Source organism: Streptococcus sp. ST14 (genome assembly GCF_046098195.1).
In the GTDB taxonomy this organism is placed as follows: Bacteria; Bacillota; Bacilli; order Lactobacillales; family Streptococcaceae; genus Streptococcus.
This window is the reverse complement of the sequence record NZ_JBJUSF010000010.1, coordinates 1-57,671: the sequence shown is the minus strand read 5'-3', so window position 1 is coordinate 57,671 and position 57,671 is coordinate 1. Positions and strand designations below refer to the sequence as shown.

The 57,671-nt window shown below is 40.8% G+C and carries 41 protein-coding genes and 2 pseudogenes; 42 read left to right on the top strand and 1 reads right to left on the bottom strand.

Annotated features, from left to right (window positions below; all coding sequences use genetic code 11):
- Nucleotides 1-135 precede the first annotated feature (135 nt).
- The 10 genes from ACIY19_RS04945 to ACIY19_RS04900 all read left to right on the top strand — a co-directional run bounded on the left by ACIY19_RS04945 (nucleotide 136) and on the right by ACIY19_RS04900 (nucleotide 10,282).
- Nucleotides 136-834: an N-acetylmannosamine-6-phosphate 2-epimerase gene (locus ACIY19_RS04945; protein ID WP_001135651.1), complete on the top strand. Its 699-nt coding sequence runs from the start codon at nucleotides 136-138 to the stop codon at nucleotides 832-834.
- A gap of 18 nt (nucleotides 835-852) precedes the next feature.
- Complete coding sequence (locus ACIY19_RS04940; RefSeq protein ID WP_000477442.1) at nucleotides 853-2,370, top strand: PTS transporter subunit EIIC; 1,518 nt, start codon at nucleotides 853-855, stop codon at nucleotides 2,368-2,370.
- Nucleotides 2,371-2,494: 124 nt separating this feature from the next.
- Entirely contained in the window at nucleotides 2,495-3,823 is a 1,329-nt protein-coding gene (locus tag ACIY19_RS04935; RefSeq protein WP_409002835.1) for an ABC transporter substrate-binding protein, read from the top strand.
- Between the two features lie 252 nt (nucleotides 3,824-4,075).
- On the top strand, nucleotides 4,076-4,942 hold the full coding sequence (locus ACIY19_RS04930) for a carbohydrate ABC transporter permease (protein WP_409002837.1): 867 nt from the start codon (nucleotides 4,076-4,078) through the stop codon (nucleotides 4,940-4,942).
- A 15-nt stretch (nucleotides 4,943-4,957) separates the two neighbouring features.
- On the top strand, nucleotides 4,958-5,797 hold the full coding sequence (locus ACIY19_RS04925) for a carbohydrate ABC transporter permease (RefSeq protein WP_409002834.1): 840 nt from the start codon (nucleotides 4,958-4,960) through the stop codon (nucleotides 5,795-5,797).
- A gap of 227 nt (nucleotides 5,798-6,024) precedes the next feature.
- Complete coding sequence (locus ACIY19_RS04920; protein WP_000575464.1) at nucleotides 6,025-6,477, top strand: YhcH/YjgK/YiaL family protein; 453 nt, start codon at nucleotides 6,025-6,027, stop codon at nucleotides 6,475-6,477.
- Nucleotides 6,478-6,497: 20 nt separating this feature from the next.
- Entirely contained in the window at nucleotides 6,498-7,142 is a 645-nt protein-coding gene (locus ACIY19_RS04915) for a YesL family protein (protein WP_409002833.1), read from the top strand.
- 171 nt (nucleotides 7,143-7,313) lie between these two features.
- The gene (locus ACIY19_RS04910) at nucleotides 7,314-8,231 is read left to right on the top strand and encodes a dihydrodipicolinate synthase family protein (RefSeq protein WP_316717370.1); all 918 of its coding nucleotides are present in this window, start codon (nucleotides 7,314-7,316) and stop codon (nucleotides 8,229-8,231) included.
- Nucleotides 8,232-8,248: 17 nt separating this feature from the next.
- Nucleotides 8,249-9,133, top strand: coding sequence for an ROK family protein (locus ACIY19_RS04905; RefSeq protein WP_409002832.1), 885 nt, complete (start codon nucleotides 8,249-8,251; stop codon nucleotides 9,131-9,133).
- Between the two features lie 384 nt (nucleotides 9,134-9,517).
- Nucleotides 9,518-10,282: a class I SAM-dependent methyltransferase gene (locus ACIY19_RS04900; protein ID WP_409002831.1), complete on the top strand. Its 765-nt coding sequence runs from the start codon at nucleotides 9,518-9,520 to the stop codon at nucleotides 10,280-10,282.
- Between the two features lie 135 nt (nucleotides 10,283-10,417).
- On the opposite strand, the gene ACIY19_RS04895 is transcribed toward ACIY19_RS04900, so the two are convergent.
- Nucleotides 10,418-11,269, bottom strand: coding sequence for a MurR/RpiR family transcriptional regulator (locus tag ACIY19_RS04895; RefSeq protein WP_409002830.1), 852 nt, complete (start codon nucleotides 11,267-11,269; stop codon nucleotides 10,418-10,420).
- A 256-nt stretch (nucleotides 11,270-11,525) separates the two neighbouring features.
- On the opposite strand from ACIY19_RS04895, the gene pbp2b reads away from it, so the two are divergent.
- The 32 genes and pseudogenes from pbp2b to ACIY19_RS04735 form a co-directional block, all read left to right on the top strand.
- Complete coding sequence (pbp2b, locus tag ACIY19_RS04890; protein ID WP_409002829.1) at nucleotides 11,526-13,568, top strand: penicillin-binding protein PBP2B; 2,043 nt, start codon at nucleotides 11,526-11,528, stop codon at nucleotides 13,566-13,568.
- A 10-nt stretch (nucleotides 13,569-13,578) separates the two neighbouring features.
- Nucleotides 13,579-14,175 carry a recombination mediator RecR gene (gene recR, locus ACIY19_RS04885; protein WP_049548134.1) on the top strand — a complete coding sequence of 199 codons (597 nt, stop codon included), beginning with the start codon at nucleotides 13,579-13,581 and terminating at the stop codon, nucleotides 14,173-14,175.
- Between the two features lie 175 nt (nucleotides 14,176-14,350).
- Entirely contained in the window at nucleotides 14,351-15,394 is a 1,044-nt protein-coding gene (locus tag ACIY19_RS04880) for a D-alanine--D-alanine ligase (protein WP_409002828.1), read from the top strand.
- Nucleotides 15,395-15,478: 84 nt separating this feature from the next.
- On the top strand, nucleotides 15,479-16,852 hold the full coding sequence (murF, locus tag ACIY19_RS04875; RefSeq protein WP_409002827.1) for a UDP-N-acetylmuramoyl-tripeptide--D-alanyl-D-alanine ligase: 1,374 nt from the start codon (nucleotides 15,479-15,481) through the stop codon (nucleotides 16,850-16,852).
- Nucleotides 16,839-17,159, top strand: a pseudogene (locus ACIY19_RS04870) (NUDIX hydrolase); the annotation flags it as partial. The gene murF and the pseudogene ACIY19_RS04870, both read left to right, overlap by 14 nt.
- A 112-nt stretch (nucleotides 17,160-17,271) precedes the next feature.
- Nucleotides 17,272-18,306, top strand: a complete 1,035-nt coding sequence (locus ACIY19_RS04865) for an ATP-binding protein (RefSeq protein WP_247930905.1) — start codon at nucleotides 17,272-17,274, stop codon at nucleotides 18,304-18,306.
- A 1-nt stretch (nucleotide 18,307) separates the two neighbouring features.
- Nucleotides 18,308-20,551, top strand: coding sequence for a S8 family peptidase (locus tag ACIY19_RS04860; protein WP_247930906.1), 2,244 nt, complete (start codon nucleotides 18,308-18,310; stop codon nucleotides 20,549-20,551).
- A gap of 23 nt (nucleotides 20,552-20,574) precedes the next feature.
- On the top strand, nucleotides 20,575-20,955 hold the full coding sequence (locus ACIY19_RS04855; protein WP_409002826.1) for a hypothetical protein: 381 nt from the start codon (nucleotides 20,575-20,577) through the stop codon (nucleotides 20,953-20,955).
- A 30-nt stretch (nucleotides 20,956-20,985) separates the two neighbouring features.
- Nucleotides 20,986-21,306 (top strand): annotated as a pseudogene (locus tag ACIY19_RS04850) (NUDIX domain-containing protein); the annotation flags it as partial.
- A gap of 195 nt (nucleotides 21,307-21,501) precedes the next feature.
- Nucleotides 21,502-22,206 (top strand): TIGR02206 family membrane protein, encoded by a 705-nt coding sequence (locus tag ACIY19_RS04845; protein WP_409002825.1) that lies wholly within the window; start codon nucleotides 21,502-21,504, stop codon nucleotides 22,204-22,206.
- Between the two features lie 236 nt (nucleotides 22,207-22,442).
- Nucleotides 22,443-23,813: a cell division protein FtsA gene (gene ftsA / locus ACIY19_RS04840; RefSeq protein ID WP_000196346.1), complete on the top strand. Its 1,371-nt coding sequence runs from the start codon at nucleotides 22,443-22,445 to the stop codon at nucleotides 23,811-23,813.
- A gap of 16 nt (nucleotides 23,814-23,829) precedes the next feature.
- Entirely contained in the window at nucleotides 23,830-25,086 is a 1,257-nt protein-coding gene (gene ftsZ, locus ACIY19_RS04835; RefSeq protein WP_000144261.1) for a cell division protein FtsZ, read from the top strand.
- Between the two features lie 3 nt (nucleotides 25,087-25,089).
- Nucleotides 25,090-25,761 (top strand): YggS family pyridoxal phosphate-dependent enzyme, encoded by a 672-nt coding sequence (locus tag ACIY19_RS04830; protein WP_409002824.1) that lies wholly within the window; start codon nucleotides 25,090-25,092, stop codon nucleotides 25,759-25,761.
- A 9-nt stretch (nucleotides 25,762-25,770) separates the two neighbouring features.
- Complete coding sequence (locus ACIY19_RS04825; RefSeq protein WP_061406625.1) at nucleotides 25,771-26,301, top strand: cell division protein SepF; 531 nt, start codon at nucleotides 25,771-25,773, stop codon at nucleotides 26,299-26,301.
- Nucleotides 26,301-26,561, top strand: coding sequence for a YggT family protein (locus ACIY19_RS04820; RefSeq protein WP_000576500.1), 261 nt, complete (start codon nucleotides 26,301-26,303; stop codon nucleotides 26,559-26,561). The genes ACIY19_RS04825 and ACIY19_RS04820 overlap by 1 nt, the downstream gene beginning before the upstream one ends.
- The gene (locus ACIY19_RS04815; protein WP_409002823.1) at nucleotides 26,558-27,349 is read left to right on the top strand and encodes an RNA-binding protein; all 792 of its coding nucleotides are present in this window, start codon (nucleotides 26,558-26,560) and stop codon (nucleotides 27,347-27,349) included. Before ACIY19_RS04820 ends, ACIY19_RS04815 begins: the two co-directional genes overlap by 4 nt.
- Before the next feature lie 8 nt (nucleotides 27,350-27,357).
- Nucleotides 27,358-27,612, top strand: a complete 255-nt coding sequence (locus ACIY19_RS04810; RefSeq protein ID WP_000028988.1) for a DivIVA domain-containing protein — start codon at nucleotides 27,358-27,360, stop codon at nucleotides 27,610-27,612.
- Nucleotides 27,613-27,628: 16 nt separating this feature from the next.
- Nucleotides 27,629-28,423 carry a DivIVA domain-containing protein gene (locus tag ACIY19_RS04805; protein ID WP_001123190.1) on the top strand — a complete coding sequence of 265 codons (795 nt, stop codon included), beginning with the start codon at nucleotides 27,629-27,631 and terminating at the stop codon, nucleotides 28,421-28,423.
- A gap of 253 nt (nucleotides 28,424-28,676) precedes the next feature.
- Nucleotides 28,677-31,469 carry an isoleucine--tRNA ligase gene (ileS, locus tag ACIY19_RS04800; RefSeq protein ID WP_409002822.1) on the top strand — a complete coding sequence of 931 codons (2,793 nt, stop codon included), beginning with the start codon at nucleotides 28,677-28,679 and terminating at the stop codon, nucleotides 31,467-31,469.
- A gap of 294 nt (nucleotides 31,470-31,763) precedes the next feature.
- On the top strand, nucleotides 31,764-39,734 hold the full coding sequence (locus tag ACIY19_RS04795; RefSeq protein ID WP_409002821.1) for a ZmpA/ZmpB/ZmpC family metallo-endopeptidase: 7,971 nt from the start codon (nucleotides 31,764-31,766) through the stop codon (nucleotides 39,732-39,734).
- A gap of 249 nt (nucleotides 39,735-39,983) precedes the next feature.
- Complete coding sequence (locus ACIY19_RS04790; protein WP_409002820.1) at nucleotides 39,984-46,124, top strand: ZmpA/ZmpB/ZmpC family metallo-endopeptidase; 6,141 nt, start codon at nucleotides 39,984-39,986, stop codon at nucleotides 46,122-46,124.
- 229 nt (nucleotides 46,125-46,353) lie between these two features.
- Nucleotides 46,354-46,734, top strand: coding sequence for a hypothetical protein (locus tag ACIY19_RS04785; protein WP_000849881.1), 381 nt, complete (start codon nucleotides 46,354-46,356; stop codon nucleotides 46,732-46,734).
- Nucleotides 46,735-46,968: 234 nt separating this feature from the next.
- Nucleotides 46,969-52,188, top strand: a complete 5,220-nt coding sequence (locus tag ACIY19_RS04780) for a ZmpA/ZmpB/ZmpC family metallo-endopeptidase (protein ID WP_409002819.1) — start codon at nucleotides 46,969-46,971, stop codon at nucleotides 52,186-52,188.
- Nucleotides 52,189-52,339: 151 nt separating this feature from the next.
- Complete coding sequence (locus ACIY19_RS04775; protein ID WP_049489746.1) at nucleotides 52,340-52,720, top strand: hypothetical protein; 381 nt, start codon at nucleotides 52,340-52,342, stop codon at nucleotides 52,718-52,720.
- A gap of 428 nt (nucleotides 52,721-53,148) precedes the next feature.
- The gene (locus tag ACIY19_RS04770; RefSeq protein ID WP_000420682.1) at nucleotides 53,149-53,463 is read left to right on the top strand and encodes a YdcP family protein; all 315 of its coding nucleotides are present in this window, start codon (nucleotides 53,149-53,151) and stop codon (nucleotides 53,461-53,463) included.
- A 15-nt stretch (nucleotides 53,464-53,478) separates the two neighbouring features.
- The gene (locus ACIY19_RS04765) at nucleotides 53,479-53,865 is read left to right on the top strand and encodes a YdcP family protein (protein WP_000985015.1); all 387 of its coding nucleotides are present in this window, start codon (nucleotides 53,479-53,481) and stop codon (nucleotides 53,863-53,865) included.
- 28 nt (nucleotides 53,866-53,893) lie between these two features.
- Nucleotides 53,894-55,279 (top strand): FtsK/SpoIIIE domain-containing protein, encoded by a 1,386-nt coding sequence (locus ACIY19_RS04760; protein WP_409002818.1) that lies wholly within the window; start codon nucleotides 53,894-53,896, stop codon nucleotides 55,277-55,279.
- Between the two features lie 5 nt (nucleotides 55,280-55,284).
- Nucleotides 55,285-55,722 carry a hypothetical protein gene (locus ACIY19_RS04755; RefSeq protein ID WP_015646595.1) on the top strand — a complete coding sequence of 146 codons (438 nt, stop codon included), beginning with the start codon at nucleotides 55,285-55,287 and terminating at the stop codon, nucleotides 55,720-55,722.
- 28 nt (nucleotides 55,723-55,750) lie between these two features.
- A complete protein-coding gene (locus ACIY19_RS04750; RefSeq protein WP_078102635.1) occupies nucleotides 55,751-55,864 on the top strand; it encodes a conjugal transfer protein in 114 nt (37 codons plus the stop codon).
- 34 nt (nucleotides 55,865-55,898) lie between these two features.
- A complete protein-coding gene (mobT, locus tag ACIY19_RS04745) occupies nucleotides 55,899-57,119 on the top strand; it encodes a MobT family relaxase (protein ID WP_409002817.1) in 1,221 nt (406 codons plus the stop codon).
- Complete coding sequence (locus tag ACIY19_RS04740; RefSeq protein WP_409002816.1) at nucleotides 57,109-57,270, top strand: MLS leader peptide; 162 nt, start codon at nucleotides 57,109-57,111, stop codon at nucleotides 57,268-57,270. Before mobT ends, ACIY19_RS04740 begins: the two co-directional genes overlap by 11 nt.
- A gap of 113 nt (nucleotides 57,271-57,383) precedes the next feature.
- Nucleotides 57,384-57,671: ISL3 family transposase (locus tag ACIY19_RS04735; RefSeq protein ID WP_001828343.1), on the top strand; the 288-nt coding region annotated here is incomplete at its 3' end.

The following is a 57,671-nucleotide window of genomic DNA, read 5'->3' as shown; positions in this document are numbered from 1 at the left end:
CTGAAAGTACTTTTAGAGGAGCTGTTTGACTTTGCTAGTTTTTGAAACTGAAATCTATTATACTACAAACTATTGAAAGCGTTTTAATTTTAAGGTATAATAATCTCATAGAAATAAAGAAAAGGAGGAAAGAGGATGCCACAGATTAGCAAAGAAGCCTTGATTGAGCAAATCAAAGATGGAATCATCGTTTCTTGTCAGGCTCTTCCTCATGAACCGCTTTATACAGAAGCGGGAGGGGTGATTCCCTTGCTGGTCAAAGCGGCTGAGCAAGGTGGAGCAGTCGGTATCCGAGCAAACAGTGTTCGCGATATCAAGGAAATTAAGGAAGTCACTAAACTTCCAATCATTGGGATTATCAAACGTGATTATCCACCTCAGGAACCCTTCATCACGGCTACTATGAAAGAAGTTGATGAATTGGCAGAACTGGACATCGAGGTGATTGCTCTGGATTGTACCAAGCGTGAACGCTACGATGGTTTGGAAATTCAAGAGTTCATTCGTCAGGTTAAGGAGAAATATCCTAATCAGCTTTTGATGGCTGATACTAGTATCTTCGAAGAAGGGCTAGCAGCTGTAGAAGCAGGAATTGACTTTGTCGGAACAACCTTATCAGGCTACACATCCTACAGTCCAAAAGTAGACGGTCCAGATTTTGAATTGATTAAGAAACTCTGTGATGCCGGTGTAGATGTCATTGCAGAAGGAAAAATTCATACACCAGAACAAGCCAAACAAATCCTTGAATATGGAGTGCGAGGCATCGTTGTTGGTGGCGCCATTACTAGACCAAAAGAGATTACAGAACGCTTCGTTGCTAGTCTTAAATAAGATGTGAGGGGGAGTTTTATGTTTAAAGTTTTACAAAAAGTTGGAAAAGCTTTTATGTTACCTATAGCTATACTTCCTGCAGCAGGTCTACTTTTGGGGATTGGTGGTGCACTTTCAAACCCAACCACGATAGCAACTTATCCAATACTAGACAATAGTATTTTTCAATCAATATTCCAAGTAATGAGCTCTGCAGGAGAGGTTGTATTCAGTAATTTGTCACTACTTCTCTGTGTGGGATTATGTATTGGCTTAGCGAAACGAGATAAAGGAACCGCTGCGTTAGCAGGAGTAACTGGTTACTTAGTTATGACTGCAACGATCAAAGCTTTGGTAAAACTTTTTATGGCAGAAGGATCTGCAATTGATACTGGAGTTATTGGAGCATTAGTTGTCGGAATAGTTGCCGTATATTTGCACAACCGATATAACAATATTCAATTACCTTCCGCTTTAGGATTCTTTGGAGGTTCACGCTTCGTTCCTATTGTTACATCGTTCTCTTCTATCTTGATTGGCTTTGTCTTCTTTGTTATTTGGCCACCTTTCCAACAACTTCTTGTTTCTACAGGTGGATATATTTCTCAGGCGGGTCCAATTGGAACTTTTCTATATGGATTTTTAATGAGACTTTCTGGAGCAGTAGGCTTACATCATATAATTTACCCTATGTTTTGGTATACTGAACTTGGTGGTGTTGAAACTATTGCAGGACAAACAGTGGTTGGAGCTCAAAAAATATTTTTTGCTCAATTAGCCGATCCGGCCCATTCTGGATTATTTACAGAAGGAACAAGGTTTTTTGCAGGTCGTTTCTCAACAATGATGTTCGGTTTACCGGCTGCCTGTTTAGCGATGTACCATAGTGTTCCTAAAAATCGTCGTAAAAAATACGCGGGTTTGTTTTTTGGAGTTGCTTTAACATCTTTTATTACCGGTATTACAGAACCAATTGAATTTATGTTTCTATTCGTCAGTCCGGTTCTATATGTTGTTCACGCATTCCTTGATGGTGTTAGCTTCTTTATTGCAGACGTCTTAAATATTTCAATAGGAAACACATTTTCAGGAGGTGTAATCGATTTCACTTTATTTGGAATTTTGCAGGGGAACGCTAAGACGAATTGGGTTCTTCAGATTCCAATTGGACTTATTTGGAGTGTTTTGTATTATATTATTTTTAGATGGTTCATTACTCAATTCAACGTTCTAACGCCAGGACGAGGAGAAGAAGTAGATTCTAAAGAAATTTCTGAATCCGCAGATTCAACTTCAAATACTGCAGATTATTTAAAACAGGATAGCCTACAAATTATCAGAGCGTTGGGTGGATCAAATAATATAGAAGATGTAGATGCTTGTGTGACACGTTTACGTGTAGCTGTAAAAGAAGTTAATCAAGTTGATAAAGCACTTTTAAAACAAATTGGTGCAGTTGATGTCTTAGAAGTGAAGGGTGGCATTCAAGCAATCTATGGAGCAAAAGCAATCTTATATAAAAATAGTATTAATGAAATTTTAGGTGTAGATGATTAAGTACTTACTGACTTAATAAAAAACAGAGGAGAGTGATGGATGAGTAGGATGAAATGAAATCGCATACAAGAAATAAAGAACTCATTATCCAAGTTGGATACGCTTATTACATAGGAGAATACAAATGAAATTTAGAAAATTAGCTTGTACAGTACTTGCGGGTGCTGCGGTTCTTGGTCTTGCTGCTTGTGGCAATTCTGGCGGAAGTAAAGATGCTGCCAAATCAGGTGGTGACGGTGCCAAAACAGAAATCACTTGGTGGGCATTCCCAGTATTTACCCAAGAAAAAACTGGTGACGGTGTTGGAACTTATGAAAAATCAATCATCGAAGCGTTTGAAAAAGCAAACCCAGATATAAAAGTGAAATTGGAAACCATCGACTTCAAGTCAGGTCCTGAAAAAATCACAACAGCCATCGAAGCAGGAACAGCTCCAGACGTACTCTTTGATGCACCAGGACGTATCATCCAATACGGTAAAAATGGTAAATTGGCTGAGTTGAACGACCTCTTCACAGATGAATTTGTTAAAGATGTCAACAATGAAAACATCGTACAAGCAAGTAAAGCTGGAGACAAGGCTTATATGTATCCGATTAGTTCTGCCCCATTCTACATGGCAATGAACAAGAAAATGTTAGAAGATGCTGGAGTAGCAAACCTTGTAAAAGAAGGTTGGACAACTGATGATTTTGAAAAAGTATTGAAAGCACTTAAAGACAAGGGTTACACACCAGGTTCATTGTTCAGTTCTGGTCAAGGGGGAGACCAAGGAACACGTGCCTTTATCTCTAACCTTTATAGCGGTTCTGTAACAGATGAAAAAGTTAGCAAATATACAACTGATGATCCTAAATTCGTCAAAGGTCTTGAAAAAGCAACTAGCTGGATTAAAGACGGTTTGTTGAACAATGGTTCACAATTTGACGGTGGGGCAGATATCCAAAACTTTGCCAACGGTCAAACATCTTACACAATCCTTTGGGCACCAGCTCAAAATGGTATCCAAGCTAAACTTTTAGAAGCAAGTAAGGTAGAAGTGGTAGAAGTACCATTCCCATCAGACGAAGGTAAGCCAGCTCTTGAATATCTTGTAAACGGGTTTGCAGTATTCAACAATAAAGACGACAAGAAAGTCGCTGCATCTAAGAAATTCATCCAGTTTATCGCAGATGACAAGGAGTGGGGACCTAAAGACGTAGTTCGTACAGGTGCTTTCCCAGTCCGTACTTCATTTGGAAAACTTTATGAAGACAAACGCATGGAAACAATCAGTGGCTGGACTCAATACTACTCACCATACTACAACACTATTGATGGATTTGCTGAAATGAGAACACTTTGGTTCCCAATGTTGCAATCTGTATCAAATGGTGACGAAAAACCAGCGGATGCTTTGAAAGCCTTCACTGAAAAAGCAAACGAAACAATCAAAAAAGCTATGAAACAATAGTCCTTAGTTATTCTATGAAAAAGTAATTTTTTAAAGAACCTAAGAGTGTATACCCCCTTTTCCCTCTACACAGATAGTGTAAGAAAAGGGGGCTTTTGTTTGAAATGGTAGGAACTGTCACGAAATTAAAATGAAGTTCTTACATAAGCGAACCATAAAAAATTTCATTTTGATTTTAAAACAGTTCAAGAAAGTCAAAAAATTATTCTATTTGAAAGAGAGGTGCCGACTGTGAAAGTCAATAAAATCCGTATGCGGGAAACAGTGATTTCCTACGCTTTCCTAGCACCAGTGTTATTCTTCTTTGTCATCTTTGTCTTGGCTCCGATGGTGATGGGCTTCATTACAAGTTTCTTTAACTACTCCATGACTAAATTTGAGTTTGTGGGCTTGGACAACTACATTCGCATGTTTAAAGATCCTGTCTTTACAAAATCTCTGATTAACACAGTTATTTTGGTTATTGGATCTGTACCAGTTGTTGTTCTATTCTCACTCTTTGTAGCATCTCAGACCTATCATCAAAATGTCATTGCCAGATCCTTCTACCGTTTCGTCTTCTTCCTTCCTGTTGTAACGGGTAGTGTTGCCGTGACAGTTGTTTGGAAATGGATTTATGACCCACTATCAGGGATTCTAAACTTTGTCCTTAAGTCCAGCCACATCATCAGCCAAAACATTTCTTGGTTGGGAGATAAAAACTGGGCATTGATGGCGATTATGATTATTCTCTTGACCACTTCAGTTGGTCAGCCCATCATCCTTTATATCGCTGCCATGGGGAATATTGACAATTCACTGGTTGAAGCGGCGCGTGTTGATGGTGCAACTGAGTTTCAAGTTTTTTGGAAGATTAAATGGCCAAGCCTTCTTCCAACAACTCTTTATATTGCAATCATCACAACAATTAACTCATTCCAGTGTTTCGCCTTGATTCAGCTTTTGACATCTGGTGGTCCAAACTACTCAACAAGTACCTTGATGTACTACCTTTACGAAAAAGCCTTCCAATTGACAGAATACGGCTATGCCAATACTATCGGTGTCTTCTTGGCAGTGATGATTGCCATTGTCAGCTTTGCTCAATTCAAGATCCTCGGAAACGACGTAGAATACTAAAGAAAGGAGACAGTTATGCAACCTACACAAAAGAAACCCTTAACAGCTTTCACTGTTATTTCAACAATCATTTTGCTCTTGTTGACTGTGCTGTTCATCTTTCCATTCTACTGGATTTTGACAGGGGCATTCAAATCACAACCTGATACAATTGTTATTCCTCCTCAGTGGTTCCCTAAAATGCCAACCATGGAAAACTTCCAACAACTCATGGTGCAGAACCCTGCCTTGCAATGGATGTGGAACTCAGTATTTATCTCATTGGTAACCATGTTCTTAGTTTGTGCAACCTCATCTCTAGCAGGTTATGTATTGGCTAAAAAACGTTTCTATGGTCAACGCATTCTATTTGCTATCTTTATCGCTGCTATGGCGCTTCCAAAACAAGTTGTCCTTGTACCATTGGTACGTATCGTCAACTTCATGGGAATCCACGATACTCTCTGGGCAGTTATCTTGCCTTTGATTGGATGGCCATTCGGTGTCTTCCTCATGAAACAGTTCAGTGAAAATATCCCTACAGAGTTGCTTGAATCAGCTAAAATCGACGGTTGTGGTGAGATTCGTACCTTCTGGAGTGTAGCCTTCCCGATTGTGAAACCAGGGTTTGCAGCCCTTGCAATCTTTACCTTCATCAATACTTGGAATGACTACTTCATGCAGTTGGTTATGTTGACTTCACGTAACAATTTGACCATCTCACTTGGGGTTGCGACCATGCAGGCTGAAATGGCAACCAACTATGGTTTGATTATGGCAGGAGCTGCCCTTGCTGCTGTTCCAATCGTCACAGTCTTCCTAGTCTTCCAAAAATCCTTCACACAGGGTATTACTATGGGAGCGGTCAAAGGATAATACTCTGCGAAAATCGAATTTAAACGACGTTAGCGTTACCTTGCCATACTTAAGTATTGCCTGCGGTTAGCTTTCTAGTTTGTTCTTCGATTTTCATTGAGTATAAGAGAATACAGAGTTATAAGTGTCTACAAAATGGAGGGTATGCAGTTACTTTATGAAGTTTTGTCAGACACTTATCAACTTAAGAATGGTTTTAGTTAACTATCAGAAACGAAGGAAAGAGTATGATTTTTGACGATTTGAAAAACATCACCTTTTACAAAGGGATTCATCCCAATTTAGACAAGGCTATCGACTATCTCTACCAACATCGTAAAGATTCATTCGAATTAGGAAAGTATGAGATTGATGGAGATAAAGTCTTTCTAGTTGTTCAGGAAAATGTCCTCAATCAAGTTGAGAATAATCAATTTGAACACCATAAGAACTATGCAGATTTGCATTTGCTGGTAGAAGGACATGAATATTCGAGCTACGGTTCACGTATCAAAGACGAGGCAGTAGCATTCGACGAAGCGAGTGACATTGGCTTTGTTCATTGTCATGAACACTACCCACTCTTGTTGGGTTATCACAATTTTGCGATTTTCTTCCCAGGTGAGCCACATCAGCCAAATGGTTATGCAGGCATGGAAGAAAAGGTTCGCAAATATCTCTTTAAAATTTTGATTGATTAAAGGAATCAGGAGGAGCAAACATGGCACAAAAAGGAGTAAGCCTTATCAAGGCAGCATTTGATACAGATAATTTTCTCATGCGTTTCAGTGAGAAGGTCTTGGATATCGTCACAGTCAATCTTCTTTTTGTCGTTTCTTGTTTGCCCATCGTGACGATTGGAGTGGCGAAAATCAGCCTCTATGAAACCATGTTTGAGATTAAGAGAAGCAGACGGGTACCAGTCTTTAGAACCTATCTGAGAGCTTTCAAGCAAAATCTGAAACTGGGTTTCCAGTTAGGTTTGCTAGAGTTGGGCATTGTGTCATTAAGCCTTCTAGATCTCTATCTCTTCTGGGGACAGACCGCTTTGCCTTTCCAGCTTGTGAAAGCTATTTGTTTGGGGATTCTCATCTTCCTCACTCTCGTGATGTTGGCTAGTTATCCCATCGCTGCACGCTATGATTTGTCTTGGAAAGAAGTGCTGCAAAAAGGGCTTATCTTGGCAAGTTTTAACTTTCCTTGGTTCTTCCTCATGTTAGCCATTCTCTTTCTCATAGTGATGGTTCTTTATCTATCCGCCTTCACTCTCCTTTTGGGTGGGTCAGCTTTTATCCTCTTTGGTTTTGGTTTGCTGGTCTTTCTCCAAGCAGGATTGATGGAGAAAATCTTCGCCAAATACCAGTAGGATGGCTTGTTTCTGAAACTACTTTCAATCGTTACAGTTTCTAAAATACAAGTAGAAACTAAAATCTAAGTGTATACAAGATATTGAAAGCGATTTTCACAAGGTGTATACTAAATTTGTAAAAAATAGAACTGCTCTCAGCAGAAAAAAAGAAATCTTAGGAGAAAATCTATGTCAGATTTGAAAAAATACGAAGGTGTCATTCCAGCCTTCTACGCATGTTATGATGATCAAGGAGAAGTCAGTCCAGAGCGTACGCGTGCCTTGGTTCAATACTTCATTGATAAGGGTGTTCAAGGTCTCTATGTCAATGGTTCTTCTGGTGAATGTATCTACCAAAGTGTGGCAGACCGCAAGTTGATTTTGGAAGAAGTCATGGCAGTTGCCAAAGGAAAATTGACTATCATCGCCCATGTTGCCTGCAACAATACCAAAGATAGTATGGAGCTTGCTCGCCACGCGGAAAGCTTGGATGTAGATGCCATTGCAACAATTCCACCGATTTACTTCCGCTTGCCAGAATACTCAGTTGCCAAATACTGGAATGATATCAGTGCTGCAGCTCCAAACACAGACTACGTGATTTACAATATTCCTCAATTGGCAGGTGTTGCTTTGACTCCAAGTCTCTACACTGAAATGTTGAAGAATCCTCGTGTTATCGGTGTTAAGAACTCTTCTATGCCAGTTCAAGATATCCAAACCTTTGTCAGCCTTGGTGGAGAAGACCATATCGTCTTTAATGGTCCAGATGAACAATTCCTAGGTGGTCGCCTCATGGGTGCCAAAGCTGGTATTGGTGGTACTTATGGTGCTATGCCAGAACTCTTCTTGAAACTTAATGAGTTGATTGCTAAGAAAGATTTGGAAACAGCGCGTGAATTGCAATACGCTATCAACGCAATCATTGGTAAATTGACTGCTGCACATGGAAATATGTACGGTGTCATCAAAGAAGTCTTGAAGATCAATGAAGGACTTAACATTGGATCAGTTCGTTCACCATTGACACCAGTGACTGAAGAAGATCGACCAGTTGTAGAAGCAGCAGCGCAATTGATTCGTGAAACCAAGGAGCGCTTCCTCTAATCCATAAGGAGGTATTTATGACACACTACGTTGCAATTGATATCGGTGGAACCAACATCAAATATGGCTTGATTGACCAAGAAGACCAACTTGTTGAATCCCATGAAATGCCAACTGAGGCGCAAAAGGGTGGACCTCATATCTTACAAAAGACAAAAGATATCGTAGCCAGCTATTTAGAAAAAGGCCCAGTAGCAGGTGTTGCCATTTCTTCAGCGGGAATGGTCGATCCTGATAAGGGTGAGATTTTCTACGCTGGTCCTCAGATTCCCAACTATGCAGGAACCCAGTTCAAGAAGGAAATTGAGACGAGTTTTGCTATTCCTTGTGAGATTGAAAATGATGTCAACTGTGCAGGTCTTGCTGAGGCAGTATCTGGTTCAGGCAAGGGAGCGAGTGTCACACTTTGCTTGACCATTGGAACCGGTATCGGTGGTTGCTTGATTATGGATGGGAAAGTCTTCCATGGATTTAGCAATTCGGCCTGCGAAGTTGGTTACATGCACATGCAGGATGGAGCTTTTCAGGATCTTGCTTCTACGACAGCCTTGGTTGAGTATGTAGCAACAGCTCACGGTGATCCAGTTGATCAGTGGAATGGCCGACGCATTTTCAAGGAAGCCACTGAAGGAAATAAAATCTGTATGGCAGGTATTGACCGCATGGTAGATTACCTTGGGAAAGGTCTGGCAAATATTTGCTACGTTGCCAATCCAGAAGTAGTCATTCTCGGTGGCGGTATCATGGGACAAGAGGCTATCCTCAAACCAAAGATCCGCACAGCCTTGAAGGCGGCCTTGGTACCAAGTCTAGCTGAAAAAACACGATTAGAATTTGCCCATCACCAAAATACAGCAGGGATGTTGGGAGCCTATTATCATTTCAAAACAAAACAATCCTAGTTTGGAACTATAGAATTAAGAAAAACACTGAATCACTACTTGAGTGAAAACTGTTTTACTTAATTCTTTTTTTGATGATAGAAAAACTGTCCAGTATATGAAAACTAGCGGAAAGACAAAGAGAATTACAAAAAAAGTAGGATAGGAGCAGATTTCCTACCATCGAAAAATATATGAGAGGAGATTCCCTTTAAGATAGCCTTAGAAAACGGTGCAAGCTCTCTACTTTGTTTCTAAATACTAAAACCTAAACCAAGAAGAAAAAAGTGATATAATGAGATGGATGAGAAATTGATAAATTAGAAGTTGTAGAGGTGAGAAAAATGTAATGGCAACCTATTCACCTGAAGTCGAAATCATATAAAATTACGAGGAGATTGTAAGATGAGTAATTATATAAAATTAAATGAAGATAGATGGAATAATGTAAAAAACGACTATACTGAGCCATTGACACATGAAGAATTAGAAGAAGCTAGAAAGCATCCAATTTCTGTCGCCTTAACTGTGGGGAAAAAAGTTCCGACAGAATGGTTTGAAAAAGCCAAGGGAAAAAAGATATTAGGTTTAGCTTGTGGTGGTGGCCAGCAGGGTCCGGTTTTTGCTGCAAAAGGTTATGATGTCACCATCATGGATTTTTCTAAATCGCAATTAGAAAGAGATGAGATGGTTGCTAAAAGAGAAGGTTTAAAAATCAATACCGTTCAAGGCGATATGACAAAACCATTTCCATTTGAAAATGAAACTTTTGATATTATTTTTAATCCAGTTTCAAATGTATATATAGAAGATTTAGAAAACATGTATAAAGAAGCCTCTCGCGTATTGAAAAAGGGTGGTTTGTTAATGGTCGGATTTATGAATCCTTGGATATACATGTACGATGCTGACATTGTATGGGATAAACCCGATGAGGAGTTACTTTTAAAGTTTTCAATCCCTTTTAATTCAAAAGAGCTTGAAGAGGAAGGCAAAATCACCATCAATCCAGAATATGGATATGAATTTAGCCATACCTTAGAAACACAGATTAGAGGACAACTAAAAAATGGTCTCGCTATGATCGATTTTTATGAATCGTGTGACAGAAGACATCGATTATCACCTTATGGAAATGACTATATAGCTACACTTTGCATTAAACTATGATATTATAGAACGTACTTCTGAAGAATAGCTCGTTTTATTTTACGATTAGAATTTGCCCATCACCAAAATACCGCAGTGATGTTGGGTGCCTATTATCATTTCAAAACAAAACAATCCTAGTTTGGTTGAACCAAACTAGGATTTTCTAACACGTTTTTGTCTACGATAGCCATTGAGTTTTTTATTTTCCCAATAGCTGTTAAAGATTTTTTCTTTGCTCTCGCGATTGATTTCTAAAAAGTAGGCATAAATCAAATCTATTAAAATGAGCATAGGGAGTTGAGCGGAAATACGCTGGATGTAAGAAGATTGACTATGACTTGCGACAAGGACTGTTTCGGTATAGGCCTGACTGTTTTTGTTTGGAGCGCTGGTAAAGAGAATGGTCTTGGCCCCCATTTCCTCGGCATCCAACAAACTATCGAGGACGGATTGGGTAGTGCCTGATAGGGAAAAACCAAGTACCAGACAGTTTTCATCCATGATACTAGTCGTCCAAGCAAAGCCATCCTGATCGGTCAAAGCTTCACAGACAACACCTAATCGCATAAAGCGCAGTTTCATCTCACGGGCAATCAGACCAGAACTTCCTGTCCCAAAGAAGTAAACTCGTTCAGCGTCATCGATTAATTGGGCGACGCGTTCCAGTTGTTCTTCGTCAATCAAATCCTGTGTTTGTTCTCGCATGATAGTGTAGCTTCGCAAAACACGTTTGGTCAAAGGACTGTGTTTGTGCGAATGAGTGTCCGGTTTACTAGCCTGATGCTGGTATTGAAAGACGAACTCTCGGTAACCTGTAAAACCACACTTTTTGGCAAAGCGGGTCAAGGCTGCTTGGGAGATGTGTAATTTCTGGGTGACTTGCTGAGAAGAAAGATCATCTTGGATCGTTTCAGGTTGTAAAAAATAGCGAGCGATTTCTTGCTCGAGCTCGGTTAATTCTTCAAAATGGAGATCGATTATAGTTGCGATATCTGGCTTGTTCATGAGGCTCCTTTTTATGAGTCAAAGTCTTAAAGGTTAACGCTTTCCTAACTATTACTATCATTATATCATAGAAGTTAGGATAACCAAATAAAAAGGCATTTTCAGTTGAAAGTCAAAAAATGCTTCGACTTTTCCAAGAGTTTCTCCGTAAAATATGGTACAATGAAAAGTACTGAGCTTCACCTGTTTGCTCTATTATTTTATATGTAAATAAAGGTGAAAATTGGAAATTTTTCTAGAAAAGAGTCTTAGTTGTATGAGAAAATTCAATAGTCATTCGATTCCTATTCGGCTTAATTTACTGTTTGCCATTGTTATCCTGTTGTTTATGGCCATTATTGGTCGATTGTTATATATGCAGGTGCTCAATAAAGATTTCTATGAAACAAAATTGGCTTCAGCCAGCCAGACAAGGGTAACAACCAGTTCAGCTCGTGGGCAAATCTATGATGCAGCAGGGAAACCCTTGGTAGAAAACACTGTCAAGCAAGTTGTTTCTTTCACCCGAAACAATAAAATGACAGCAGCTGAATTGAAGGAGACAGCCAAGAAACTCCTCACATATGTGAATGTAACCTCCCCTAATTTGACAGACCGTCAGATTGCAGACTACTACTTGGCGGACCAGGACGTTTACAAAAAAACAGTCGAATCCTTGCCAAGTGATAAACGCCTGGATTCAGATGGGAACCGCTTATCTGAAGCGACTCTCTACAATAATGCGGTTGAAAGTATTGATGCGAGTCAACTCAATTATACAGATGACCAGAAAAAGGAAATCTATCTCTTTAGTCAGCTCAATGCCGTTGAAAATTTTGCGACGGGTACCATTTCTACGGATGCCTTAGATGATACCCAAGTTGCTCTCGTTGCATCAGCGTCCAAGGAATTACCAGGTATCAGTATTTCAACCTCATGGGATAGAAAAGTCCTAGACACTTCTTTGTCTTCAATTGTAGGTAGTGTATCAAGTGAAAAATCAGGTCTTCCAGCAGAGGAAGTCGATGCCTATCTTAAAAAGGGCTATTCTCTAAATGACCGTGTTGGAACCTCCTATTTGGAAAAGCAATATGAAGAGACCTTACAAGGAAAACGCTCGGTAAAAGAAATCCATCTGGATAAATATGGCAATATGGAAAGCGTGGACACAATTGAGGAAGGTAGTAAGGGAAACAATATCAAACTGACCATTGATTTGGCCTTCCAAGATAGCGTGGATGCTTTGCTGAAAAGTTATTTCAATTCCGAGCTAGGAAATGGTGGAGCCAAGTATTCTGAGGGTGTGTATGCAGTCGCCCTTAACCCCAAAACAGGTGCTGTTTTGTCTATGTCAGGACTCAAACATGACCTGAAAACGGGAGAGTTGACTCCTGATTCCTTGGGAACGGTAACCAATGTCTTTATCCCAGGTTCGGTTGTTAAGGCCGCTACCATCAGCTCAGGTTGGGAAAATGGTGTTTTATCAGGAAACCAAACCTTAACAGATCAGCCTATTGTTTTCCAAGGTTCAGCTCCAATTTATTCTTGGTATAAATTGGCATATGGATCTTTTCCTATTACAGCTGTGGAAGCCTTGGAGTATTCATCCAATGCTTACATGGTTCAAACCGCTCTTGGAATCATGGGCCAGACCTATCAACCAAATATGTTTGTTGGAACCAGCAATTTGGAAACAGCTATGGGAAAACTTCGTGCGACCTTTGGCGAATATGGCTTGGGGGCTGCGACCGGAATTGACCTACCAGATGAATCTACTGGACTTGTTCCCAAAGAGTATAGCTTTGCTAATTACATCACCAATGCCTTTGGGCAGTTTGATAACTATACGCCCATGCAGTTAGCTCAGTATGTGGCGACTATTGCTAACAATGGTGTTCGTCTAGCTCCACATATTGTCGAGGGAATATACGACAACAATGATAAGGGTGGCCTTGGGGAATTAATCCAAGCAATAGATACCAAGGAAATCAACAAGGTCAATATTTCTGAATCAGATATGGCAATCTTGCACCAAGGATTTTACCAAGTATCGCATGGAACTAGACCCCTTACGACAGGACGGGCGTTTTCAGATGGCGCCACTGTTTCTATCAGTGGTAAGACCGGTACAGGTGAAAGCTATGTAGCTGGTAGTCAAGATGCTAATAATACCAATGCTGTGGCCTATGCTCCAACAGAAAATCCTCAAATTGCAGTTGCAGTAGTCTTTCCTCATAATACCAATTTAACTAAAAATGTTGGGCCAGCAATTGCTCGCGATATTATCAATCTATACAACCAACACCATCCAATGAACTAGAAAGGAAGCCATGCTTTACCCAACACCTATAGCTAAGCTGATTGACAGTTATTCTAAACTTCCGGGTATCGGGATTAAGACAGCAACCCGGCTGGCCTTTTATACTATTGGAATGCCGGATGATGACGTCAACGAATTTGCTAAAAATCTCCTTTCTGCTAAGAGAGAGCTGACCTATTGTTCTATTTGTGGTCGTTTGACTGATGACGATCCTTGCTCTATCTGTACCGATCCAAGTCGTGATCAGACAACGATTTTAGTTCTCGAGGATAGTCGAGATGTGGCGGCTATGGAGAACATTCAAGAATACCATGGACTCTATCATGTCTTACATGGCCTTATTTCTCCCATGAATGGCATTAGTCCAGACGATATCAATCTCAAGAGTCTCATGACTCGTCTGATGGATAGTGAAGTTTCAGAAGTAATCGTAGCAACCAATGCCACAGCAGATGGGGAAGCGACTTCCATGTATCTTTCCCGCTTACTCAAGCCAGCTGGGATCAAGGTTACGCGCCTGGCACGAGGCCTCGCTGTGGGAGCAGATATCGAGTATGCAGATGAAGTCACACTCTTACGGGCCATTGAAAATCGGACAGAGTTGTAAGTGTGGACAAATTTACGAACTCCATTCATTTATAAAAAATCAAAGAGGCTGAAAATCGTTCCTATCGGCCTCTTTTTGTGTAGTGTGATGGGTAGTATCAGGTTCAAGTTTTAAAAAACCAAGCAAATATGATATACTAAAGAGCGAGTATTCTAGTAGAATTAGGACAAGTAATATGAAACAAACGATTATTCTTTTATACGGTGGACGTAGTGCAGAGCGTGAAGTCTCTGTTCTTTCAGCTGAAAGTGTCATGCGTGCGGTCAACTACGACCGTTTCACAGTCAAGACTTTCTTCATCAGCCAGTCGGGTGATTTTATTAAAACGCAAGAATTTAGCCATACTCCAGGTCAAGAGGAGCGTCTTATAACCAATGAAACCATTGATTGGGATAAGAAAGTTGCACCAAGTGCCATCTACGAAGAAGGTGCAGTGGTCTTTCCAGTCCTTCATGGTCCGATGGGAGAAGATGGCTCTGTTCAAGGATTCTTGGAAGTTTTGAAAATGCCTTATGTCGGCTGTAATATCTTGTCATCCAGTCTTGCCATGGATAAAATCACGACCAAACGTGTTTTGGAATCTGCTGGTATTGCCCAAGTTCCTTATGTGGCTATCGTTGAAGGTGATGATGTGACTGCTAAAATCGCTGAAGTTGAAGAAAAATTGACTTATCCAGTCTTCACAAAGCCGTCCAACATGGGTTCTAGTGTCGGTATTTCCAAATCTGAAAATCAAGAAGAACTCCGTCAAGCTTTGAAACTTGCCTTCCAATATGACAGCCGTGTCTTGGTTGAGCAAGGAGTGAATGCCCGTGAAATCGAGGTTGGACTCTTGGGGAATTACGATGTCAAGAGCACCCTTCCAGGAGAAGTAGTCAAGGATGTTGCCTTTTATGACTACGATGCCAAATATATCGATAACAAGATTACCATGGACATCCCAGCCAAGATTAGTGATGATGTGGTAGCTATCATGCGTCATAATGCAGAAACAGCCTTCCGTGCAATTGGCGGCCTCGGTCTATCTCGTTGTGATTTCTTCTATACCGATAAGGGCGAGATTTTCCTAAATGAGCTCAATACCATGCCAGGTTTTACCCAGTGGTCTATGTATCCACTGCTTTGGGACAATATGGGGATCAGCTACCCAGAACTAATCGAGCACTTGGTTGACCTTGCTAAGCAAAGTTTTGACAAGCGCGAGGCGCATTTGCTATAAAAATGAAAGAGAGGGTAGAAGCCGGAACTATCACTGCATGGTGACTAGAGTTCTTGGACTTCAACCCTTTTTAAAGGAGTAGAAATGAAATTAACAATCCATGAAGTTGCCCAAGCTGTTGGAGCTAAAAATGATGTTAGTCTTTTTGCGGACGTTCAGTTAGAAAAAGCTGAGTTTGACAGTCGTTTGATTGGGACAGGTGATTTGTTTGTGCCACTTAAAGGAGCGCGTGACGGTCATGACTTTATCGAAACAGCTTTTGAAAATGGTGCAGTAGTAACCTTGTCTGAGAAAGAGGTTGCAAATCATCCCTACATTCTAGTAGACGACGTTTTGACTGCCTTTCAAACCCTCGCCGCCTACTATCTTGAAAAAACGGCTGTTGATGTCTTTGCCGTCACGGGTTCAAATGGTAAGACAACGACCAAGGATATGTTGGCACATTTACTGTCAACAACCTACAAGACCTACAAAACTCAGGGCAATTACAATAACGAAATTGGTCTTCCTTACACAGTTCTTCATATGCCAGATGATACTGAAAAGTTGGTCTTGGAAATGGGACAGGATCACCTAGGTGATATCCATCTCTTGTCTGAATTGGCTCATCCTAAGACAGCCATTGTGACCTTGGTTGGAGAGGCTCATTTGGCCTTTTTCAAAGACCGTTCGGAGATTGCTAAAGGGAAGATGCAAATTGCTGATGGTATGGCACCAGATTCTTTGCTTTTGGCACCAGCTGACCCGATCGTAGAGGACTACTTGCCTACAGATAAAAAAGTGGTCCGTTTTGGGCAAGGAGCAGAGCTGGAAATCACAGACTTGGTTGAGCACAAGGATAGTCTAACTTTTAAGGCGAATTTTTTGGAACAAGCCCTCGATTTGCCAGTGACAGGTAAGTACAATGCCACCAATGCTATGATTGCTGCTTATGTGGCTCTACAAGAAGGAGTTTCAGAAGAGCAAATTCGTCAGGCCTTCCAAAATCTGGAATTGACCCGCAATCGTACTGAGTGGAAGAAAGCAGCCAATGGAGCAGATATTCTGTCTGACGTATACAATGCCAATCCAACTGCTATGAAGTTGATTTTGGAGACGTTTTCTGCTATCTCAGCCAACGAAGGAGGCAAGAAAATCGCTGTCTTGGCAGACATGAAGGAACTCGGCGACCAGTCTGTCCAACTCCATAATCAGATGATTTTGAGCCTATCGCCAGATGTGCTGGATACCGTTATTTTCTATGGAGAAGACATTGCCGAATTAAGCCAACTTGCTAGTCAAATGTTCCCAATCGGTCACGTTTTCTACTTCAAGAAAACAGCTGACGAGGACCAATTTGAAGACCTAGTCAAGCAGGTTAAGGAAAGCCTTGGAGCCAATGACCAAATTTTGCTCAAAGGCTCTAACTCCATGAATCTAGCCAAGTTGGTAGAAAGTTTAGAAAATGAATGCAAATGATTTTGCCAAGTATCTGCAAAGAATGCTAGCCATTACGGATACTGGATTAACCTTTACAAAAGATCCTTTCGACCGTGAGCGCTACGAGGACTTGCGAAGCCTGTTATCTGAAATGTTGAATCAGGTATCAGACCTCGATGCAGAAGAAGTGGCAGAAGTCTTGAAACCAACGTCCGCTTATGCAACTCCTCTGATGGACGTCCGTGCTTGGATTGTTGAGGATGAAAAAGTCTGTTTAGTTAGAGGAAAAGGGGAGGATAGTTGGGCTTTGCCAGGTGGCGGAAAGAGTGTCAGGGAAAATCTGATATAGTTTTGCATTACAAGAATATCCTTTTAAGGTTATTCTTTTTTAATTTCGTCCCAAAACAATTGATTTTGTCCCAAAAATATAGTATTATTTGTATAAGGAGGAATGAATCATGAAAAAATCAGATGTTCTTGATTTAATAAAGTATCATTATGAGGGCCGAGAGACAGAATTTAGAAATCAATCCATAGCAATTGCTCGGAACTTCAATAAACATGGTGATACACAATTAGCACAATATATTATGGGGTTAATGTCTCAAAGTGATAGATTCATGCCACAAATAGAAAATTCTAGTGAGTATTTGACTCCTGCTAAACTAGATATTGGTCCTCTCCCATTGCCTCTTTCAATTATGAATGATTTAAAAGGAATAATAAACGCTGTCAATCATCATATTGGAATAAATAAATTTTTATTTGTGGGATCTCCAGGTACTGGAAAAACTGAAAGTGTAAAGCAGGTGGCTAGACTTATTGGCAAGGAATTACTTGTAGTAGATTTCAGTCACTTAGTAGATAGTAAGCTAGGGCAAACAGTCAAAAACTTAGCAACTCTTTTTAATGAAATCAATAATCTTCCTTTCAAGCAAAATTATATCATCCTTTTTGATGAAATTGATTCCATAGTGTTGGATAGGGTTAATCAGAATGATTTAAGAGAAATGGGACGAGTGACTTCTGCCTTTTTAAAGGAGTTGGATAGGCTGTCACCAGAAATTGTATTAATTGCAACAACAAATCTTTTTGAAAATCTTGATAAAGCAGTTACGAGAAGATTCGATGCCATAATTGACTTTGACCGTTATACTGATGAAGATAAAGTAGAAGTAGCTACTATTATTTTAAATGAGTTATTAAAGCAATTTAAGAATGTAGCTAGAGATCTAAAATTATTTAAAAAAATTATCAATAGTGCCAATGTAATTCCGAATCCTGGTGATTTGAGAAACTCGATAAGAACGTCATTGGCATTTAGTGATTCATCAGATCCGCATGATTATCAAAAACGTCTGCTAAGAAGTTTGCATAATGGTAGAAATTTATCTATTTCTAAATTATCGAAGCTAGGTTTTACTGTTAGAGAAATTGAGATTTTGACAGGTGTTTCTAAGAGTAGTGTATCACGAGAGTTAAGCGAGGATTAAAATGAATACATTATTGACATTACGAGGTAAAAGTTTTACACCAAAGTCAGCAAAGGGGAGAGGACCGATAACGATTCCCGCAGATTCTATTGTTACGCTAAACCATTTAAATGAACTTTATACATCCCTTGAACTAGTAAAAGAATATTGGTCTAATAACACAATCATTGATGGAGTACTTGTTAGTGTATATTATAATCGTGTTCTAGCAAAGAGCAATCGTATTGATGGTTTTTTTAATGTGGGTGGCGGAAATGCAATTCCAAATGAAACGATTGTGGGTGCAAAATTTAGTAATGATAGGAGTAGGCATATTATTACACACTACATTTCAAAGGAAGTGTTAGATAAGACAATTGAGCATACTAAAAAAGTTATAACAATATTCAAAGATTTTTTTGCTAGTGCTCCCATGACGAGTACGGTGTTCTCCGACTCTTCAAAATTTAATCAAATTGATTATTCTAAGTATGGTCTGTCGAAATCAAAATTCAAACAATACTTAAGAGACGCTTGCTTTGTCAAAGAATTTGGTGTTGAACAGGCAGATATGTCTACTGTACGCAATTCTATTGTAACAATCTACGATGTAAAAACTAATCTCTTAACATTACTTAAACAACTTGATATTGATGCTTCAGAATCTAACATCATGGACCAGACCACTGTTTTACTTGACGAAAAAAATATTGAGTTACTACTGATAAAAGCACCTTATCTAGTATCAATGATAGTAGAAGATTTTTCTACCCTGTCACCAGAGAATTTTTATAATGATGGGAACACTTTTTATAATAATCTCCCTTTTCCAACTAATGAACCTATTATTGGTGTCATCGATACGTTGTTTGATGATAGAGTTTATTTCAATGAGTGGGTAGAGTATCGTGATTTGATTTCACCAGACATTAGCAAAGGAAGTCAAGACTATAAGCACGGTACAGCAGTTTCCTCGTTAATAGTAGATGGAGCTAGTTTGAATCCAAAACTAGATGACGGATGTGGAAGATTTAGAGTCAGACATTTTGGGATATCTTTACAGAGTGGTTTCAACTCCTTCACAATTATCAAACAGATTAGAGAGATTGTGTCTCAAAATCCTGATATTAAGGTTTGGAACCTTTCGCTTGGATCAAATGATGAAATTAGGGAAAACTTTATTTCTGTAGAGGGTTCGTTGCTAGATGAGATTCAATTTGATAACGATGTTATTTTCATTATTGCAGGGACTAATGGAATAGGCCCTGATGGAAAACGAAAAAAGATTGGAGCACCAGCAGATTCACTCAATTCAATTATTGTAAATTCTGTTGATTTTAGCAATCAAGTCGTTTCTTATTCACGCGAAGGAGTTGTCCTGTCTTTCTTTATCAAACCTGATGTTTCATACTATGGTGGGGGAAACGGAGACTTCATAAATGTTTGTGAACCACTAGGGCTGGCTCGAGTAGCTGGGACCAGTTTTGCAGCTCCATTTATTGCTAGAAAAATGGCTTACCTCATTCATATTATGGGATTAAGTCGTGAAGAAGCAAAGGCTTTATTAATTGATTCAGCGATACCATGGAATGATAAAAAAACATTCGCAGACATTTCTTTACTTGGATATGGGATTGTGCCAATCAAAATAGAAGATATTTTGTCTACACCTGATGATGAAATTAAATTTATAGTCTCAGACGTTTCTAGAGCATATGAAACTTATAATTATGATTTCCCAGTTCCAATTTCTAAAGAACACTATCCTTATGTAGCAAAGGCAACTATGTGCTATTTCCCAAAGTGTTCTAGAAATCAAGGAGTTGACTATACTAATACGGAAATGCAACTTAGTTTGGGAGTTTTAGATAAGAAAGGCATCAAAACAATTAATAACGACAATCAATATTCTGAAAATGCACCAGGATATGTGAGAGAAAAGTCGGCACGAAATATTTTTAGGAAATGGGACAATGTCAAGCATTTAGGAGAAAAATTCTCTTCTCGTAAAAAAGCTAAGCCGATTCGGAATCCTTCTAATCCTCAATGGGGAATGAGTGTAAAAACAATTGAACGGTTAAAAATTGGAGATGGTTATGGTATTCGTTTTGGAGTAGTTGTTACTCTAAAGGAGTTGAATGGTGTCAATAGAATCGAAGATTTTATTCAACAAGCCGAATTACGAGGTTGGCTTGTTAATAGATTACAAGTTGAATCACAAGTTGAGTTGTATAATAGCTTAAATGAAGAAATTGAATTTGAATAATAAAATATTTCAGGAGATAAAATATGCAAAAACTAGTGATAATAGAAGATTATAATAGGTTAGATATCAATCAGATAAAAGAGATTACTTTGAGATATGGAATCGTACTTGTTGTCTGTATATTAGCAATAATTATTGTTGGATTCTTGGTTGATAATTATAAGAAAGACTCCTATATTGTAAAAAAATATAATTACAGGACACTAGATCAGGAAATCGGTGGAGGAGAAGAATACTACTATAGATATTGGATATGGCAACGAAATAAAAAGAAATACCTTATATCTGTTCTTAGAGATGACTTAGGAATTAAAAGAGTATACAGTAGAAAAGCCTTACAGAAAAAATGGAATAAGAAAACTTTAATTCCATTTTTAAGAGAAGTTTATGGTAACGCTAAGTAAATAAAATATGGCACATACTTGACACAAGAGGGTTTTGGTGAAGTCGGATATTCTCCAACCGAAAATATTCTTAAAGAAATTGAAGAAGAAACCGGTTTTACAGCAAAAACTGAAAGGTTACTTGCCGTTTTTGATACCAATCGTTTCCAACTACAGAGCAAACAATATGCAAAGTTTGTCTTTGAATGTAAGCTTCTTGATGGACAATTTCAAGAAAATCAAGAAATTGCTGAGCTTCAATTTTTTGCCATTGACCAATTGCCAGTCTTATCTGAAAAACGCATCACCAAGGACCAAATGGAGATTCTCTGGCAAGTTTATAAAGGACAAAGAGACCAATATGTCGATTAGTTTATACTAGAGAAGTCAACAAATCAAAAAAGGGTATCTGCAAGGTGCATTTCTGCAATACAAATGATATAATAGGTTGCGAATTTAAGACGCAAATATTCTATGCATGGCATAGAATCAAGTTTTTTCAAAAAATTAAAAAGGCCGAGTAGTGAATTTTTTACTGCCTCTGGCTAGATGAACGAGGAATAGAATATGAATTTGTGGGATAAATTATTTACCACACAGATATCAGAACCGCCCCAGTTTGAACTCCACTGGTACATTGGTTTGTTATGTTTACTGGCTCTTGCTTTCTATGCTTCTTATCGTTTTCGCGATAAAGTGGCTTACCAGCGTTTTATTCAGATCCTTCAGTCTGTTCAACTGATTGTTCTGTATAGCTGGTATTGGGGCAATCTCATGCCTCTGTCAGAAAGTTTGCCCTTCTATCATTGCCGTATCGCCATGTTTGTGATGCTCTTGATTCCAGGGACATCCAAGTACAAACAGTACTTTGCTCTTTTAGGAACTTTTGGAGCAACAGCAGCACTGGCTTACCCACTCTTTGATCCCTACCCATTTCCACACGTAACCATTTTGTCCTTCATTATCGGACATGTTGCCCTTTTAGGAAATGCGCTCCTATACTTGTTTAGAAACTATGAGGCTTCCCTTCTTGATTTGAAGAATGTGGCGGTGATTACCTTTGCCTTAAATGGCTTGATATGGGTTGTCAACTTAGTTGTAGGTGGGGATTATGGCTTTTTAAACAAACCACCACTTGTTGGAAGTTTCGGCCAGCCCTTAAATTATCTCATTGTTTCGACTGTTATAGTGATAGCAATTCGCTTAACAGGGAAATTAGTAGAAAATTTTTTACAACAAAAATCGGAAGAATTTATTCAAGAGAAGATCTAAAATGATCTTCTCTTTTTTGGATTTTTAAGAAACAAAAAGGAAATTGTGAACGTTAACTTCAAATAATCTCTTAGAAGAAGAATTTTTCTAGAATTTTCTCAAAAAACATGCAGGAATTTTATCAAAAACTAAGCACGATTGGATTTTTTGTGTTATAATATTCTTTGAATAGCTATGCCCAAACATAGTTATTAAATAGAAGTGAGAAACTTGGAAGACAGAGAGGATGCGATGTAATGACTAGAGATGGTTTTTTTACAGGCTTAGATATCGGAACTAGCTCGATTAAAGTGCTAGTAGCTGAGCATAGAGATGGCGAAGTAAATGTAATTGGTGTTAGCAATGCCAAAAGTAAAGGTGTAAAAGACGGAATTATTGTTGATATTGAAGCAGCTGCTTCAGCAATCAAATCTGCAATCACACAGGCAGAAGAGAAAGCGGGTATTTCTATTAAGTCTGTTAACGTTGGCCTTCCAGCAAACCTCTTGCAGGTTGAACCAACACAAGGAATGATTCCTGTAACTTCAGATACCAAAGAAATCACAGATCAAGATGTTGAAAATGTTGTCAAATCAGCTTTGACAAAGAGCATGACTCCTGACCGTGAAGTGATTACCTTTATTCCAGAAGAATTCATCGTGGATGGTTTCCAAGGAATTCGTGACCCTCGTGGTATGATGGGTGTCCGCTTGGAAATGCGTGGTCTGCTTTACACAGGTCCTCGTACGATTCTACACAATCTTCGCAAGACAGTTGAGCGTGTAGGCATTCATGTTGATAATGTGATTATTTCACCATTGGCAATCGTGAACTCCGTTCTCAATGAAGGCGAACGCGAATTTGGTGCGACTGTCATCGATATGGGTGGAGGTCAAACTACTGTAGCGACTATCCGTAATCAGGAATTGCAATTCACCAACATCTACCAAGAAGGTGGAGATTACGTTACTAAAGACATTTCTAAAGTCTTGAAAACTTCTCAAAAAATTGCAGAAAGTTTGAAACTGAACTATGGTGAAGCCTACGTTCCACTTGCAAGTAACGAAACTTTCCAAGTTGAAGTAATTGGTGAAGTAGAACCTGTTGAAGTAACAGAAAGCTACTTGGCAGAAATTATCTCAGCACGCATCAAACATATCTTTGACCAAATCAAACAAGAGTTGGAAAGAAGACACTTGTTAGATTTGCCTGGAGGTATCGTCCTTATCGGTGGAAATGCAATTTTGCCAGGAATTGTTGAATTAGCCCAAGAAGTATTTGGTGTTCGCGTGAAACTTTATGTACCAAATCAAGTTGGAATTCGCAACCCTGCATTTGCGCACGTGATTAGCTTGTCTGAGTTTGCTGGTAAATTGACTGAAGTCAATCTTCTTGCTCAAAAAGCAGTTAAAGGAGATGAATTCCTTCGTCAAAAACCAATCAACTTTGGCATTCCAAATCAACGTTTGAATCCTGTAGCGCAACCAAGTCCAGCACAAACAGCTCCAGCTGAAACCGTGCAGGAAGCTCCAGTTGCTCCCAAGGAAGAATTCCAAGCAAGTTCTCAAAGTAAACCGAAGCTAACAGAACGTTTCCGTGGTTTGATCGGAAGCATGTTTGATGAATAAAAGAGGATAAGAAATTATGACATTTTCATTTGATACAGCAGCAGCTCAAGGCGCAGTTATTAAGGTAATTGGTGTCGGTGGTGGTGGTGGTAACGCCATCAACCGCATGGTTGACGAAGGTGTTGCTGGTGTAGAATTTATCGCAGCCAACACTGATGTACAAGCCCTTAGCAGTACGAAAGCAGAAACAGTTATCCAACTTGGTCCTAAATTGACTCGTGGTTTGGGTGCTGGAGGTCGTCCAGAAGTTGGACGTAAAGCTGCAGAAGAAAGTGAAGAAGCTTTGACGGAAGCTATCACTGGAGCAGACATGGTCTTTATCACTGCAGGTATGGGTGGTGGATCTGGTACAGGTGCAGCCCCTGTTATTGCACGTATCGCTAAAGATCTTGGTGCTCTTACAGTTGGTGTTGTGACACGTCCTTTCGGATTTGAAGGAAGCAAACGTGGCCAGTACGCTGTAGAAGGAATCAACGAACTTCGCGAGCATGTTGATACTTTATTGATTATCTCTAATAACAACTTGCTTGAAATTGTTGATAAGAAAACGCCACTTCTTGAAGCTCTTAGCGAAGCAGATAATGTCCTTCGCCAAGGTGTTCAAGGGATTACTGACTTGATCACGAACCCAGGATTGATTAACCTTGACTTTGCTGACGTGAAAACTGTAATGGCCAACAAAGGGAATGCCCTTATGGGGATCGGTATCGGTAGTGGTGAAGAACGCGTTGTTGAAGCGGCTCGTAAAGCTATTTACTCTCCACTTCTTGAAACAACTATTGATGGTGCAGAGGATGTCATCGTCAACGTTACTGGTGGTCTTGACTTGACTTTGATTGAAGCAGAAGAAGCTTCAGAAATTGTCAACCAAGCAGCTGGTCAAGGTGTAAACATCTGGCTTGGAACATCAATTGACGAAAGCATGAAGGATGAAATCCGTGTTACTGTTGTAGCGACAGGTGTTCGTCAAGAGCGCGTGGAAAAAGTAGTTGGAGCTCGTAACAACCAACCAGTTGGACGTCCATCAACTAAAGCGCCACAAGCACACACATTTGACCGTCAATTCGACTTGGAAGAGACAGCAGAATTGCCTAAATCAAGCCCACGTCGTTTTGAAACAAACCAAGCCTCTGCTTTTGGAGACTGGGATTTGCGTCGTGAGTCTATTGTTCGCCAAACAGATCCAGTTGTTTCACCAGTAGAACGCTTCGAAACACCAGTTTCACAAGATGAAGATGAATTGGATACACCTCCATTCTTCAAAAATCGTTAATCAATGAATTTGAAAAAAAATACTGAATTAGTTTTTCAGCAAATAGCTGATGCTAGTCAAGAAGCCAACCGTGCTCTAGATGCTGTTTCAGTTATTGCAGTGACAAAATATGTAGACATACAAACAGCGGAAGCCTTGCTTCCGCTTGGTGTCCGTCATATAGGTGAAAATCGAGTTGATAAATTCTTAGAAAAATATCAGGCCTTGAAAGATTATCCAGTCACTTGGCATTTAATAGGAACACTACAAAGACGGAAAGTAAAAGAAGTAATCCCATATGTGGATTACTTTCATGCTTTAGACTCCCTAAAATTGGCTCAGGAAATTCAAAAGAGAAGAGACCAGGTTATCAAGTGTTTCTTGCAGGTCAATATTTCTGGGGAAGAAAGCAAGCATGGGTTTTCAAAAGAAGAATTGCTAGAACTTTTGCCAGAATTGGCTAAGTTAGATCAGATTGAGTATGTTGGTTTAATGACCATGGCTCCTTTTGAGGCAGGTAGTGAGGAATTGAAAGAAATTTTCAAAGAAACACAAGCTCTGCAGGCAGAAATTAGAGAAAAACAAATCCCTAATATGCCGATGACAGAACTCAGCATGGGAATGAGTCGTGATTTCAAAGAAGCCATTCAGTTCGGCTCAACCTTTGTTCGAATCGGTACAGCATTTTTTAAATAGGAGAGAGCTATGTCTTTAAAAGATAAATTCGATAAATTTATAGATTATTTCACAGAAGATGGAGAGGAAACAACTAACTACCAGCCTCAACAAGAGGAAACAGTTCGTCCGGCCGTCTCAACTTCTAAGGAATTACCAGCACCTGCTCAGTCAGGACCAGCAAAAGATGCAAACATTACTCGCTTACATGCTCGTCAACAAGAATTGGCAATGCAAAGCCATCGTTCAGATGAGAAAGTGACAATTGACGTTCGCTATCCAAGAAAATATGAAGATGCAACTGAAATTGTAGATTTGTTGGCTGGAAATGAAAGTATTTTGATTGATTTCCAATACATGACAGAAGTACAAGCCCGTCGTTGCCTTGATTACTTGGATGGAGCCCGTCATGTCTTGGCTGGAAATATGAAAAAAGTTGCGAGTACGATGTATCTATTGACTCCTGTCAACGTTATCGTGAATATTGAAGATATCAAACTTCCAGATGAATCACAAAGCGCTGAGTTTGGTTTTGATATTAAACGAAATAGAGCAAGATAATGATTTTCTTAATTCGTTTAATCCAAAATGCGGTCAGCATTTATTCCATCATTCTCGTTGCATTTGCTCTTCTTTCATGGTTTCCAAATGCCTATGAAAGCCAGCTAGGTCGCCTAGTTATCAGACTTGCTCGTCCAGTTATTGAGCCCCTTCGTAAGCTCAATCTACAATTTGCTGGTCTTGATTTTACGGTTTGGGCAGCGCTGATTCTGATTCAGTTTGTTGGAAATATCTTAACACGACTAGTCCTATTACTATGACAGTAAATCGAGCCATTTATCAGCATTTTTCTCAAGATGATATTCCCTTTATTGATAAGGGATTAGAGTGGATCAAGCGGGTAGAAGATACCTATGCACCAGTGCTTACTCCATTTATCAATCCCCATCAGGAACAGATCTTGAGGGTGCTAGCTGGGACATATGGACTGGGTTGCCAAAGTAGTGGTGATTTTCTTCCGACAGAGTCGGTTCGAGTTCTTCTCTATCCCGATTACTTTGAACCGGAGATATCAGACTTTGAAATGGCCTTGTTGGAAATTTGCTATCCGAGTAAGTTTGAACAACTGAGTCATGGAAAAATATTGGGAACAATCATCAACCAGCTAGGAATTGACCGTAAATTATTTGGTGATATCTTGGTAGATGAAAAGAGAGCACAGATTTTTGTCAATCGTGATTTCATTCCTCTTTTTCAGGATGGAATAAGAAAGATTGGCAGACTTCCTGTATCGCTGGAGGAATGTCCTTTTACCGATAGGATTTTGTCTAAAATTGATTATAGAGTACGAGAAATTTTAGTTTCGAGTTTTCGATTGGATGCCCTCTTATCAAGTGCCTTGAAATTATCTAGAAATCAAACTAGTCAACTGATTGAGAAAAAATCTGTCCAGGTAAACTATCATGTTGTTGAAAAATCTGATTACCAGGTTGCAGTTGGAGATTTGATCAGTGTGAGAAAGTTTGGTCGTTTGAAAGTTGTCAAAGACAATGGTCAGACCAAAAAGGATAAGAAAAAACTAACAGTCCGGCTACTTTTAAGCAAGTGAGAAAAAATATGTCGATTACACCACAAGAAATAAGTGATAAAGCTTTCTCAAGAACATTCAGAGGCTACAATCAGGAAGAAGTTGACCTCTTTCTAGATAAGATTTACTTTGAATTAGAGGAGATGATTCGATACAAAGATGAAACTGAACTCTATATCAAAAAACTAGAAGAACGTCTTTCCTATTATACGAATGATATTCCTAAGAGAACAGTAACAAGTGAGCAAGAACCAGAAGCAATTAATGATTCTATTTTTTATTAAGTAAGTGAGGAAAAGTATGCCAATTACATCGTTAGAAATTAAAGATAAAACCTTTGGTACAAGATTTAGAGGTTTTGATCCAGAAGAAGTAGATGAATTTCTGGATATCGTTGTTCGTGACTACGAAGACTTGGTTCGTAGCAATCATGATAAAGAGACACACATCAAGAGTTTGGAAGAACGTTTGTCTTACTTTGATGAGATGAAGGATTCCTTGAGTCAGTCAGTTTTGATTGCTCAAGATACAGCGGAGCGTGTTAAACAAGCTGCTCAAGAACGTTCAAACAATATTATTCAACAAGCTGAACAAGATGCTCAGCGTTTGCTTGAAGAAGCGAAATACAAGGCAAATGAAATTCTCCGTCAGGCTACAGATAATGCGAAGAGAGTGGCTGTTGAGACAGAAGAGTTGAAGAATAAGAGCCGTGTATTCCATCAACGCCTCAAATCTACGATTGAAAGTCAATTAGCTATTGTCGAGTCATCTGATTGGGAAGACATTCTTCGCCCAACAGCTACTTACCTTCAGACAAGTGATGAAGCCTTTAAAGAAGTGGTGGGTGAAGTTCTTGGTGAAACTGTATCTTTACAACCAGAGGAAGAACCAATTGATATGACTCGTCAATTCACTCCAGAAGAGGTAGCAGAGTTACAAGCTCGTATCGAGGCTGGCAACAAAGAATTAGCTGAGTTTGAAGCTCAACAAAATCAACAGACAGAAGAAAGTGACCAGCATGAAGAGTCAGTTGAAGTAGAAGCTACTGCAACAACTGAGGACGATGCAAACAAAGAATCTGTTCTTATCCTATAAAAAAATGTGAGAACAAGATCCAACCAACTATATTTTCAGCGAGCGGGAGATGGTGAGAGTCCTGCAATCCCTAGTGGTTAGATTATCCTCTCAAGCAATCCAGTCCGAAAACAGTAAGACTAGACGTCCCCCCACGTTACGGGAAAAGAGGAAAAGAGACCCTGTCTTTTTTCGAACAAAGGTGGTACCACGATTTTCGTCCTTTTTGCGAATCGTGGTTTTTATTTTGTCATTTTAAATTAAAGGAGTAACAATGAAACTTAAAGAAACCCTCAATCTAGGGAAAACAGACTTTCCTATGCGTGCTGGTCTTCCAACCAAAGAACCAGTTTGGCAAAAAGAATGGGAAGAAGCAAAACTTTACCAACGTCGTCAAGAATTGAACCAAGGAAAACCACATTTCACCTTGCATGATGGACCTCCGTATGCAAACGGAAATATCCACGTTGGACATGCCATGAACAAGATTTCCAAAGATATTATTGTTCGTTCTAAGTCTATGTCTGGATTTTACGCTCCTTACATCCCAGGTTGGGATACTCATGGTCTGCCAATCGAGCAAGTCTTGGCAAAACAGGGTGTTAAACGCAAAGAAATGGACTTGGTTGAGTACTTGAAACTTTGCCGTGAGTACGCTCTTTCTCAAGTTGATAAACAACGTGAAGACTTTAAACGATTGGGTGTTTCTGGCGACTGGGAAAATCCTTATGTGACTTTGACTCCGGACTATGAAGCGGCTCAGATCCGTGTCTTCGGAGAAATGGCTAAGAAAGGCTATATCTACCGTGGTGCCAAGCCAGTTTACTGGTCTTGGTCATCTGAATCAGCTCTTGCTGAAGCGGAAATTGAGTACCATGATTTGCTTTCGACTTCCCTTTACTATGCGAACCGCGTCAAAGACGGAAAAGGTGTGCTCGATACAGATACTTACATCGTTGTATGGACAACTACTCCATTTACCATCACAGCTTCTCGTGGTTTGACAGTTGGAGCAGATATTGATTATGTATTGGTACAACCAGCTGGTGAGACTCGTAAGTTTGTAGTTGCTTCAGAATTATTGAATAGTCTTTCTGAGAAATTTGGTTGGGCTGATGTTCAGGTCTTGGCAACCTACCGTGGTCAAGAATTGAACCACATTGTAACAGTCCACCCATGGGATACGGCTGTAGATGAGTTGGTAATCCTGGGTGACCACGTTACGACTGACTCTGGTACAGGTATTGTCCATACAGCCCCTGGTTTTGGTGAGGACGACTACAATGTCGGTGTTGCCAACGGCCTTGAAGTTGCTGTAACAGTTAACGAACGCGGTATTATGATGGAAAATGCTGGTCCTGAATTTGCGGGTCAGTTCTATGACAAGGTTGTGCCGACTGTTATCGAAAAACTGGGCGATTTGCTCCTTGCTCAAGAAGAAATCTCTCACTCATACCCATTTGACTGGCGTACGAAAAAACCAATCATCTGGCGTGCTGTTCCACAATGGTTTGCCTCTGTATCTAAATTCCGCCAAGAAATATTGGACGAAATTGAAAAAGTGAAGTTCCACTCAGAATGGGGTAAAGTGCGTCTTTACAACATGATTCGTGACCGTGGTGACTGGGTAATCTCTCGTCAACGTGCTTGGGGAGTTCCCCTTCCTATCTTCTATGCTGAAGACGGAACGCCAATCATGACAGCTGAAACGATTGAACATGTAGCTCAACTCTTTGAGGAACACGGTTCTATCATCTGGTGGGAACGTGATGCTAAGGACCTCTTGCCAGAAGGATTTACTCATCCAGGTTCACCAAATGGCGAGTTCAAAAAAGAAACAGACATCATGGACGTATGGTTTGACTCAGGTTCATCATGGAATGGAGTAGTGGTCAACCGTCCAGAACTCAAATACCCAGCAGATCTTTACCTTGAAGGTTCTGACCAGTACCGTGGTTGGTTTAACTCATCACTTATCACATCTGTTGCCAACCATGGCGTTGCTCCATATAAACAAATCTTGTCACAAGGTTTTGCCCTTGATGGTAAAGGTGAGAAGATGTCTAAATCTCTTGGAAATACCATTGCTCCAAGCGATGTTGAAAAACAATTTGGTGCGGAAATTTTGCGTCTCTGGGTAACAAGTGTGGACTCAAGCAACGACGTGCGTATCTCTATGGATATCTTGAGCCAAGTCTCTGAAACTTACCGTAAGATCCGTAACACTCTTCGCTTCTTGATTGCTAACACATCTGACTTTAACCCAGCTCAAGACGCAGTGGCTTACGATGAGCTTCGTTCCGTTGATAAGTACATGACCATCCGCTTTAACCAGCTTGTCAAGACTATTCGTGATGCTTATGCCAACTTTGAATTCTTGACAATTTACAAGGCCTTGGTGAACTTTATCAACGTTGATTTGTCAGCCTTCTACCTTGATTTTGCTAAAGACGTTGTCTACATCGAAGGTGCCAAATCACTCGAACGCCGTCAAATGCAGACTGTCTTCTATGACATTCTTGTGAAAATCACCAAACTCTTGACACCAATCCTTCCGCACACAGCAGAGGAAATCTGGTCATATCTTGAGTTTGAAGCTGAAGAATTTGTGCAATTGTCTGAATTACCAGAAGCTGAAACTTTTGCCAACCAAGAAGAAATCTTGGATACATGGTCAGCCTTCATGGATTTCCGCGGACAAGCTCAAAAAGCCTTGGAAGAAGCTCGTAATGCCAAAGTTATCGGGAAATCACTTGAAGCACACTTGACAGTTTATCCAAACGAAGTTGTGAAAACTCTTCTTGGAGCAGTGGATAGCAATGTGGCTCAACTTTTGATCGTGTCAGAATTAACCATCGCAGAAGGACCAGCTCCAGAAGGCGCAGTTAGCTTTGAGGATGTTGCCTTTACAGTTGAACGCGCTGCAGGTGAAGTTTGTGACCGTTGCCGTCGTATCGACCCAACTACTGCAGAACGCAGCTACCACGCAGTCATCTGTGACCACTGTGCAAGCATTGTAGAAGAAAACTTTGCAGATGCAGTTGCAGAAGGATTTGAAGCGAAATAATCAGATTAGAAATATGTCTTCTCATAGTTTAAGATGAGATGAAAAGGAAAAAGAGAGGAAGTCATTTCTCTCTTTTTTGATGGTAAAAGCTTAGGACAAAGATGTAGAAATTCAACATTTTTAGGGAAAGTTTTAAGTTGATTTTTGAGATTTTTTTAAAAAGAGAGATCGTTTTTTGGTACTTTTCAAAAGCTTGTGTTGCTTCTAAAAATCGCGACAAATAATTTGAATAATCAAGTGAAATCGGGTAGAATAGAAAGGATTGAATAATATATTGAAGAGGAAATTTTGAGAATGAAACATCAGTTTTATGGAGAAAAACGACAGCGCTTTTCTTTCCGCAAGTTGTCCGTTGGGCTCGTTTCGGCGACTATTGGAAGCTTCTTTTTGAGTGGGCAAATAACTGGGGACTTGACTTCTGTGAAGGCAGCAGAAATTCAAAGTCAGCAGTCTGCTCAGGTCAAATACCACTACGTAGTGGAGTCTGAATTGACGGAGGCAGAGAAGAGTGCCTTGATCAGGGAGATTCCAAAGCATGTTGAGGATGCTTCAGAGACTTATTACTTAGTTTATCGTCCGACTACTCAAGCGGATTCGTCTAGAGTATTACCTAAAACAGGTCATTCCGGTCTTTGGGAATCAACTTTTACAGCGATGGGTCTTGCATTACTAGTGCTTGTAGTTGTTAAAGGAAGAAATGGGAAGAGGTATTTATCTTCTATCTTGTTGGTAACTGGAATGGGATCCATACTGCTATCTCCAACAGTCTTAGCAGTGACGAATATCGAGCTCGCTGCATATAATCAAAGTCTTAACTTGGGTCTTGGAGATGCACTGCCAGCGCCATTGAAAATTGACGGTTACGACTATATCGGTTATCTAAAGAATGAAGAACAAAATGATAGTCATTTAGCTCATTCTGCTCTGAAGGAAAATCTGACACTTGATTTAGAGAAAGAGAAGGGAAGTGAACTTAAGCCGAGTGAAACAAATCCTGATATGAAAGAGATTGTTTCGGATAAGGGTGATGCTTTAACTGAGGGAGAAAGAGAAGCTATAGCTGCTAAGGAAAGAGAGTCTGCTCGTCTAAGCACCGTTTATGACTTGCCAGAACTAAAAATTAGTGAGCAGGAGTCAGTTCAAGAACTTCCTTATCAGACAAAATACCAATATACCGATGAATTGGCTCAAGGGCAATCAAAAGTCATACAATCAGGTGTTCGAGGTCAACGTACAGTGGTGACTCGTCATTATCATGAGAATCAAGAAATCGTAAAAAGCGAAATGATTTCTGATCAAGTGACGCTTGAACCTGTTTCTGAAATTATTTTAGTTGGAACAGCTCCAACTAACTCGATACCAAAAGAAACTCCAGTTCACGAAGTTCCAGAATTGACAGAATATGGCACAACTCCAGAAACAGCGCCAGTTCACGAAGTTCCAGAATTGACAGAATATGGCACCAGTCCAGAAACAACGCCAGTTCACGAAGTTTCAGAATTGAAAGAATATGGTACAAATCCTGATACAGCCCCAGTTCATGAAGTTCCAGAATTGACGGAATATGGGACAACTCCAGAAACAGCACCAGTTCATGAAGTTCCAGAATTGGCAGAGTATGGCACTAGTCCCGAGACAACTCCAGTTCAAGAGATTCCAGAATTGACGGAATATGGCACAACTCCTGATACAGCTGCTATTCATGAGAATTCTGAGTTGGAATTGACTACAAATGATGAGGTTAGAATAGAAAAGATTGATTTTTCTATTGACGAGCAATATACAGATGAAATTCCAGAAGGAAGTCGTCAAATCGCGACTCCGGGTGTTGAGGGTGAGCGCACGATTAAGACTCGTGTATACAGTTCCAACGGGCAAGAGGTTGACCGCCAAGAGTTGTCTAACGAGGAAACTTTGGCGCCCGTAACACAGATCGTCAAAGTCGGAACTGCTAAGCCAACTATGGTACCGAGCGAAGCACCGAAAGCAGACGCTCTGCCAGAGTATCCGCTAACTTACACCGACGAAATTCGCGTTGAGAAAATAGCCTTCAACATCGAGGAGCAATATACGGATGAGCTTGTTCAAGATGCTCGTCAAATCGTAACTCCGGGAGTCCAAGGTGAACGAACTATCAAGACTCGCGTCTACAGTTCTAATGGCCAGGAAATTGACCGTCAAGAACTTTCGAATGAAGAAACCTTGGCTCCTGTAACACAAATCGTCAAAGTCGGTACGGCTAAATCAAACATGGTACCGAACGATCCACCGCAAGCAGACGCACTGCCAGAGTATCCGTTGACTTATACTGACGAAACTCGTGTTGAGAAAATAGCCTTCAACATCGAGGAGCAATATACCGATGAGCTTGTTCAAGATGCCCGTCAAATCGCAACTCCGGGAGTTCAAGGCGAACGTACCATTAAGACTCGTGTTTACAGCTCTAACGGTCAAGTTGTTGACCGCCAAGAGTTGTCCAACGAGGAAACCCTAGCTCCCGTAACGCAAGTGGTCAAGGTCGGTACGGCTAAACCAAACATGGTACCGAACGATCCACCGCAAGCAGACGCTCTGCCAGAGTATCCACTGACATATACCGACGAAATTCGCGTTGAGAAAATAGCCTTCAACATCGAGGAGCAACATACGGACGAATTAGTTCGTGATGCTCGTCAAATCGCGACTCCAGGTGTCCAAGGTGAGCGGACCATCAAGACTCGAGTCTACAGTTCTAATGGCCAAGTGGTCGACCGTCAAGAATTGTCTAACGAGGAAACACTAGCTCCTGTAACGCAAATTGTCAAGGTCGGTACGGCTAAGCCAACTATGGTACCGAATGAAGCACCGAAAGCAGATGCTTTGCCAGATTATCCCCTAACTTATACCGACGAAACGCGCGTAGAGAAAATAGCCTTTAATATCGAGGAGCAATATACGGATGAGCTTGTTCAAGATGCCCGTCACATCATAACTCCGGGTGTTGAGGGTGAGCGTACCATTAAGACTCGTGTCTACAGTTCTAACAGTCAGGAAATCGACCGCCAAGAACTTTCGAATGAAGAAACCTTGGCTCCCGTAACACAGATCGTCAAAGTCGGCACAGCTAAACCAACCATGGTACCGAGCGAAGCACCGAAAGCAGACGCTTTGCCGGAATATCCACTGACTTATACCGATGAAACGCGCGTTGAAAAAATCAACTTTAGCATTCGTGAAGAAGAAACGGATGAATTGGTTCGTGATGCCCGCCAAATCACAACTCCAGGAGTTCAAGGCGAACGGACTATCAAGACTCGTGTCTACAGTTCCAATGGTCAAGTTGTTGATCGTCAAGAGTTGTCTAATGAAGAAACCTTGGCTCCAGTAACGCAAATTGTCAAAGTCGGCACAGCTAAACCAAGCATGGTACCGAATGAAGCACCGAAAGCAGAGGCTTTACCAGAGTATCCGCTAACTTATACCGACGAAACGCGCGTGGAGAAAATAGCCTTCAACATCGAGGAGCAACATACGGACGAATTGGTTCAAGATGCTCGTCAAATCACAACTCCGGGAGTCCAAGGCGAACGAACTATCAAGACTCGCATTTACAGTTCTAATGGCCAAATTGTCGACCGCCAAGAGTTGTCTAACGAGGAAACTCTAGCGCCAGTAACACAAATCGTCAAAGTCGGAACTGCTAAACCAACCATGGTACCGAATGAAGCTCCGAAAGCAGATGCTTTAGAGGAGTTCGATTTAATTTCACTGCATAATCTCTTGGCAGAAGCGAATCAGATTAAAGCTCAGGCCCGTTATTTCAACGATAGTCAGAGTCATCAAGATAACTATGATGCTGCTTTGACGGCTGGTCAAGCGATTCTGAGCCAATCCCAAGCTAGCCAGGCAGAAGTCAACCAACTGGTGGAACAAATCAATCAAGCCAAGGCTCAATTAAGTGGACTTGAAGTTGTTAAAACGGCTCTTCAGACTGAGTACGATTTAAATCCAACGGTTAAAACCTCGGTTAAATATAAGAATGCGGATTCAGAAAAGCAGACAGCTTATACTGATGAATTGACCAAGGCAGACAAAGTTTTGAACAATCAGACTGCTACACAAGTACAGGTCAACCAAGTTCTTGCTAGCCTGACAGAAGCCAAAGAAGCTCTAAATGGAGTGCCTAAAGTCAAGCCGACTGTTTCCATTCTAAGTCTGACTGAGAATGCTGATGATAAGTCGGTGACAGTCCAATATAGATTGGAAGACCAGACCCAGTCCTTCCGTTCAGCGACTGCAGAATTGTACCAGGGAGATCAGCTGATTCGCACTCTTCCAATTACCAACTTTGCTGGCAGCTTGAAAATTGGTGACCTAGACTACTATACAGGCTATACTTTGAAAACCAAGTTGACTTATGAACTGGATAATGGCAGCTTTACTGAGTTTGAAACAGACAGTCGTAACTTTGAGCTAGAATACAAGAAGATTGCCTTCCGTGATATTGATTCCGTTGAGTTTTATCATAAAGAAAACGACCAATACAAGCGTTTTGTATCGATGATCTCCATTCCTACGGATCTGTCTACCTACTTCGTTAAGATCAAATCAAGCGAATCCAAGGAAATTCTCCTACCAGTTCACAGCATTTCTGAAGCAGAGAAAGATGGCAAGGCCGTCTATAAGCTTAATGTAACCCTTCCTGAACTCGTCCAAGAAAGTGAGACGGGCTACAAGTCTGGGCATGACTTCTATATCAGTAAGGCAGTCCCAAGTCAGCAAAATGTCTACACTAGCTTTGCTGGATTGGTAGACGCTATGAAGCGAAATATGGCAGGAAACTATGTGTTGGGAGCTGATTTGGATGCGAGCGAGGTTAACCTAGCTCCTGCGGATTATGTCTACCTCAAAGGGAACTTCACCGGCAGTCTGACAGGTAGTCAAAATGGTAAGCAATACGCCATTTACAATCTAGCCAAGCCTTTATTTGAAAATCTCAAGAGTGGGTCTACCATTTCCAATATCGACTTTAAAGATGTGAATATCGTGGGTACCTATGACTCGGCTGCGCTGGCACGTAATGCGGAGAATGCGCGAATCACAGATGTTTCTGTTCAGGGGAGAGTATCGGTAGTAGGAAACGCTTCTAACGTAGCTGGTCTTGTAGTTAATGGAACCAATACGAAAATTACAAATAGTTCCTTTACGGGAACTATCCTATCTAACAGTCAACACATCAAATCTTATAATGTAGGTGGTTTGGTTGCAAACCTTAAAGGAGGAGAATCTCTTCTTAGCCAAAGTAAAGCAGATGTAACGATTATTAGTGGTGCACGATCAAATGAACAACGTATCGGTGGTTTGGTTGGACGTCTAGAAAACAATGCTCGAATCACCAAGTCGTATGTGACAGGAAAACTATATAATGCAACCACTAGCGGTCAAATCGGTGGAGTGGTCGGCTCGAACTACTTTAATGGTTTAGTTGATAATGTGATCAGTAATGTTAGCGGTACAAATGTTTACAGTATTTCTGGGGATCAGGGCTACAAAAACGACCGTATTACGCAAGCATATAAAGTTGCTAAAAGTGAAACCTTGAAAAACGATCAGTTTGTTACTTCTACTATTACTCAAGAAGAAATGGAAGAAAAACTGACTGCTATGGACATCACGACTAGCCTAGATGACACGAATCTAAATATGCGTTATGTCGACTATGGTGAGGTAAACAATGCTCAATTCGACCGTGGATATTCTTATGCAAATATGGAGAAACTGCTTCCTTTCTACAATAAAGAAACCATTGTTTCGTTTGCGAACAAGATTCCGAAAGAGCATAAGTTGAACAAGGAGTACCTACTGGATGTTGTTCCGATGAAGGGCGACCAGGTTATCACTGATATCCATAGCAATAAAACAGCAATCAATCGTTTGATGCTGCACTACATGGACAATACCATTGACTACCTAGAAATATCTTATCAGGGAGATTTCGTCAACCAAGGTATTGCTGAGTATAGTATCAAGGGGTTAGACCTTCTTTATACTCCAGAAGCCTTTGTATCAGATTATACTAGTATTCTAAATCAAGTCCTGCCAGAGTTAAACAAAGTCGTTCTTGATTCGCCAGCTATGCGAACAGCTCTCGGAGTAGCAGCAGATACTTCTTTAGATGAACTATACTTAGACACCGCATTTACGCAAGTGAAAAGCAAGCTATCAGGTGAGCTTCGCAAAGTGCTGGCTATGGATAAGGCTATCAATACTGAAGGTGAAGTAGTTAAGGACTATCTTGTTAAGAAGATTCTTGCTGATAAAGAAGCTTTCCTATTGGGGCTGACTTACCTTAACCGTTGGTATAATATCAACTATGACAATTTTAATGTTAAGGACTTGTCGGCTTACAAGATGGATTTCTACGGTAAAAATGACGTTTCGGTTCTTGATACAATCATAGCTTTAGGGAAATCAGGACTAGAGAATCTCAAGGCTAAGAACAACTATACAGCGTATGATAATTCGCTCTCTGAAGCAACTGGTAAACGAGGACTCTTTAACTATCTTGAAGGCTATCGTCAGCTCTTCCTACCATACAAGACCAATAATGAATGGCTCAAAACCAATACAAAGGCCTATATCGTTGAGGCTAAGTCGGATGTAGCAGAAGCGAGACAGCTTCAGGACGCAGCCGAGGGCAAGAGCAAGTATTCTGTTGGTGTTTATGACAAGATTACTGCAGATAATTGGGAACACAAGGGCATGCTCCTGCCACTCTTGACCATGACCGAGAAAGGTGTCTATGCGATCTCTAATCTGTCTACCCTCTCTATGGGAGCTTATGATCGCTATCGCCTGGATGCCAATAACAGGGTTCGCACAGACGCTGAACTAGTTGAATATGTCGAAGACCGAGTGAGGAAAACAGCTGAATACCAGCGCGACCACTATGATTTCTGGTACAAGATTCTCAGTCCGGAAAGCAAAGACAAGCTCTTCCGTTCTGTTCTGGTTTATGACGGCTTCTTCTTGACTGACAAAGCAGGACAAAGCTATTGGGCACCAGCTAATGACAAAAAATCACAGGCTATGCGGGAATTCTTTGGACCAGCCGGCAAGTGGTATCCAAGCAAAGGCTATAATGCCTATGCTACGGGAAGTGTTACCCATTTTGATAGAGCACGATTGTTAGAAGACTATGGAAACTCTGTCTACACCCATGAAATGACCCATAACTCTGACGGTGCAATTTACTTTGAAGGATATGGTCGTCGTGAGGGCTTGGGTGCGGAACTCTATGCTCGTGGACTCTTGCAATCTTCGCCAAGCCCAGATGAACCAACCATTACGCTCAATACTCTCTTCAAGGTGGACAAGGATTCTAAAACACGTATGCATACCTATAATTTCAAGGAACGTGTTCAAAATGCAGCAGACCTGCAACACTACGTCCATGGTATGTTTGACATGATTTACACCTTGGACTATCTAGAAGGTACTTCTATGCTGAAGCAGAGTGATGCTGCCAAGTTACAGTGGTTCAGGAAGATGGAGAATTACTATATTACAGATAAGTATGGTAAGGAGACTCACGCAGGTAACCAGACGCGAAGCTTCACAGCTGAGGAAATCAAGCAGCTGAAGACCTTTGACTCTTTGATTGAAAATGATGTGATCACTCGTCGGGAGAACAAGGATAGTGGGAAATATGGTCGAAATGGCTACCTCAGTCTCAGCCTCTTCTCACCGATTTACTCAGCCTTGAGCAATCCAAATGGAGCGCCAGGTGACGTCATGTTCCGTCGCACAGCCTATGAATTACTGGCAGCCAAGGGCTATCATGACGGATTTGTCCCTTATGTTTCTGGTCAGTACTCTCAGGAAGCCTTCGATGAAGGCAAGAAAACGTGGGACGGATGGTCTGGAAGAGATGTCGGTCTCGTGACAGACCAGAAAGTCTTGGAAAATGTATTTAAAGGTGAATACACCTCTTGGGCAGCCTTCAAGAAGGCCATGTACAAGGAGCGAATTGATCAGTTGACCAAGCTGAAGCCAATCACCATTGAGTACGAGCTTAAAAATCCAAACAGTACCAAGAAAGTAACCATTCGTTCTTATGCAGAGATGCAGCAGTTGATGGACGCAGCCGTGGCAGAGGATGTACGCAACATTACCAATGCTACTAGTCGTGTCGAAGCTAGCTGGGTTAACCTGCTCAAGAAGAAGATTTACAACGCTTATCTTCGTGAGACAGACGACTTCAGACAGTCTATTTTCAAGAAATAAGGAAACGATTCTGTTTGATTAAAATTTGAAAAATTCCTAGGTTTAAGGCTACCTAGGAATTTTTCTGTGGTTTCTCCATAATCTTGTTTGTGCATTCAAGACCTGATAAGATAAGGATTTTGACAGCGTAAATGAACTGAAAAAATTAGCAGTTTTTTGTGGCTATTATTTATAGCAAATAAATTGAATAATCTAGTAAATTTCGGTAGAATAGAGGGGATTCAAATCATGATAAAGGAAAGATTAGGAATGAAAAGAAGTTATTTAGGAGAAAAGCACCAGCGTTTTTCATTGAGAAAAGTTTCGGTTGGTTTAGTTTCTGCTCTGGTAGGGACTTTCTACCTTTTTAGTGGAGGAGGTTCCCTTGCTAGTGTAGCGGCTAGTGAACAGACGACATCCGTTACAAAACAGGTCCACTATAAGTACGTGACAGAGAGTGAGCTCACGGACCAAGAGAAGCAATTGGTAGTCAAAGAATTGCCACAGTTTGCTGAGGAAACAGATGATACTTACTATTTGATTTATCGTCCGACGAGACAGTTGCCTGCAACTGGTCACAGCCAACTCATTAGCTCAATTGCAGCGGGGGCAGGCATAGTGCTACTGGTCGTAGCAATTAAACTGGGCAGAGATGATCGCAAGAAACTCGCTTCATTTATGCTTTTGACCAGTCTAGGAAGTCAGCTGATTGCGCCAACTTCCTTGGCTTTGACAAATCAAATGCTGGCAAACTATAATCAGGAACTGACTGTACAGGTCGGGGAAGCATTGCAATCCCCACTTACGATTGAAGGCTACCAATATGTAGGGTATTTGAAATCTCAAAAAGAAGTGAAGTCTTCAGTTGATGGCAAGAAAGAGTTGAATCATTCGGCTCCTATTGATACTCCAGTCCAAACTTCGAACGGAAGCCAAGCGCAGGAAGAGTATCGTTCTCAGAAACCAAGTGATGCTCCTGTATTTGAACAACCAGAGTTAAAGGTTGATAGTAAAGATACCAGTCGTACAGAGATTATTCCTTTCCAAGTGGTGGAAGTAGAGGCGGATGATTTGCCGCAAGGTCAAACTGAGGTGATTCAGGCAGGGAAAAATGGTAGTCGTACCATCGTGACCCGCAGCTACTTTTTAAATGGTCAGGTGATCCATACAGAGGAGGTTTCCAATCAGGTAACGACTGAGCCGACTTCTGAGATTAGAAAAGTCGGAAGCAAGATCCCTTCTCCTACAAAACCAAGCCCAGGGGAGTCCGTTAGCGAGAAACCAACAGACGCTCCAATAAATGAAGTTCCAAGCTTAAACGTTGAAGAAAAAGATGTTACCACAACAGTGGCTGAACCCTACACTCGAGAACGAGTAGAGAGTGATAGCTTGCCAGTTGGCCAGACCAAGATAACCCAAGCTGGTCAAGATGGCGTGCGTACAATCGTCACCCGTCAGTACATGGTAGATGGAAAAGTAGAGAGAAGCCAGGAACTCTCAAACGAAGTGACGACTCCAGCGGTCTCAGAGATCGTAACGGTCGGAACGGCTCCTGTTAGCGAGAAACCAACAGACGCTCCTGTAAATGAAGTTCCAAGCTTAAACGTCGAAGAAAAGGACGTTACCACAACAGTGGCCGAACCCTATCCAACCAAGGAAGTGGAAAGTGCAGACCTGCCATTGGGGCAAAGAGAAGTTAGTCAAGCAGGTCAAGAGGGTATCCGTACGATTGTGACTCGTCAGTATTTAGTAGATGGAAAAGTCGAAAATACAGAGGAAATCTCTAACACTATCACAAAAGAAGCAGTTCCTCAGATTATCAAAGTCGGTACAAAACCAATTTCTACAAATGCGGATCACGCTCCTGTGGAACCAGAAAAAGGAACCCTCGACCTTGAACCCTTACACCAATTAGTGGAAGAGGCCGATAGCATCCAGAAAACGCATCAGTATTTCAATGATACCACTGCAGATCAGGAGTCTTATAAACAGGCAGTTGCCAATGCTCAAGCTTTATTTGAGGTATCTCACGCTAGTCAAGAACAAGTTGATTCCTTGAAAAATGCCCTTGAAACTGCTAAGAATAATCTAGACGGCCAACCTGTTGATAAGAAAACTCTTGGAGTTGAATTTGACATGAAGGATGTGACTCAGTCTACAGTTGCTTACCAGTATGCTGATGAACAAGCCAAACTCCGCTATCGTCGTGCCTTAGATCAGGCCAAGCTCGTTTTGGACAATCCTTTCGCCAATCAAGCCTTGGTCGATCAAGTTCGGACGGATCTCGAGGCAGCTCGTCAAGCTCTGGATGGTGTCAAAAGAAAACCAACCCTCTCTCTAGTCAGTGTCGAGAAGGAAGAAGATCAACGCCAAGTTTCTCTTAGCTATCATTTGACGGATGCTACAGCTAGCTATCAATCAGCCAAAGTGCAGCTATACAAGGGCGAAACGCTGATCAAGGAAGTCGACCTTGTGGACCTCACTCAAAAATTGACACTTGATGACTTGGACTACTATACTCCTTATACCCTCAAAACCGTCATGAAATATGACCTGGGTCAAGGGGAACAAACTAGTATAGAGGATCAACGTCCAGTTCAGCTAGATTATAAGAAGGTTGAAATCAAAGACATCGACCGCATCGAACTGTACGGTAAAGATGGTAGTCACTACCGACGTTACCTATCCCTGTCGGAAGTGCCGTCTGATTTGGACAACTACTATGTCCGCATTCAGTCAGATAAGTTCAAGGATATGCTCTTACCTGTTTCTAAGATTACAGATAAGGGCAATGCCTACTCCGTAACGGTATCAGCTAATCAGCTTGTCGAGGGAGAAGGGGACCATTATCGTCCAGATTACTCTTTTGAACTGCCGAAAACGCCTCTTAGCCAAGAAGGTGTCTATACGTCCTTCAAAGCGCTCATAGAGGCCATGAAGTCAAACCCGACTGGAAACTTCAAACTAGGAGCGGATGTTTCAGCAGATGAGATTCAGTTGGAACAGTCTGTGACAAGCTATGTTCCAGAAGAATTTTCAGGTAGTCTAACTAGCCGAGTGGATGGCAAAGATTATACCATCTACAACTTGGCAAAACCACTTTTTGCAACCTTGAAAAATGCCACTATCCAGCAACTGACCTTGAAATCGGCTGCAGTTACAGGCAAGGATTCTATAGGGACCTTGGCTAGCAATGCTCAAAATGCAACGATTACGGATGTTTCTGTAAGTGGTAGTCTATCTGGAAACAAGCATATCGGTGGGCTCGTAGGAGTTGCCCAAAACACAAAACTAACCAATGTTGCCTTTAAAGGGTCCATCACCAGCACCCAAGATGGGGGGCAGGAGTACAATGTTGGTGGCTTGGTTGGTAATTTCCACGGCAACCAATCACTGGCGCAGAAGAGTCAGGCAGATGTATCTATCCAAGTAACGGGTCGAAATGGAGACCAGCGTGTTGGAGGATTGATCGGTCGTTTGCAGAATGGAGCTAGATTAGAAACTTCTTATGTGTCTGGTTCTATCCAAAATGGAGGTCATTCTGGCCAAGTCGGTGGAGCGATCGGATCTACTTGGAACAATGGACAGGTCCGAAATGTCTTGACCAGTGTCAAGGTTCAAAATGGTCATGCGATGACAGGAGATCCCTATCCTGAGGCTTCTGTTCGGGACTCTTATGTTCTTGAAGGAACTACAGCAAATCGAAAAGATGAGCGTTTTGTCCGTTCTATTTCAGAAGCCGATGCGCAAGCCAAACGTCAGTCCTTTGGAATCACTTCAAACTTGACGGACCAGGAGCCATTGCAGCAAGCTTACCAGCATCAAACAGACTATAGTCGAGTGAGGGGAGCCCAAGAGTCCAGAAAGCAAGCCTACGAAAATGTAGAAAAACTATTACCATTCTACAACAAAGACTTCATCGTTCATACAGCCAACCAATTAGCTGAAGATGATAAACTCAACAAAGTAGCCCTGCTAGATGTGGTTCCGATGAAAGATGAGACACTGATAACAGATGTCAACAGCCATAAGGGTGAAATCAATAGACTGATGCTGCATTATGCAGATAAGACGATCGCTTATCTTGATCTGACCTACAAGGGTGATTTTGCCAATGGCCAGATTGCTGAATATAGCATCGCTGATAAGAATTTGCTCTATACGCCAGAAGTCTTCCTATCTGACTACCAGTCTATTAAAGAGAGTGTCTTGGATGAACTCAAATCTGTGACCTATGACTCGGCTGCAGTGCGTAAAGTATTAGGGATTGGTGAAACAGCTTCCTTAGATGATCTTTATCTGGAAAAAGCCTTTGAACAAATCAAAGCTGAACTAGGTCAGGAGCTCCTCAAGGTACTTTCAGTTGACAAGTCGATCAACACCCTAGGCCCTGCCGTAGCGGATGCGATTAGCCAAAAAATTCTGCAGAACAAAGAGGCCTTCATGCTTGGTCTGACCTATCTCAACCGCTGGTACAATGTCAACTATGGAACGTTCAATACCAAAGATCTTAGTGCCTATAAGTTTGATTTCTTTGGCAATCAAGCAGCTTCGACACTGGATACTATCATCGCTCTCGGGAACTCTGGAATGGGCAATCTTCGAGCGCAAAACAACTTCAATGCTTACCGACAATCCCTAGCCAAGGAAAAAGGCAAAGGAGACCTCTTTGCTTACTTAGAAAGTCTGCGTGAACTCTTCTTGCCAAATAAAACCAACAGTGAGTGGTTCAAGGAAAATACTAAGGCTTATATCGTAGAAGCTCGTTCAAGTCTGCCAGAAATTCAGGCTAAGCAAGACAATGCAGATCGTAAGAGTAAGTATACAATCAAGGTCTACGACAGACTGACTCAGGGAGATTGGGGCTTCAAGCAAATGGTCCTCCAACTTCTGACCTTACCTGAAAGAGATGTCTATATCATCAGCAATATGTCGACTATTGCCTTTGGTAGCTTTGGAGGCTACAGGAAAGAAGGTGGTAGAGTTCTCTCAGGCGAGGAACTCCATCGACACGTTGAAAAACTTGTGGATCAATCAGCTGAATGGCAACGAAACCACTATGACATGTGGTACAACATTTTAAGTCCAAACAGGAAAGACACTCTATTCAGACGGGTGATCGTTACAGACGGTTTCTTTCTTTATAATGATAAAGGCCAGCAATATTGGGCTCCTCGTAATGATAAGACCTCTGTTGCTATGTATAATTTCTTTGGCCCTGCTGGCAAGTATCACGGAGACAATGGACTAGGAGCCTTTGCAAATGGTTATGAAGTCTTCTATGTCTATGACCAGATGCTGGGAGCTTCTGGAACCATGGTCTATACCCATGAAATGACCCACAACTCGGATGGTTCTATCTATTTTGAAGGACATGGTCGTCGTGAGGGTGAAGGGCCTGAGAGTTTTGCTACAGGGATGTTAGAGTCTGTAACCAATGTTAGCGAAAAAGGTCTCGTACTTAATAGCTTCTATCAAGGAGATAAAGATTCGACCACACGTTACCATACCTATGATCCTGTTGCTCGATTCTCCTCAGCAGATGCTCTTCGCGACTACATGCATGGAGTTTTTGACGTACTGAACCTTCTGGATTATGTAGAAGGGGATATTGTTACTGGAGTTCTAACTGATCAACAGAAAATGAAATGGTACCGTAAGGCTGAAAATTATAACTTTGAAAAAACTTCTTATGGTAAACAAGCTCACGCTGATGATCGAATTGTCCCTATAACTGCCGAAGAAGCAGCCAAACTAAAATCTGTTGATGATTTGGTTGATCATAATATCATTGGTCGTCGCGATGGTTGGGATAGAGCTAACTTTGGACGAAATGCCTACTATGTCATCAATATGTTTGCTTCCTTCTATGCAGCTCTGGACAATCCAACTGGTGCACCTGGGGGACTTATGTTCCGCCGTAGAGCTTATGAATTGCTCGGAGACAAGGGTTACCAACAAGGATTTGTCCCATATGTATCTGGCCAATACGCTGGCCAAGCGCTTAAAGAAGGTCATAAGACCTACTCAATCTGGAACAGAGGAGATGTCGGAGTAGTTGGAGATGATTTGGTTTTCAAAAATCTCTATGGTAGCCAGTATGAATCATGGAAGGATTTGAAGAAAGCCATGTTGAATGAGCGATACAACAAGGCTCAAAACTTCCTTCGCCCTATCACTATCGAGTTTGAAGCAGGAAAACTAGATAGCAAACGACAAATTACGATTTCTTCTTATGAGGAATTACAAGATTATATGTACTTAGCAGTACTAGCGGATGCCTCAGCTAAGAACATTGATCGTGCCTTATCAGACAGCTCTAAGAGCAGTGTCGCCCAACTCAAGTATCGTATTTTCAACGCTTATCTACGTGCCACAGACGACTTCAGACAGTCCATCTTTGAAAGATAGACACGAAAAAAGAAGATCCAAGTGATCTTCTTTTTTAGGTGAATGGCTTGCTTAGTACAAAAACGAATGAATTTACAAATAAATTGATACAGGACATATTTCTTACTCTAAATATCTGGAGAGAAATTGGAAAACATTCATCATCTAGTATACTCGTTTCGAAATTTCTTTTGTTTTTCATGAAAATATGATAAAATGATAGTTGTAAAATTTTTTTAAGGAGATTCGGATGAAAACAAAAGCACTTGCTCGCGTAAATGCGATTTTTGGTCTTATTTCAGGTATCGTCTTGCTGTTGGCACCTCTTGTTATGTTTATGATAGCTGTCGGGGCTGCTGCAGCGACGGAGGACTCTGATGCAACAGTTGGTATATTGACGATTTTTTCAATCATTTTGGCATTGGTAAAAATTGCTGTCTTGGTTTTAGGAATTGTGTCTATTGTCTATTACAAGGACGATGAGCGTGTGACCCCTGCACCGTCTGTTTTGTTTATCGTGGGTGGTTCTGTTGGATTGATCCCATTCTTGGGCTGGGTAGGAGGAATTCTGACAATCATTGGTGGATCCCTCTATTTTGGACTTTTGAAAAAGTTCGAGATTCAAGAATAATGACTTTTTGTTAGGAATATTTTCAAATAAGAGAAGGCGCTTAGCCTTCTTTTTTTGTCATCAACGACGGATAAATTTTACAAGATAAATAAGCTTTGACATTCGTGAAATCTAAAGCATTTATTGGAGACAAGGAAGTATTTTTATAGTATAATGGTGGATGTGAAATACCTATATCAAAATATAATGCTAGTTAATTTCTTGATAGAGGTTGAATAGTTGAGAGGATTTAGAATGAAAAAGTTTTTTGGAGAGAAGCAGCATCGTTTTTCCTTACGAAAATTAGCAATTGGACTTGTGTCAGCTTCAATTTCAAGCCTATTTTTTGTGTCCATTGCGAGTAGTGGAACCGTATTTGCCCAAGAAAATGTAGCTGTTCACTACAAATATGTGACGGATACAGAGCTAAGTAGTCAAGAGAAGGACTTGATTGTAAAGGACATTCCTCAAATTGCGGAAGATAGTGAGAGCACCTATTATCTAGTCTACCGTATGGATGAGAAAGCCCAGCTAGGTCAGTTGCCCAATACAGGTGGGCAGAATAGCATTACTAGTGTTTTAACTGGTGGAGCCCTAGCTTCAATTGGCCTTCTTATTTTTGTTGTATCCAAAAAGAAAGGCAAGAAGAAAGCCCTCTTGAAAGTTGTCTTGATAACAGGGATGGGCAGTGGTTTGGCTTCTTCAGTTCAGGCTATTGAAAATCAACTTTTGATCCAGTACAATCAGGAATACCAATTATCCCAAGGAGATAGTCTGCCTTTGCCACGTGCCTTATCAGGTTATACTTATCTAGGCTATATTAAGCAAGACAAAGAGATTAATCAGCAAGAAACTGCTGCTAGGGATCAGAAACTTGACTATACAGTTCAACCTCATTTCCAAGCCAACGAAGGTGGACAAAAGGCAGGAGATGAGCAGAAAGCTCCGTCTTCAACAAGCCCTGCAGACAAGACAATCCCTTCTCAAGATTTATCTAATCAAAAGCCGTCTGGTATTGCTAGTGTAGATCCTCAAGACGAAGTCTTGGCTGGTCGCGTGAATAAACCAGAGCTCTTATACAAAGACCAAGAGATTGTAACCAAACTAGATGTTTCAGAAGTGGTGCAGGAAAATCCAGAACTAACAGAGGGAACCATCCATGTCAAACAAGAAGGTCGTGCTGGGAAGAAGATTGAGCTTGTTCGCATTTTCACTGTTGAAAACCAAGAAATTTCTAGGGAAGTTCTCTCGACTAAGGTAGAAGAAGCCTTGCCACGTATAGTAGAAAAAGGGACTAAGAAGGCAGTTGTGCCGAGTGAAGCACCTCAGTCTGCAAGAAAAGGAGAGCCTGAGACTCAGGCTCCATTACCAGAATATACAGGCGAGCAAGCGGGAGCGGTTGTTGACCCAGAGATAGCTGAAAAACCAGAATATACAGGCACCCAAGCAGGAGCAGTCGTTGAACCCGAGCAAGTCGCTCCACTACCTGAGTATCAGGGAACTCAAGCTGGTGCCATCGTTGAACCGGAACAAGTCGCTCCTCTTCCAGAATATACTGGCAATACCGAGCAAGTAAAACCGGAAACTCCGACAGAAAAACCAAAAGAAAAAGACCCAGAGAAGACGCTTGAGCTAAGAAACGTTTCGGATCTGGAGTTGTATAGTCAGACCAATGGTACTTACAAACAACACGTTTCTTTAGACGGTGTCCCAAGTAATCCAGACACTTACTTTGTCAAGGTTAAATCTTCGTCGTTTAAAGATGTCTATCTACCAGTCACTTCAATAACGGCAGAAACGAAAGATGGTCAGCCAGTTTATAAAATCACAGCCAAGGCTGAGAAACTCCAGCAAGAGCTAGAAAATAAATATGTTGATAATTTCACCTTCTACCTAGCTAAGAAGGCTAGAGAGGAAACGACAACCTTTACTTCCTTTAGCAACCTAGTCAAAGCTATCAACCAGAATCTCTCTGGAACCTATCATTTAGCAGCTAGTTTGAATGCCAACGAAGTGGAGTTAGAGCCTGAAGCTAAATCCTACATCAAGGGTACCTTTACTGGTCAGTTGATCGGTGAAAAAGATGGCAAGCAGTATGCTATTTACAACTTGAAAAAACCACTGTTTGAAACTTTGAGTAGTGCCACAGTAGAAAAATTGAGTCTGAAAAATGTCTCCATTTCAGGGAAAGATGATATCGGTGCATTGTCCTATGAAGCTCAGAATGGCACAAAGATTCAGCAAGTTCACGTTGATGGTGTTCTCGCCGGTGAACGTGGTATCGGTGGTTTGCTGGCAAAGGCTGAGCAATCAAGCATCACAGAGAGCAGTTTCAAGGGAAGAATTATCAACACGTATGAGACGACTGCTGCCTATAATATCGGTGGTCTGGTCGGTCATTTGACAGGTGACAAGGCTTTACTTACTAAGTCAAAAGCGACAGTAGCCATTTCATCCAACACAAATAGTTCAGATCAGACAGTGGGTGGTCTTGCAGGTCTAGTAGATCAGGATGCACAAATCCAAGATAGCTATGCTGAAGGCGATATTAACAATGCCAAGCACTTTGGTAGAGTCGCGGGAGTAGCAGGCTATTTGTGGGATCGAAAAACTAATGAGGAACAGCATGCTGGAAGATTGACCAATGTTCTCAGTGATGTCAATGTAACCAACGGAAATGCCATTACCGGTTATCACTATAATGGAATGAAGGTGAAGGACACATTCAGCAGCAAGGCAAACAGAGTCTACAATGTCACCTTAGTCAAGGATGAGGTCGTCAGCAAGGAATCCTTTGAAGAAAGAGGAACAATGCTAGATGCTTCCCAGATTGAAAGCAAGAAAGCAGCCATCAATCCTCTCACTCTACCAACAGTGGAACCCCTCTCAACAAGTGGCAAGAAAGACAGTGATTTTTCTAAGGTAGCCCATTATCAAGCTAAGCGCGCCTTGGCTTATAAGAACATTGAAAAATTGCTACCTTTCTACAACAAGGCAACCATCGTCAAATACGGAAATCTGGTCAATGAGAACAGTCTGTTATATCAAAAAGAACTCTTGTCAGCAGTTATGATGAAGGATAACCAAGTCATCACAGACATTGTTTCCAACAAAGAGACTGCAAACAAACTCTTGCTTCACTACAAGGACCATTCTTCTGAGAAGCTTAATCTCAAGTACCAGGATGATTTCGCCAAATTAGCAGAATATAGTCTAGGCGATACTGGACTTCTCTATACGCCAAACCAATTCCTGTATGACCAATCTTCCATCATCAAGCAAGTCTTACCTGACTTACAAAAGATTGACTATCATTCAGAAGCCATCAGAAAGACACTCGGTATTTCTCCAAAAGTCGAGCAGACTGAGCTCTATCTAGAAGACCAGTTCGCCAAAACAAAACAACATTTGGAAGACAGTTTGAAAAAACTCTTGTCAGCTGATGCTGGACTTGCCGGTGCTAACCCAGTCACCAAGGGTTATCTTGTAGATAAAATCAAGCGCAACAAAGAAGCCTTGCTACTTGGCTTGACCTATCTGGAACGGTGGTATAACTTTAGCTATGGTCAGGTGAATATCAAAGACCTAGTTCTGTACCATCTGGACTTCTTTGGTAAGGGAAATGCTTCGCCACTAGATACTCTGATTGAGTTAGGTAAATCTGGCTTTAACAATCTTCTTGCTAAGAATAATGTCGATACTTATTCTATTAGTTTAGCCAGCCATCATGGAACGACAGATTTGTTTAGCACGCTAGAAAATTACCGAAAAGTCTTTCTACCAACCACAAGCAACAATGACTGGTTTAAATCAGAGACTAATGCTTACATCGTTGAAGAAAAATCCACTATCGAAGAGGTGAAAGCGAAGCAAGGACAAGCTGGCACTAAGTATTCTATCGGTGTTTATGATCGCATCACGAGTGCCACTTGGAAATACCGCAATATGGTCTTGCCTCTCCTAACCTTGCCAGAGAAATCAGTATTTGTCATCTCGACCATGTCTAGTCTAGGATTTGGAGCCTATGATCGCTACCGCAATAGTGACCATAAAGCGGGCAAGGCTCTCAATGACTTTGTTGAAGAAAATGCGCGTGAAACAGCCAAACGTCAGCGAGATCACTACGATTATTGGTATCGTATTTTAGATAATGAGGGACGTGAAAAACTCTATCGTACGATTCTCCTTTATGATGCCTATAAGTTTGGGGATGACACAACATCTGGAAAAGCTACAGTGGAGGCTAAGTTTGATAGCTCCAATCCAGCCATGAAAAACTTCTTTGGCCCAGTTGGCAATAAGGTAGTACACAATCAGCATGGAGCCTACGCAACAGGTGATGGAGTCTATTATATGTCTTACCGTATGCTGGACAAGGATGGAGCCATTACTTATACCCATGAAATGACCCATGATTCAGATCAGGATATTTACCTTGGCGGCTATGGTCGAAGAAGTGGCTTGGGCCCAGAGTTCTTCGCAAAAGGCTTATTGCAAGCCCCTGACCAACCAAGTGACGCAACCATTACCATCAATTCTATCTTGAGACACTCAAAATCAGATAGTACAGAGGGCTCCCGTCTGCAAGTCTTAGATCCGACAGAGAGATTCCAAAACGCAGCAGATCTTCAGAACTATGTCCATAACATGTTTGACCTTATCTACATGCTGGAATACCTCGAAGGGCAATCAATCGTTAACAAACTAAATGTTTACCAGAAAATGGCGGCTCTCAGAAAAATTGAGAACAAGTATGTGAAAGATCCAGTAGATGGCAATGAGGTATACGCTACTAACGTAGTCAAAGAATTGACAGAAGAAGAGGCAAAGAAACTAACCAACTTTGAAAGTTTGATTGACCACAATATCTTATCAGCTCGTGAGTATCAGTCTGGCGACTATGAGCGAAATGGCTACTATACGATTAAACTCTTTGCCCCAATCTTTTCAGCTCTCAGCAGTGAGAAAGGCACGCCAGGGGACCTTATGGGACGTCGGATCGCTTACGAACTTTTGGCTGCCAAAGGCTTTAAGGATGGAATGGTACCTTATATCTCAAACCAATACGAAGAAGTTGCCAAACAAAAAGGTAAAACTATCAATCTCTATGGTAAAGAACGCGGATTGGTGACAGATGATCTTGTTTTGGACAAGGTATTTGAAGGCAAGTATGCATCTTGGGCGGATTTCAAGAAAGCCATGTACCAAGAACGTGTGGATCAGTTTAAAAACTTGAAACAAGTGACCTTTAAAGTTCCGACAAAACCATGGCCAAACTATACGACAGAGACCATCAATCAAGTGACTGAATTGCAAGCCCTCATGGACCAAGCTGTGCTACAGGATGCAGTGGCTCCTCGTTGGAGTGACTATAAGCCAGAGATTGACAGTGCCGTTCATAAGTTGAAGAGAGCAATCTTTAAGGCTTATCTTGACCAAACAAACGACTTCAGAACCTCTATTTTTAAGAAATAAGGGTTAGAAAATGAAAAGGGAGGATCGACAGATCTTCTCTTTTTATGTTCAGATGTCTGAAAGCAGGTAGGCGATTTGTTTGTGACGGAGAAGGTCTTTTGTTTCTGGAGCAAATATGGTAGAATGATAGCTACGATAGAAGGAGGTTTTTATGGAGAGAGATAGATTGGTTCGACTCAATTGGAGACTGGGCATGGTGGCAGGAGTGACCTTACTTTTGGGACCTGTCCTACGATTTTTGCTATCCTATACTGGGGCCATCATCTATAAAGATCCTTCAAAAATGCTGGTTATCACGGTTGCCTTTTCCCTGCTCCTGACATTTTTTAAGATTTTGATGATTGCATTAGGAACCTTTATGCTAATCTATTTCGAAGAGGATCAACAACTTCGAATGCTGCCATCTGTTTTATTTATCATTGGTGGCGTGCTGGGATTTCTTTCAGCGACTGAGTGGATAGGAGGATTTCTAATCATTAAAGGCGCTGTTTCTTTTTCTAAATTTTTGAAAGAGGTCCGTGGCCTTGTCTGATAGTCTAGTGAAACAATCCGTTGGAGGGTTGTTTTTTTATTTAAAGAATTATCTGGCGAAAGAATATGTTAGCAAAATGCTCTTTTTCAAAGAAAAATAGCATAAAAATCTAGTTATCCGCATAAAAACTGGACTTATCACACTTTATCAAGGTCAAAACCACTCAATTTACTACTAATTTACTACTTATGAATGAGCTTTGATACGACGATTTATCCTTGAAAAGTGAAGATATAAAGATACTTCCAATAAAATTTGAATATTTAATAGGTAGACACTTCAAAAAATGAGGTGTCTATTTTTTTACCCGATTTTGAAAGGAAGTGAACTTATGAAAACAAAAAATCAAGAATCAAAAGGTCGTTCCCCACTCTTTAAGACCATCAAACATTCATTCAGCCAATAAAAAAGAAAGGATAGGTAAAAATATGGAACTTAAATTTGTGATTCCCAACATGGAAAAAACATTCGGCAATTTAGAATTTGCTGGCGAGGATAAAGTCGTTCAGCGAAGAATCAACGGACGGCTAACTGTCTTATCAAGAAGCTATAATCTCTATTCTGATGTTCAAAGAGCAGATGATATTGTGGTGGTGCTTCCTGCTGAAGCTGGCGAAAAACATTTCGGCTTTGAGGAACGTGTGAAGTTAGTCAATCCACGTATTACCGCAGAGGGCTACAAAATCGGCACTCGTGGTTTTACAAATTACCTTTTACATGCTGACGACATGATAAAAGAATAAAGAAAGAGAGGAAAAATGATGAGATTAGCAAATGGCATTGTATTAGATAAAGACACGACTTTTGGAGAATTGAAATTCTCTGCTCTACGTCGTGAAGTGAGAATCCAAAATGAAGACGGGTCGGTTTCAGATGAAATCAAGGAACGTACCTATGACTTAAAATCCAAAGGACAAGGACGCATGATTCAAGTAAGTATTCCTGCCAGCGTGCCTTTGAAAGAGTTTGATTATAACGCACGGGTGGAACTTATCAATCCCATTGCGGACACCGTTGCTACTGCCACCTATCAAGGAGCAGATGTTGACTGGTATATCAAGGCAGACGATATTGTGCTGACAAAGGATTCTAGTTCATTCAAAGCTCAACCACAAGCAAAGAAAGAACCGACACAAGACAAATAGTCGCTAGGTAGAAAGGAGACTTTTTCGCATGAAACAGCGTGGTAAAAGGATTCGCCCATCTGGTAAAGATTTAGTCTTTCATTTTACGATAGCGTCACTCCTGCCTGTTTTCCTGCTTGTTGTCGGACTGTTTCATGTGAAGACAATCCAGCAGGTCAACTGGCAGGACTTTAACCTATCACAAGCAGATAAGATTGACATTCCGTATTTAAGTATCAGTTTCAGTGTCGCAATTCTTGTCTGCTTGCTGGTGGCGTTTCTATTCAAACGGTATCGCTATGATACGATTAAACAACTCTACCACCGTCAAAAGCTGGCGAAGATGGTTCTTGAAAATAAGTGGTATGAATCAGAACAGGTCAAAACAGATGGCTTCTTCAAGGATTCCCCCAGTCGTACCAAAGAAAAGATAACCTACTTCCCTAAAATCTATTATCGCCTTAAAAATGGTTTAATACAGATACAAGTGGAAATCACTCTGGGGAAATATCAAGACCAGCTCCTACACTTGGAAAAGAAATTAGAAAGTGGCTTGTACTGTGAGCTGACGGATAAAGAGTTAAAGGATTCCTACGTGGAATATACCTTGCTCTATGATATGATAGCCCGTCGTATTTCTATTGATGAAGTACAAGCTCATGATGGGAAACTTTGCTTAATGAAAAATATGTGGTGGGAATATGACAATCTGCCTCACATGCTCATAGCTGGTGGTACAGGTGGCGGTAAGACCTACTTTATCCTGACACTGATTGAAGCCTTGCTTCATACAGATTCTAAGCTGTATATCTTAGACCCGAAAAATGCAGACTTAGCCGATTTAGGCTCTGTGATGGCAAATGTCCACTACAGAAAAGAAGACTTGCTTTCCTGCATTGATACATTCTATGAAGAAATGATAAAACGCAGTGAGGAAATGAAGCAGATGGAAAATTATAAGACTGGCGAAAATTATGCTTACTTAGGACTTCCAGCACACTTCTTAATCTTTGATGAATATGTCGCTTTCATGGAAATGCTGGGAACAAAAGAAAACACCGCAGTTATAAATAAGTTGAAACAGATTGTCATGTTAGGTCGTCAAGCTGGCTTCTTTCTAATACTGGCTTGTCAGCGTCCAGACGCAAAATATCTAGGCGACGGAATCCGTGACCAGTTTAATTTCAGAGTGGCTTTAGGTCGTATGTCTGAAATGGGCTATGGCATGATGTTTGGCAGTGACGTACAAAAGGATTTCTTCTTAAAGCGAATCAAAGGTCGTGGCTATGTTGATGTAGGAACAAGTGTCATATCAGAGTTTTATACTCCCCTTGTACCAAAAGGACATGACTTTTTAGAGGAAATTAAAAAGTTATCCAACAGCAGACAGGACACAAAAAAGCCATCATCAGAACAACAAGAAATGGAGAAATAAAAGTAATGGATATTAAAAGATTGGAGATATATCATACACCGACTGAAAAATCTGTCATTTGTCTTTGCTTGAATACAGACCAATTCACGGTAGATTGTGAACAATACATCATTGACCGATACAGGCATTTTACCGTCAATCCAAAAGTACGATTCTATTCCAGAATAGATAAGCTGATTGATGAAATTATCCGTGAAGTGAAGAAACCACCGTTCACATTCAGAATGAGGTTAGAGAAGCGACATAGTATTACCAGCAAAAATATTCTATATGAATTTCAGCTTTTTGATAGAAATTCATTCAAAACGGACGGTCTATCAGAAGTGATTGAACAGGAATATTTAAGACCAGAAGTTGATTTGGTAGTGATTTACACTGGCATACAGGGAGAATCAAAGGCAGATACAGACGACAAAGGCAGGTTTTACGGTCTTAAACCGTAAGTTCTGGCTTTGTCGGGCAGGGCTTGCCCTGCCCATTAACCCCCCGTATCTAACAGGGGGGTACAAATCGACAGGAAACAGTCAAAAAAACATTAGAAAATCCTTTGGTTACAAGGGATTTACAAAATTTCAGCGTATGTAAAATGGGCTTTAAAAGTTGACATACGCCTTTTTGATTGGAGGGATTTTTACTGAATGAACAAACTTGGTTACAGCAGTTAAAAGAAAAACGCTTGGCTTATGGACTATCTCAAAATCGTTTAGCGGTTGCGACTGGTATTACAAGGCAGTATCTAAGCGATATTGAAACAGGAAAAGTCAAGCCATCAGAGGATTTACAGCAATCTCTTTTTGAAGCTCTGGAACGCTTCAATCCCGACGCTCCCCTTGAAATGCTCTTTGATTATGTAAGGATTCGCTTTCCCACAACGGACGTACAGCATGTGGTCGAAAACATCTTACAACTGAAACTGTCCTATTTTCTTCATGAGGACTATGGTTTCTATTCTTATTCAGAGCATTATGCTTTAGGCGATATATTCGTTCTCTGCTCCCACGAACTGGACAAAGGAGTTCTGGTGGAATTGAAAGGTCGTGGGTGTCGGCAATTTGAAAGCTATCTTCTGGCTCAACAAAGAAGCTGGTATGAGTTCTTTATGGACGCTTTGGTGGCTGGCGGTGTGATGAAACGCCTTGACCTTGCCATTAACGATAAGACAGGGATTTTGAATATCCCTGTACTCACTGAAAAATGCAGACAGGAAGAATGTATATCCGTCTTCCGCAGTTTCAAAAGCTATCGCAGTGGCGAACTGGTACGCAAAGATGAAAAGGAATGTATGGGAAATACCCTCTATATCGGTTCATTACAGAGTGAAGTTTATTTCTGTATCTATGAAAAGGACTATGAACAGTACAAGAAAAATGATATTCCCATTGAAGACGCAGAAGTAAAAAACCGTTTTGAGATTCGGCTGAAAAATGAGCGTGCCTATTATGCAGTCCGTGATTTACTCGTCTATGACAATCCAGAAAAGACTGCTTTTAAAATTATCAATCGGTATATCCGTTTTGTAGATAAAGACGATTCCAAACCTCGTTCTGATTGGAAGCTGAATGAAGAATGGGCTTGGTTTATTGGGAACAACCGTGAACGATTAAAACTAACCACAAAACCAGAGCCTTACTCTTTCCAGCGGACGCTGAACTGGCTTTCCCATCAAGTCGCACCCACTTTAAAGGTTGCGATTAAACTTGATGAAATCAACCAGACGCAGGTTGTGAAAGACATTCTCGACCATGCGAAACTGACAGACCGACACAAGCAGATTTTGAAGCAACAGTCAGTAAAAGAACAGGACGTGATAACAACAAAAAAAGGATATAATGGGAGATAAGACGGTTCGTGTTCGTGCTGACTTGCACCATATCATAAAAATCGAAACAGCAAAGAATGGCGGAAACGTAAAAGAAGTTATGGAAATAAGACTTAGAAGCAAACTTAAGAGTGTGTTGATAGTGCATTATCTTAAAATTTTGGCTCTATAATATTTGTAGTGGGTAAATCCCTTATAGATATTATGGAGCCTATTTTGTTGTAGAAAAAAAGTCCCATATGACCTATAATGAAAAGCGACAAAACCATCATTAGAAAGATTCATATGGAACAATTACATTTTATCACAAAACTGCTCGATATTAAAGACCCAAACATCAAGATTCTAGATATCATCAATATGGATACCCACAAAGAAATTATCGCTAAGCTGGATTATGAGGCTCCATCTTGCCCTGATTGTGGAAGTCTAATGAAGAAATATGACTTTCAAAAACCGTCTAAGATCCCTTACCTCGAAACAACTGGTATGCCTTCTAGAATTCTCCTTAGAAAACGCCGTTTCAAGTGCTATCACTGTTCAAAAATGATGGTTGCTGAGACTCCCCTGGTA

Excerpts from the sequence above, each read along its gene's own strand:
- ACIY19_RS04825 (WP_061406625.1), top strand. The coding sequence starts at position 25,771 with ATGTCTTTAAAAGATAAATTCGATAAATTTATAGATTATTTCACAGAA.
- ACIY19_RS04755 (WP_015646595.1), top strand. The coding sequence starts at position 55,285 with ATGGATATTAAAAGATTGGAGATATATCATACACCGACTGAAAAATCT.
- ACIY19_RS04830 (WP_409002824.1), top strand. The coding sequence starts at position 25,090 with ATGAATTTGAAAAAAAATACTGAATTAGTTTTTCAGCAAATAGCTGAT.
- recR (WP_049548134.1), top strand. The coding sequence starts at position 13,579 with ATGCTTTACCCAACACCTATAGCTAAGCTGATTGACAGTTATTCTAAA.
- ileS (WP_409002822.1), top strand. The coding sequence starts at position 28,677 with ATGAAACTTAAAGAAACCCTCAATCTAGGGAAAACAGACTTTCCTATG.
- ACIY19_RS04865 (WP_247930905.1), top strand. The coding sequence starts at position 17,272 with ATGAAAAAATCAGATGTTCTTGATTTAATAAAGTATCATTATGAGGGC.
- ACIY19_RS04780 (WP_409002819.1), top strand. The coding sequence starts at position 46,969 with ATGAAAAAGTTTTTTGGAGAGAAGCAGCATCGTTTTTCCTTACGAAAA.
- murF (WP_409002827.1), top strand. The coding sequence starts at position 15,479 with ATGAAATTAACAATCCATGAAGTTGCCCAAGCTGTTGGAGCTAAAAAT.
- ACIY19_RS04820 (WP_000576500.1), top strand. The coding sequence starts at position 26,301 with ATGATTTTCTTAATTCGTTTAATCCAAAATGCGGTCAGCATTTATTCC.
- ACIY19_RS04945 (WP_001135651.1), top strand. The coding sequence starts at position 136 with ATGCCACAGATTAGCAAAGAAGCCTTGATTGAGCAAATCAAAGATGGA.
- ACIY19_RS04795 (WP_409002821.1), top strand. The coding sequence starts at position 31,764 with ATGAAACATCAGTTTTATGGAGAAAAACGACAGCGCTTTTCTTTCCGC.
- ACIY19_RS04845 (WP_409002825.1), top strand. The coding sequence starts at position 21,502 with ATGAATTTGTGGGATAAATTATTTACCACACAGATATCAGAACCGCCC.
- ACIY19_RS04905 (WP_409002832.1), top strand. The coding sequence starts at position 8,249 with ATGACACACTACGTTGCAATTGATATCGGTGGAACCAACATCAAATAT.
- ftsZ (WP_000144261.1), top strand. The coding sequence starts at position 23,830 with ATGACATTTTCATTTGATACAGCAGCAGCTCAAGGCGCAGTTATTAAG.
- ACIY19_RS04775 (WP_049489746.1), top strand. The coding sequence starts at position 52,340 with ATGGAGAGAGATAGATTGGTTCGACTCAATTGGAGACTGGGCATGGTG.
- ACIY19_RS04810 (WP_000028988.1), top strand. The coding sequence starts at position 27,358 with ATGTCGATTACACCACAAGAAATAAGTGATAAAGCTTTCTCAAGAACA.
- ACIY19_RS04790 (WP_409002820.1), top strand. The coding sequence starts at position 39,984 with ATGAAAAGAAGTTATTTAGGAGAAAAGCACCAGCGTTTTTCATTGAGA.
- ACIY19_RS04805 (WP_001123190.1), top strand. The coding sequence starts at position 27,629 with ATGCCAATTACATCGTTAGAAATTAAAGATAAAACCTTTGGTACAAGA.
- ACIY19_RS04935 (WP_409002835.1), top strand. The coding sequence starts at position 2,495 with ATGAAATTTAGAAAATTAGCTTGTACAGTACTTGCGGGTGCTGCGGTT.
- ACIY19_RS04880 (WP_409002828.1), top strand. The coding sequence starts at position 14,351 with ATGAAACAAACGATTATTCTTTTATACGGTGGACGTAGTGCAGAGCGT.
- pbp2b (WP_409002829.1), top strand. The coding sequence starts at position 11,526 with ATGAGAAAATTCAATAGTCATTCGATTCCTATTCGGCTTAATTTACTG.
- ACIY19_RS04940 (WP_000477442.1), top strand. The coding sequence starts at position 853 with ATGTTTAAAGTTTTACAAAAAGTTGGAAAAGCTTTTATGTTACCTATA.
- ACIY19_RS04760 (WP_409002818.1), top strand. The coding sequence starts at position 53,894 with ATGAAACAGCGTGGTAAAAGGATTCGCCCATCTGGTAAAGATTTAGTC.
- ACIY19_RS04770 (WP_000420682.1), top strand. The coding sequence starts at position 53,149 with ATGGAACTTAAATTTGTGATTCCCAACATGGAAAAAACATTCGGCAAT.
- ACIY19_RS04925 (WP_409002834.1), top strand. The coding sequence starts at position 4,958 with ATGCAACCTACACAAAAGAAACCCTTAACAGCTTTCACTGTTATTTCA.
- ACIY19_RS04930 (WP_409002837.1), top strand. The coding sequence starts at position 4,076 with ATGCGGGAAACAGTGATTTCCTACGCTTTCCTAGCACCAGTGTTATTC.
- ftsA (WP_000196346.1), top strand. The coding sequence starts at position 22,443 with ATGACTAGAGATGGTTTTTTTACAGGCTTAGATATCGGAACTAGCTCG.
- ACIY19_RS04915 (WP_409002833.1), top strand. The coding sequence starts at position 6,498 with ATGGCACAAAAAGGAGTAAGCCTTATCAAGGCAGCATTTGATACAGAT.
- ACIY19_RS04910 (WP_316717370.1), top strand. The coding sequence starts at position 7,314 with ATGTCAGATTTGAAAAAATACGAAGGTGTCATTCCAGCCTTCTACGCA.
- ACIY19_RS04920 (WP_000575464.1), top strand. The coding sequence starts at position 6,025 with ATGATTTTTGACGATTTGAAAAACATCACCTTTTACAAAGGGATTCAT.
- ACIY19_RS04740 (WP_409002816.1), top strand. The coding sequence starts at position 57,109 with ATGGGAGATAAGACGGTTCGTGTTCGTGCTGACTTGCACCATATCATA.
- ACIY19_RS04895 (WP_409002830.1), bottom strand. The coding sequence starts at position 11,269 with ATGAACAAGCCAGATATCGCAACTATAATCGATCTCCATTTTGAAGAA.
- ACIY19_RS04855 (WP_409002826.1), top strand. The coding sequence starts at position 20,575 with ATGCAAAAACTAGTGATAATAGAAGATTATAATAGGTTAGATATCAAT.
- ACIY19_RS04900 (WP_409002831.1), top strand. The coding sequence starts at position 9,518 with ATGAGTAATTATATAAAATTAAATGAAGATAGATGGAATAATGTAAAA.
- ACIY19_RS04860 (WP_247930906.1), top strand. The coding sequence starts at position 18,308 with ATGAATACATTATTGACATTACGAGGTAAAAGTTTTACACCAAAGTCA.
- ACIY19_RS04765 (WP_000985015.1), top strand. The coding sequence starts at position 53,479 with ATGATGAGATTAGCAAATGGCATTGTATTAGATAAAGACACGACTTTT.
- ACIY19_RS04785 (WP_000849881.1), top strand. The coding sequence starts at position 46,354 with ATGAAAACAAAAGCACTTGCTCGCGTAAATGCGATTTTTGGTCTTATT.
- ACIY19_RS04815 (WP_409002823.1), top strand. The coding sequence starts at position 26,558 with ATGACAGTAAATCGAGCCATTTATCAGCATTTTTCTCAAGATGATATT.